The following is a 57,671-nucleotide window of genomic DNA, read 5'->3' as shown; positions in this document are numbered from 1 at the left end:
TATTGAGTAAAACCTCAATGGCTTCACTACCGGCAGGGCAATTAACACAGCGTACACCCGTAAATTCTTCGATCAATACCTGTCGCATCTGATCTTCAACGGGGACATCATCAATCGGCCCACCACCGCCAGGGTTAAGGACTGGAGCCACTTCGTCACAAGAGAAACTGAGTAGAATAAACAGTGCTAAAACGGTAAAGGAAAGATATTTCTTAAGCATGATTGCTGATTTTATTTGAAATTTTATCGAATCATTTTTTAGACAACTTAACACTAGAAACTGGTATTAGCAGAAAACTTTACTCCGCTAAAAGCGGGCTCTAGTCGGCAAATACCCCCTGTACAAACCACTCCTTCTACCTGCTTGACGTAACTGAGTGCCAGGCGAGTTGGGCCAGTAGTGTAATAAACATCGAAACGAGGGTAGTGCAATGACTGCTTCTTACCACTATCGTCGACCGGTGAATTTTTGCCCGGATCAATGTTGAACATATCAGAGGCCGTCAGTGTCCAGTTGCGTCCTAGTGATACCTCAACGAGGCCGAACACCCAATCGCCGTAATCCTGTTTGGCACCGGCTTTTTCATCATCACCAGTGAACATGTACTGTGCTTCCACGCGGAAATTATGGTTGCGATCAAGCTTATAGAGGAAGTCAAAATAAGGAATGACCGTTTCTACAATCGGAGCTTGGGGTTTAAACTCGTAGCGTTCCTGGTTGTAATTTTGGAGTTGCACCCCACTGTTGAGTTTCCATAACCTCTTGTGCTTGTATTGTACTTCTGTGAAAACTTCGCGATAGAGTTTTACACCATCCAGGTCGTCAATGTGAGAGTAATTGGCATTGAAGCTCACCTTGCGGTTGGGGGCATAGCTAACATCTACTTGGTAAGCCAGTTCTGCCAAATCCTGGGTGGCCGCATTGTAGCGTGCCGTCAGGCGATAGGTGTTGATGCGTGCCATCGGCGGCAAGAAGTTGATGAGTCCTCGATTGAGCTGAGATTGTGGCCGTGTACGGAAGCTAAAGTTTTCGGTGCGTTTAGCTTCTAGGGTAATGCCCCATTTCGGAGGCGCAATACTTAAGCTGCTGTAAAGTACAGTACCTGCTTCGCTGATGAATTTGTCGCCGATGGTGATGTTGTCTCCGCGCTGAATTTGTCCGAAAGGATCGTTCATGGCGTCTTCTGTCTTATAGGCGCCCTCTATGTACCACGAGAAAATACCTGCTGAGAGTGTATTGTAGAGAGAGAAAGCGTAGGAGTTGTAGTTGGGGATAAACAAATCCTCTGTAGGGTAGGTATTGAGTGTCGCTACCAAGCTGTTCATACTGGCATCATCCAATGCACGAGCCACTACCCCGAAACCGGGAGCCAGTGACCAAGTACCAAGGGAGTCTCCTTGGACATATCCTTCAATATTTAGGCCACGAATGACAGAGCTATAGGTGTCAAATTGCTGCTTTTGACGCCCGGTAAACCCTTTAATATTCCAGTTGTCGGAAAGTTGATAATCTACCTTTAAACCCAATAGTGCGTTGTCAATTAGTAGTGGGCGCTGCTCAAAAGAGCGGAAAATAATACCACTACCTATTTGGTCATAAATGTAACCGGCTTCAAAGCCAAGCTTCTTGATGCGTTTCCGAACGTACCACATTCCAATACCTTGGTCGGTATAAGAGCCCGTAGGATTGAGCAGGTTCGAGTTGTTGAAGAAATCATAACGCAGGCCAATATCAAAACCCCAATTGCTGTAATTGAGATTCAACCAACCTTCACTACCAAATAACTGGCGATCATATTGGGGGGTATTTGCTGCTCCAATAAGTGAGTCGCGAACAAAGAAATTGGCATTGGTTTCCAAGCTGCCAGATAATCGGCCGCCCTGTTCTTGTGCCGAAAGGGTGGAAGAAATCCAAAGACTTCCCAAGATAACGATAATGTAGGCGTAGCATTTCATGTTTAGCGGTGGTTTCGTTTTGTTGCTTTCTGTTAAAGTAGACTTAAAGTCAGCTAAAATACGCTTTAATAGCACTTAATGATGGAGCTTTGGTGTTACAAATCGGCTATCTTTGCGTCGAAATAATAAATTTCAGGCAATAATGCGGACTAGAATCCGGCTAGCCAAAATTTTCTTCAAGTTAGTCTTTCATCCAACAACAAAAAAATACCACCGATGCGTTTATTGACCTTCCTTACGTTGGTTTTAGCTTTTGGTTGCACCAACCTCCTTTTCGGACAGCAAAAAATTGCTTCTGCTAACATTAAGACCCTTCAAGGGGAAACCGTTGATTTGGCGGACATTATCAAAGAAAAAGACCTTACGGTTATTAGCTTTTGGGCTACTTGGTGTAAGCCATGTCAGGCAGAACTAGATGCTATTGCTGAGTTGTATCCTGATTGGCAGGACGACTTGGGTGTTCAGTTGGTAGCTATTACCATCGATACTCAGCGCCAGTTGAGTAAAGTGCCGGGTATATTGAGCACCAAAGGTTGGGAGTATAATGTGTATTCTGATGCCAATAACGTATTGAAAAACCAATTGGGTTTTCAAGCGATTCCTCAGACTTATGTAGTAGACAGTGAGGGAAACATCCTCTACAGTCACTCTGGCTACTCTGCCGGTGATGAGTATGATCTGGAAGATAAATTGAAGGAGCTAGCAGACAAGTAATTAATTTTAGAGCGCGTATCTTTGCGCTCGAAAATATTAAAAGGTGTTCTACTGGATGGCTTTCGCCTGAAATAATTCTCGTAGAATGCCTTTGTTTACTACAGAATATAATAATTGTCGAATATGACTGCTGAAATTCATACGGAAAAAGGCCTGATGAAGGTAGAGTTTTACGAAAAGGATGCTCCAAATACGGTAGCAAACTTTGTGAAGTTGGCCAGAGAAGGCTTTTACAATGGCCTAACGTTCCACCGTGTAATCCCCAATTTTGTGATTCAGGGAGGTTGCCCCGATGGGCGTGGCTCTGGTGGTCCAGGCTACAAGATCGATTGTGAACTAGATGGTGATAATCAGTTTCACGACCGTGGTGTCCTCTCTATGGCACACGCTGGTCGTAATACCGGCGGCTCACAGTTTTTTGTATGTCACAGTCGCGATAATACAGCACACCTTGATCGCAACCACACCTGTTTTGGTCGAGTATTCGAGGGGCTGGATGTGATTGATGATATCCGTGGTGGTGACAAAATGCTAGAGGTGAAGATTATTGACTAATGACCTTCTGCTTACGCTGCTCTAAAATATCCCGAATACCTTAGTGTTGTTCGGGATATTTTTTTGTCTCCAGGTTATTTTGAGGCCATGCCATAGAGGTGTTTGTGCAGCAACGCCACTATGGCATGGCCCCAAATGAATAAGAATAAACGCCTTTGAAAAGCTGACCTCAAAAATGATCAATAATATCTTGATGTATTTCCTTTTCTTCTTTGGCTAACCAGGGAAAAATATCCACACTGCTGAAAAACAAGAGTGCAACGAGAGGAAAGCCAATAGCCGCAAAAAAGAAGATCATTCCATCTGCCGGGTCATTCAGGAAACTATCAAGCATGGCCAATGCACTAACAATAAGGAATGCCAAACCGAGAATAAGCAGAACGGTCATCAGTATAGGAGCCCAGCGCCTTTTGTTTAGAAAACCTACTCCGCAGACGATAGAAGTAATTGAAATCAAGCTAAAAGCAGCAATCATCAGGAGGTCTTCGGTGCTGTGACTGTAATCAAACGAATCACCGTAGCTTGGTTGTTTTAATATTTGAGCAGTTACACCAAGGAAGATCCCTGCAATACAGAAACAAAAGACGGCCGCAATGACTTGCGCAGGAATACGATGTTTAAGCATTGTGTTGATCTTTAGGGGAGATGAACTCCTGATCTAGGACAGCATATCCGGTTTCTTCCTGTGGGTAGTTATGAAAATAAGGTAATACCCACTGTGTATTGTTGAGAAACAGTAATGCGCCGACAACCAAGCCAAGTACGGCAGCTGTAATTCCGGTGAAAATAATAGGAGCATTACTAAACCGGAAAGTATTAGAAGAAAGGACAATCAACCAAGATACACCTGCGATAATAAAACCAAATTGCATGAGATAACGTGCCCAGCGCTTATGGAACATTAACCCGAGAGCAGCGGTCATTAGAAAACCACCAATGGACAAGAAAATACAAAATCCCAAAAAGTCTTCCCAGGACCAGTTACGGAAAGAAAAAACGGTTTCCTCTAAAGAATAGTCATAACGATAGACATCGTCAATCATAATCTGCCCGGCAATGCTTAAGCTAAAGAAGCTTATTGCTAAGACAAAGCAGCTAAAGATGGTAATGGGGTGAAGTTGGTTCTTAAACAAGAGTGCGGCGTTTTTTGCGTAATACTTAAGTGGCTTAACCCCTCTAAAATGATAAAATTTCTTCATTTGCACACAATTCTGTTAAAATGTTAACGTTTTGGGTGCGAGAACATCATCATCATTTTAAATGCTTTGTGACGACAAAAGCAAAGCAACGATTGGATTTAATTATTTTTACGAGAATAATTTTCCATCTTCAAACTGCTTAACACTATTATGGATTCAAAAAAAGTATTAACCGCGGTAGTCGTGATTCTGGCCTTGGCCCTACTCGGCTCCCTTATCTGGGGTTTTGGTAAAAATTCTGATGCCAAAGAACTTCAGGCTGACAACACAGAAGTAAACGAAGCACTGGATGCTATGACTTCCTTGCGTGACAACCTCGCTCGTGAGGTAGATAGCTTAGCTGGAGAGTATGACCTCCTGGCTTCGGAAAATGTAGAATTAAATGGCCAGTTGGCAGGCACTCGTGATGAGCTGTCTAGTGCTCAGTCGGCTTTGAGCCGCGCCAAGCGTAATGCTGCTGCTGAAATCAATGAACTGCGTGCTCAGATTGAGCAATTGACCGCTGCACGTGGCGACTTGCAGGGATCAATCACAGCTTTAGAAAGCGAGAATGCTAATCTGAAGCAGCAAATGGGCATCCTGGAAACAGACTTGGCTTCTTCACGTCAGCAAAATGATGAGTTGACGACCATGGCGACTTCTATGGAAGGAGAGATCAAGAAACTGACTTACGAAAACTTTAAGGCTACCGCTTTTCAGATTACCCCACAGGTCAAAAACGGCAACCCAACCTCTAAGTCTGGCCGCGCACGCCAGATTGCTGTGAGCTTTGACGTTGCTAATGTACCAGCAGAATTCCAGGGCGTTCGTCCAATCTACTTGGTAATCACAGACGAAAAAGGTACGCCAATCCCACGTACAGATTATATTTCTACGACGGTTAGCCTCAACAATAAGCCACAGGATATTCAGGCAGTAGAGGCTCGGGAAGAAAACATCGGCGCCAGCCAGCGCATTGAGTTTACCCACAACTTGGAAGATAAGCTTGACGAAGGATACTACCGTGTTAGTATTTATACCGACATCGGCTTATTAGGTTCTTCTAACTTCCGTATGCGTTAGAAAGATTTCCCCCTAAAATAAAAGTAGTTATTACCTGCTTTGGGTACGGAATTGGTTTTCCGTACCCATTTTTTGTTTTACGCGACCTCTTCTACCTCTTCTACTTTCTCTCCGTCCTCGATGTCATCTTTCTCTACGCGTAGGTTGTCAATGATAAATTCCTGACGCTGAGGCGTGTTCTTGCCCATGTAGTAAGATAGAACTTGCTCTAGATCGGTGTTTTGGTCGATGACGACAGGGTCTAGCCGGATATTTTCGTTGATAAAATCCTTGAATTCTCCAGGGGATATCTCTCCTAGTCCTTTAAATCGGGTGACTTCGGGTTTGCCACGAAGTTCATTAATGGCATCTTGCTTCTCCTTTTCGCTATAGCAGTAGAAGGTCTTTTGCTTATCGCGCACCCGGAAGAGGGGCGTGTCCAGAATGTATAAATGGCCTTGGTAAACGAGGTCAGGGAAAAACTGGAGGAAAAAAGTAAGTAGGAGCAAGCGAATGTGCATGCCATCGACGTCGGCATCTGTAGCGATGACCACCCGGTTGTAGCGCAGATCGTCCATGCCGTCCTCGATATTGAGCGCGTGCTGGAGAAGGTTGAATTCCTCGTTTTCGTAAACGACTTTTTTGGTCAGGTTGAAGGTGTTCAGAGGCTTGCCCCTCAAACTGAATACCGCCTGGGATTGTACGTCTCTGGCCTTGGTGATGGAGCCACTAGCCGAATCTCCCTCTGTGAGGAAGATGGTGCTAGCTAAACGTAGTTCTTCGCTGGTTTTGCGGGTGCCATCACTAAAGTGAATCCTGCAGTCGCGTAGTTTTTTATTGTGAAGATTGGCTTTTTTAGCTCGCGAGTTGGCCAGTTTCTTGATACCTGCAATTTCTTCCCGTTCTCTTTTAGATTGGAGAATACGCTTTTCCAGTGCTTTCGCTGTTTCGGTATTCCTGTGGAGAAAGTTATCTAACTTCTCGTTGAGGAAATTCTTCAGGAAGGTACGCACAGTGGGGCTATCGGGGCCCATGTCGGTAGAGCCCAGCTTGGTTTTGGTTTGCGATTCAAAAATAGGATCTTCTACCTTTACACTTACTGCTGCTGTGATGGAGCCCAAAATATCACGCCGGTCATAGCTTTTGCTAAAATGCTTCTGGATGGTATCTACTACAGCTTCTTTGAAAGCATTCAAGTGAGTACCGCCTTGGGTAGTGTGTTGCCCATTTACAAAAGAATAGTAGACTTCACCGTATTGGCCACTATGGCTGAGTGCTACTTCTACATCTTCTCCTTTGAGGTGAATAATGGGATAGCGCAAATTGTCGACGTTGGTCTTGCGTTCGAGCAGGTCTAGTAGGCCGTTTTTACTAACGAGGGTCTTACCGTTGAAAAGAATCTTTAGGCCAGCATTGAGGTAGGCATAATTCCATAGCTGGTTTTCTACATAATCAGGGCGGAATTTGTACTTTTTGAAAATTTCCTCATCAGGGCGAAAGATAATAAGGGTGCCGTTTTCATCTTTGGTTTTGCTGATTTTATGGTCCTTGGTGAGGACGCCTTGGTCAAATTCGGCAATTTTTGCCTTGCCTTCACGTACTGCTTGTACCAAGAAATGACTGGAAAGTGCATTGACAGCTTTAGTACCAACCCCGTTTAGTCCTACCGATTTTTTGAAAGCTTTTGAGTCGTATTTACCACCCGTATTGATTTTCGATACACAATCGATAACCTTACCCAGTGGAATGCCACGCCCAAAATCTCGAATACTTACCTGACCTTCTTCAATTTTTACTTCGATTACTTTTCCATGCCCCATCACGTATTCGTCGATGGAGTTATCAATGACTTCTTTGACTAAAATATAAATACCATCATCTGCCGAAGAGCCATCACCAAGTTTACCGATATACATACCGGGGCGAAGGCGAATGTGTTCTTTCCAGTCTAACGAACGAATATTATCTTCGGTGTAGGATACTTCTTGTGCCATAGCGAATTGTCAGCAGCTTTTTGAGTCTGTAAAAATAAAAAGTAAGAGCTTGTTGGGGAATTATGCCCATAAAGAAAACAAAAGAAGGCGTAACGTATTAAACTATTAAGTGCCCGTGTTTTGGTATAGAAACCAATTTGCGGAAACTACAAAATTAACAAAATTGAGGTTATTTTTACAAACAATTTGTTAACAATTGTCTGTTGTTCTAATTTTTTGCGGTATGCGATACAAGAATCAATTGAATCATCCGGCGCTGCTTCCACTTTGGAAGAGCGTGGATCGTGATTGGTTTTTACAGCTTTGTGCGATTCTGTTGCTGTTGATCTTTGGTTTCTTGCTAGTCTTGTGGGGTATGCAGCCTCATCTGCTGGTATTCTTTCTGGGGGTGATGGTTGTAGCTATGGGTGGGTATCTGTGCTGGCGTCATTTTTATCAACCTTCGGCACTGGAACGACTTCAATATCGGCTTTATGATGAGCCCGGCTCGGTGGTGTGGGTATACAGTGTTGTTCATCAGCATCACCCTTTTGGTTTGCAGATCAAGGAAAGAGGCATTATGTACTTTAAATTTTCAGATGGTGACGAACAATCCGTTTATTTGCCAGCAGGCAAGATGAAGCTGATTAGCAAAGTATTGAGTAGGGCTTTACCTAATACTGTTTTTGGGTATACCAAGGAAAGAGCTGCTCAGTATAAGAAAAATCCCCGTTTTGTTGAGTAGGGGGTATTCATGGCATTCGCGTGGGGCTCTCCGCCTACGGCGGTTCAAGGGAGTGTTCAACCCATGAATCGGTTTCACGGGGGGCACTCGCTGCGCTCGTGATTTTTGGCCCCTAATAACGAGTGCCCCAAGTTTTAAGGAGAGCACTCCCACTCGCAAAGCGAGTACAAATGTGAGCGCAGCGAACACTACCGCGAGTGAAACGAGCACCACCGTGACCCCGACTTTTAGTCGGGAGAACAACACCGCGAACAACGTGAGCACCGATATGAGCGCAGCGAAACCTCTCCTATCCCGGCCATATCAACAGCGGAACGTGGGTATATTCTGCCGTTCGCTTACTTTGGCTACGGTGGAAGAGCTCCTGGAAGAAATTACGGCGGGGGCGTACCAGTACTTGTAAGTCGATATGGTACATTAAGTTAAAGGCCTCCAGCGCTTCAGTAGTATCTTCTTCTTCTGATTGATGAAAGGTAATATTTACACCCTGAAGCTGATTCTTAAATACGTCCATTAGTTCATCTAAATCCATTTCTGTACGTTCGTCGTCATTTGTGACAATGTGCAGACAGCGTAATTCAGGTTGCTGAGGCTTAAGGAAGTCTACTAATTTAAGAAGGTGCACTACATCGGCCCGGTGCAGGTCAGTTGCAAAACTAATACGATCCAGAGGTTGGTAACTAGCAGCAGCGGGTACTATTAGTACAGGCACTGTAGGATGATCGATAATATCTTTTGATACACTACTCATCCACCAAGGCTTTCCTGCTGCGCCTCGGGTACCAACAACGATTAAATCAGCCTCTTCTTCAGCCAGTTCATTAATAGTAATTCCCACAGGGCCTATTTCCACTTCTGTGGTGAGGGTGATCTCATTTTTCAACTGATCGCCCATCTTGGTGAGGGTATCCTCTGCCAGTTTTTGGAGGTTGATACGCGCGTCGTCCAATAGCTTTCTATTGATCGTAGGCACCGTTTGGGGAATCTCCAGCATTGCATCAGAAACAGGTTCTAATACATGGAGTAGTTTTACCTCGGCTTGGTATACGTCAGCTAAACGGAATGCATAAGACAATGCATTCTCAGCTGCGGGAGAAAAATCGAGGGAACAGATTATTTTTTTGATGGCAGTCATTGCTTTGGAACTTAATTGATCTTTACTAGAGACAAATTAAGCCTGAAACAACACCCGCTGAGGCTGGGTTCGTCAGTAGAAGAAGATGATTTTTGTCACTATTGGTCAATGTGCGTAAAACCCTCTTCTTCATGTTTTGATTTTCTTTATTGGTCTCGGTGGAGCAACTGTAACAGGTATTCTCCGTAACCACTCTTAAGGTACTTCTGCCCCAATCGCTCAAGCTGTTCTTGTCCAATAAAGCCCTGGCGATAAGCAACCTCTTCTATACATCCAATTTTTAATCCCTGGCGGTCTTCTATAACCTCAATAAATTGTCCTGCCTGAATTAGTGATTTGTGAGTGCCGGTATCCAACCAAGCTACTCCTCGACCGAGAACATTTACCTGGAGGTCTCCTCTTTCGAGGTAATATTTATTGATGTCGGTAATTTCGTATTCTCCCCGAGGGCTGGGTTTTAGGTTTTTAGCAATATCCACCACCTGATTATCATAGAAATACAAGCCGGGTACGGCATAGTTGCTTTTGGGCTTAGTGGGTTTTTCTTCAATCGAAATGGCTTTAAAGGCGTCATCAAAAGAAACGACACCATAGCGTTCGGGGTCTGCTACCCAGTAAGCGAACACAATGCCGCCATCAGGCTGAGAACAATTCTTTAGCTGCTCGTCAAGGCCAACACCGTAGAAAATATTATCACCTAATACCAAGGCTGCTGCATCGCCATCGATGAAGTCTTCACCAAGGACAAAGGCTTGGGCAAGTCCATTGGGCTCGTGTTGTGCTACGTAGCTAAAGTTACAACCGATAGCTGATCCATCTCCCAGTAATTTTTCGAAATTGGGTAAATCTTCGGGGGTAGAGATGATTAAAATGTCTCTTATCCCTGCCGACATGAGGGTGGAAAGGGGATAATAAATCATGGGCTTATCGTAAACAGGCATGAGTTGTTTGCTTACGGCAAGGGTCAAAGGATATAGGCGAGTACCTAAACCGCCGGCGAGAATGATTCCTTTCATTTGATGGTATTTATATGTTTTTCAAAATGCGGCTTACTTCTGTGGCTACCTTTTGGCCATTGCGTTCCAGGATGGTAAGCTGTTGTTGAACGTCTTTGGGGTTAACCTCCTTGTTCTTTAAATGGTTTTTTACAAAATCCCATAGTTTTAGATTGGCATTGATCAGAACCTGGTCACCAGAAAAACTAAGGGTCGATTTGTAGTGATGACAAAATCTATCGAGATTGATCCAGTCTTTTTGTTCATAGAGTTTTCGGGGAGCCTGGTAATTGTTTTTGAGATCTTTAAGCAAGGTTTCCAGAAGTGTTTTCATGATTCTGGGGTCTCCCCCTGACATAGTCTCAAGATAGGAAAGGTCTAGCTTACTCTTAATGGGCATATTTTTCTTTGTGCTTTTATTTAACGTATTGTGCTATCTTCTCAAAAAGCTCCTCTGGGTTAAAAGGTTTTAAAACGTAGTCATTCATACCTGCTTCAAGATACCGCTCATCTTCGGCGATTTGGGTTTGGGCTGTCATCGCCAATACTGGAGTTGTGGCGTGCTTGTCATTCAACGCAGTTCTAAGGTAACGCGTAATACTGAATCCGTCTTCGTCGGGCAGTTGAATATCCATCAAAATCAAATCAAAGGAGTTGTTTTCAAGTGCTTGTCGAGCTTGGGCACCATTTGGAGCAATGGTTATTTCTAAATCAGACCACTCTTGCTCCAGTGTTTTTTGCAAGACAATTTGATTCATAGGGTGGTCTTCAACAATAAGTATTCTCTTGGGGGCTTTGCCTGTCTGTGCAGGGGCTTGCCTTGTCGAAGCTGAAACGCCGGGGCTAGGAGGTTTTGTTTCGAGTTGTAATGGCAAATTAATCGTGAATTTTGATCCTTCTCCTAGTTTAGCGCTTACGCTAATTTGCCCCCCCATGCGCTCTATGAGTTGCTTGGCAATACTTAACCCTAGTCCTGTTCCCTCTTGCCGCTTTCCTGTAGTATAGATACGGTGAAAAGGCTGGAAAATGGCGGCTTGTTGGTCTTCTTTAATGCCGGGGCCCGTATCCTGAATGATAAATTGCACATTAATTCCTCCTGAAGGCGCCTCTTTCCAGTTGATTTGTAGGTCGACCTGGCCTTGCTCTGTGAATTTGACTGCATTCCCGAGGATATTATACAAGACTTGGCTGATCCGCTGCTTGTCTCCTTTTACGCGATGGACTAATAGAGGAGAGAGATCATAACGGAGTACTAAGCCTTTGGCAAGTGCTTTGGGCTTGAGTACATCAACGATTCTACGAATAGTTAGTGGTAGGTCAAAAGTGTCTCCCTCCATGCTTAGCGCATCGTTCTGTAAACTAGAGGTGAGTAGAATGTCATTTATTATCCCCAGTAAAAGATGAGAGGCTTCTTGTACGGAGTATACATACTCTTCTTGCTCTCTGTTTAAAGGGGTTTTTACCAATAAGTTGCTCATCCCTACGATGGCATTCATCGGAGTACGCAGCTCGTGACTGACGGTGGCGATAACTTGTTCCCGTACTCTGGCTGTTTCTTCGGATAATTGCTGGGCCAGTTGTAATTCCTCTGTTCTTTTTTGTAAGGTAATATCTTGAAGGGTGCCTACATAATAGCTTTCTTGTTCATTCCGTTTTACTCGTCGACTATTTAAAAGCACATGGACGATACTTCCATTTTTTTGCTGAAAAGGGCTGTCCTGTTGGAAAGCTAGTTGAGCAGTCTCATGGTCTTCTTGTGCTCGCAATAAATAAAAGGGGCAATCAGGTGACTGTATATCATTGTAGGTGTAAGTGCATTCACCATAGTTCATTCCCAGTATTCGATAAACTTCTTTGCTGGCGAAGAAGAAATTGTCAGAAGGTCGAAATTCCCAGTTGCCAATGCGGGCGATTTGCTGAGCCTCTTCCAGGCGCATTAAAATTTGCTTTCGTTCGATCGAGAACCGGAGTACGCGATATAGCTGAGGAGGTTCGAATTCGCCTTTTACCAGGTAGTCCTGAGCGCCAGCCCCCACTGCTCGTACGCCCTGATCGCGGTCACTTGTTCCTGTAAGGACAATAACGTTGGTGTTCGGAAAAGCATCAATTAGCCGTAAGAGGGTGTCAATGCCTTTGCTGTCGGGAAGACTGAGGTCCAATAAAACGGCATCAAAATCCTTCTCTCCATTTAATTGCTCTAGGCCTTGGGCAAGAGTGGCGGCAATGGTAGTTTCACAATCCTGTTCAGGGTTAGCAGAAAGCAATACGCTGACCAGACCTGCATAACTAGCTTCGTCTTCGATCAATAATACTTGCACCATCGCTCGTTTATCAAGCAAAGGTTGCCGTAAAGAACGTTGTGTAAGCTTATTGTTCATGGTTTCTAGTCTGCTACAACCTCGGCAGGGCCAGCGTCGGTCGCGGGTATAAAAACGAATTGGGCGTTGCCTTCGTGCCAAACCAGACAGCAAATAGCACCTTCATTCGTCTTGTATACGGAAGAAAAGCGCTCAACGTTCTCCATAGCGACCACTTTTTTTGCAGCAAGCTCTTCTAAGGTAGAAGCATTAATAGACCAGCCCTTTGTTGGTGCCTCGGCAGCTACCACAGGTATACCCAGCCCAGCGGCTTCTTCTTCCTGGTAAACAACGAAAACAGGATAATTAGAAATATCTTGATCTCTAATGCTATTAGCCGTTTTTACCAAGAGTAATAAATAGGGGTGTAATTGCTTTTTTAAACCGTGTAAACCTTTCTCACTCAACATAAGCAGTCTTTAGGGTTTTGATTCCCAATGGCTGCAAGATACAGACTATTTCCCTTACTAGCGTTTTACCAATAGGGCTACATTCTCTACGTGAGAGGTGTGTGGGAACATATCTACGGGCCGCATTTTCTCTATGCGATAAATCTCGTCTAATAATTGCAAGTCACGGGCTTGGGTAGCAGGATTGCAACTCACGTACACCAATTTTGGAGCAGCAAGCTGAATCAGCATTTGTACTACTTTAGGGTGCATCCCTGCCCTGGGGGGGTCGGTGATCAAAACATCAGGGGTGCCGTGTTCTTCGGCAAATTCATCCGTAAGGATATCTTTTACATCACCTGCATAAAAGCGAGCATTTTCAATGTTGTTGAGTTCTGCGTTAGTTTTTGCATCATCAATAGCAGCGGCAATTTCTTCGATCCCTACGATCTGTCGGCATTTTTTAGCCAAGTAAAGACCTATACTGCCGATGCCCGTATAGAGGTCATAAACATTTTCTTCCCCGGTAAGATCAGCAAATTCGGCGACGATATCAAAAAGTCGAGTAGCCTGACCTGTATTGGTCTGAAAAAAAGACTTTGGACCAATACGGCAGCGAATATGGCCGAGGGCTTCCTCTATATAAGGTGTACCCTGAAAGAGCTGCATCTCCAAGTCCATCAAGTATTCGTTGACTTTAGAGTTGATGCAGTAGAAAAGGCTGGTGATTTCAGGAAGTTTAGCTTGTACGGCAGTTAGAAAAGATTGAATAGCATCTTTGTCATCAACGTAGAAAGCGACTAGAACCATGGTTTGGCCTAGGCTACTGGTACGAATCATCAATTGGCGCAGTGAGCCGGTACGTTCCCGCATGTCGAAAAAGGGGAAGTCCATTTCTATAGCCAGCTCTCTAATGCCATTTCGGATAGCATTCGAGGGGTCACCCTGAAGATAGCAGTGGTCGATTTGTATCAGCTTGTCGTAAGCTCCCGGGCGGTGGAAGCCCACAACCTCCGACATTTGGGAGATGCTTTCATCTTTGACTTCTTCTTCCGTCAACCAACGGCGGTTTGCACAGCCAAATTCGAGCTTGTTTCGGTAGTAGGTCGTTTTTTCTCCGCCTAAAATAGGCTGCTTCTCTGCTACTTCAACTTTGCCGATCCGTTGAATAGTGTCGTAAACACCTTGTTCTTTGTGTTGTAATTGAGCAGCGTAATCTACGTGCTGCCACTTACAGCCTCCACAAACGCCAAAATGAGCACAGAAGGGCTCAACACGATCGTCTGACTTTTTGTGGAAATGGTTGGGTCTACCCCAAAGAACGCCTTTGCGCTTTTTGAAAATCTGGACATCGGCTATATCTCCTGGAGCAGCGCCTTCTGCAAAGACGACCTTGCCTTCCGGATCTCGGCCCACACAACGACCTTTATCGGCCATACTTGTGAAGGTTACGTTGTACAATACTTCAGGATATCTCTTGCGGCGTGCCATAATTTTCGAATTAGAGCGCAAAGCTAAGCATAATGTAGGATAGAATACAGATCGCCTTAAGAAATCCGTGGCCCGTCAAGTAGAGTAGGATAAAACACAGATGGCATAGGGTTACTTACTGTGATATAACTGCTCCAGTTGCGTATGTAGCCGCTGTACCAACAGTTGTGTAATTCTCCGATTGATTTCGGCTTCGTTCTTTAGATAAAAGTCAAGTTCTTCTTTCGTGAATTGCCCTACGATGATGCCAAAGAGTAACCCTCGCAAGCGATTATCTTTGCCAATGCTGTGTTGAACCTGCTGTTTTTGCTGAGCATTGTCCATTGTTGCAAACCTAATCTTCCGCTTGACGAAAAAATGACTGGTGATAGACAGGAATAACTCATTCTGAAGCTTTAAAACAGGTCTTAAAGTCTGATGCAAGAAAGCTTCTGCTGGATGATCAGCGGGGAGGCTTTCAATGTGTGGCCGTATTTGGAGGCGAGGGTCTGGAGACATAGTGTTTTTTTTTGTTAAAGGGATACTCGGCGATTGTATCGCCACTTGGAGTAGAAGGTAGATGTGAGTGTTTACAAACTCACATCTACCTCTTCACTTTCCAGTGCGAGGATAGAAAACACGCACTGATGTACATTGTTCAGCGCCTGACGAGCGACGAAACGTTCCATTGCCTCAATCCCGAGAGCAAATTCCCGCTCGGCGAGGCTACGCTTCTTTTTGATATGCCGTTGACGCAAGCGTACCATATTGTCAGGTAGGGTGTAATCTGGTCCATAGATGATCCTTAAATACTCCCGACCTCTGACTTTCAAGGCGGGCTGTACCAGTGAGTTCTTTTGTCTGGCTACAAAAGAAGCAGGTTTTACGACCATCCCTTCTCCACCAGTGGTGGTGAGACCAAGCCACCATTCGGTAGTGGCCTGAATGTCTTCTTCATTGTCAAGATCTACCCAGCGGTGATTAGTAGCGACTAAGCAAGGTTCCTCCTTACTACAAAAAGTGCCTAACTCTTGCAGGTGCCAAGCGTGATCCTTGTCGGTATGAACCTGGCCTTCGGTCGCTAGCAAGTGGAAAGGAGCAATCCGTAAATCCTCCGGCCCAGCTGCGTTCCAACAGTAATGGCGATAAGCTTGGCGGAATTTTAGAATATTCTCTTGGCGTTGAGAAAGCCGTTCTTTTAGTGGGCTTAATTCCGGCAGCCTGAGTAGGGCGTTATCTACGGTCACTTGCGCTGCTGTTAGGGAAAGGTCGCCCGCAGTGGCAGTAGCAGCATACTGGGTTTTAAGCAACTGACTGGCTTTTGCCGACCAGGGCATCAGTTCGGCATCCAGCAAGACCCAGTCGGTCTGGTGGCGTTCCCAAAAACCACTCCTGCTTAGTTGGTTGCTGATTCTGGTGAGTAAAGTCTGTTCTGTAGTGGAATCACTGAAGAATTTTCTTCCCGTACGGGTGATGATCCAACCCAAGCCTTTCTCTACACCAAATCGTTCCGTAAGCGCTGCCGCTGTTTTTCCTACCGTAATAACGGCCCTTGAGCCCATGTGCTTTTCTTGGCAAACAACTCGATTCAACCCTTGCTTACGATAGTAATCAAAAGCTTCTTTGGGGTGTTCCAAAAAGTCCGGTAGGCTACTGGTTTTTACTGGCGACATAGTTGGCGGTAAGTAAATCAACTGACGTGGATCAACAGCAAATCGACTCATCGTTTCCAGTGCTCGAATGGCCTGGTTTGCTGGTATCAGAATTTTAGTACATAAACGTGTTGCAATGGTTTTTCTTCCTAGTACATCGGCTGCTTTCAGGGTAGTACTGTTATTCGTAGCTGGTGGCTGAAAAGGCCGACTGCTATGGGCGTAGGTTTCCAGCGCCGGAACCTGGACGATCTCGTTTTCCGGATAACGCAATGCCGTGAGTGTACCTCCGAATACACAGCCAGTATCCAGGCACATGGTTTGGTTGAACCACTGTGGTTGGCTTACGGGGGTGTGCCCATAAACTATTTTTGCCTTTCCCTGGTAGTCTTGTGCCCATGGGTAGCGCTCCGGAAGTCCGTGCTCGTCTGTTTTGCCAGTAGTTTTGCCATAAAGGCAAAAAGAACGTACTGCATTACCTTCTCGCCCGTGCATCGATTCTTCTAAACCTGCGTGAACAACCAAGAGTTTACCATAGTCTAGCTCTAAATGCAGAGGGAGTTGCTGCAAGAACTGTAGCACTTCCTGTTGGAATTCAGGGGTGGTGGCCGACAGTTGCTCTAAAGTCATTTCCAAGCCATGAGCTATTTTTACTTGACGGCCCTCGAGGTGCCTTTTTAGTTTATCGTCATGGTTGCCAGGTACACAAAAAGCTTGCTCTTGAGCGACCATTTGCATGGCCAACTTAAGCACTTTGTGGCTTGCTGGCCCACGGTCGACCAAGTCACCAACAAAGATGATTTTTCTGCCTGGTGGCGTGCTGATATCGAAATCGCCAGTAGCGGTTTCTTCTACTTGGTAGCCGAGTTTGTTCAATAAGGCAAGCAATTCTTCGAAACAACCGTGTACGTCGCCAATGATGTCAAACGGCCCGGTAAAGGTTTTATAATCACTGGGCATGGGATGATAAGTGATACTTGTTTCTTTCCCTTCCGGTAATAGCCAATACTGGCGGAAACCTTCTCTACGCAACTGCCGAACAGCTTGCCTTGCTCGCTGATGCTGGTTGACAATTACTCGAACGGGTAGCTGACGATCCGGGCGTTGCTGATTACGCGTTTTTAGTGTTTTTAAGTCAGGTTGTAGAACAATAGCGTAGGTACTCAGGTGGTATTCGTGGGCGATTCTTACTAGTGCTTTCCTTCCCTCCATGTCAAGGTTAGTAGCATCAATGATCGTGAATAAGCCTCTTTCCAGCCGCTTGCGAACAATCAGGTACAATACTTCAAAGGTTGCTTGATTGGCATCCAGTACTTGTTCGTTGTTGGCAACCATTGCCCGACACTGGTCGGAAGACAGGATGGCTGCTGAGTTAAAGTGGCTTTTAGCAAAAGTAGACTTCCCTGCTGAGCTGGCACCTACTAATAAAACGAGGCCCTTTTCCGGGAGGTTTATGTTGATTGAAGTATTCATTGGTATAAATTAATGCTAAGTTGTAATCGATTAGATTTTAGTAAAAACGGCCATTTGCGAAGGTGCTCCATGTATGGGGTGTTCTTCGCCAAGAGGATATAGCTCGTAGCTGTAGCCATGCCGTTGAGCAGTTTGCTTTGCCCAGTTCCGAAAGGTTTTTCGGTCCCATTCAAAGCGGTGGTCAGCATGGCGAAAAATACCTGCTGCCAAGTTTGGAAAAAGCGTATTGTATTCTACGTTCGGCGTTGTGACAATGACCATGCCCGGTTGAGCTGCGCCAAATACAACATCCTCCAGAGCGGGGAGTCGCTCCGGCTCGAGGTGTTCAATAACCTCTACCAGTAAGGCTGCATCATAATCATGAAAGCGTTCGTCTTCGTAAGTCAGAGCTGCGTGAATGAGCCCTGTGCGAGGGTCTGGTTCTTGATTTTGGCGGTGGTCCAAGTTTAATCTCCGTGCAGCTATATACAATGCTTCCGTTGAAACATCGGCACCTGTCAGGCGGGTGAAAGAAGTTTCTTGTTGGAGGCGTTGTAACAGTTTGCCGGAGCTGCATCCCAAGTCGAGGATCGTTTTTGCGCCTTTTTTTAAAAGCACTTGAGTGACGCGCTCGTGGCGTAATTGATGTAAGGTTAATGATTCTTTTTCCGTGTTGCCGGTAGTTTTCTCAGATTCTTCTATTGATGGTTGAAGCACGTTTTGGACAGCTTTCTGATAGCTTTTTTTATAGCTAAAATACCGGCGGGTGATCAAATTGCTTTCGGGATGATCTTCCAGCCATTGACTGGCTTTGCTGAGTAATTTGCTAACCTCATCCTGTTTGAAATAATAATGCTTTTGGTTGTCGAGAACAGGGAGCAGTATATAAAGGTGTTGGAGTACCTGCTGGACGGTGTTTTTTGTACGCAAGTGAAGGTGGTAGTAAGGGCTGTTGCCCCAGTCGGGGAAGTTTTTGTCGAGCAACACTTGTTCGTAGTTGCATGTGTAACCCAGGGGAGAAAATAAACTTTCAAGTAAACCCGTGCCTCCTTTTACGCAAACGGCAGCAAGTTCCACATCAATATCCCATATTTGGTCGATCAGTTGCGGTTTAAATTTGCAGGTACCATTGAGTGCACTGGAATAGACCTTTGAAATTGCAGTGGTAAATAGGGAAGAGGTAACGTAAGCCCGGTCATTGACGTACTGATCTAGGCCAGCTTTGACGTTGGCATTGCGGCCAAAATGATCACGACGACTTTGGCGCATTTCCTGTGTGGTATCGATATCCATCAGTAGTGTAGCAGTGCAGCTTGTGGCATTTGCCTCGGGAAAAAAAATATGGGCTAGGCCAAAATTGAGCTCCTTGGTTTGGTATTTGTCAGGGTGTTTACCTAACAGATAGCCTAGTTGGGTAGCTTCAGGCCCTTTAACGGTAATGTTGAGTAACATTTTTTGACTTTATCTTTTGTTCTGAGACAAAATTGAAGCCTTACTACGCAGGGGGCTTGCGCAGTAAAATTTTTTTTCGGATTTTTAAGAGAAAAATGGCGCTCAATCGATTAGCTCTTATTCGTTACCGCACTATTGACAAATGCCTGCGTAACCGATCACGCCGTTGGACATTGGATGACTTGATGGAGGCATGCTCGGAGGTTCTCTATGAATACGAAGGTTCTGATCGTCCGGTAAGTCGTCGCACCATACAGTATGATTTGCAAATGATGCGCTCAGATAAACTAGGCTACGAAGCACCCATTGTGGTAGAGAAACGAAAATATTACACTTACGCTGATCCCGACTATGGCATTTTACAAGGGCCTTTGAGTACGGCAGATTTAGAACAACTAGGGGAGGCGGTGTCTGTGCTTAAGCAGTTTCAAGGTTTTGGCCATCTCCAGGAGTTGGGTGGCTTGGTGCAAAAATTGGAAGACAAGGTCAGTACGGCCGATTCAAAACAGCCTATTGCCATTATGCTGGAAAGCAATGAGGGGCTACGCGGATTGGAGCACCTGGAGGAGCTTTACCGCGCTGTTCGGCAACAACGAGTAGTACGATTAACTTATCAGTCGTTTAAAGCCAAACAGCCAGGCTTGGTCGTGTTGAATCCTTTGCTGCTACGTGAGTTTAACAATCGTTGGTTTTTATTAGCAACCAAGGAACGGGAAACACGAATTCTTAGTTTTGCGCTTGACCGTATACAGGGAGTTACCTTTCCAGGTCTTCCTTTTATCCCTTTGCCTAATTTTGATCCCGAAGCCTATTACAAGAATGTAGTGGGCGTAACGGTGAACACCTACCGGATAACCAAGATACGTCTTTGGCTTGATGCACAAAATGCACCTTACGTGCTAACCAAACCCTTGCATCCTTCGCAGGTGGTAGAAGAAGGGTACGATGATGGTAGTGCTGTCGTTAATATTTGGGTGATCCCAAATTTTGAATTGGAAAGGCTGCTGCTCGGGTTTGGTCCTGGGTTGCGCGTGCTTTCACCAAACAGAATACGGCGCAGGATTAGACGGCTGATCAAGACTGCTTTGGCAGGGTATGAAAAATCGATGGATGAATAACTATTTTCAGTAGTATAACCTAAATTCAAAAGCCAGCAACCTATCCCCCCATTTTATCAATCTGCTCCAAAAGCCAGGGGCGATCAGTGAGGGGGCTAGCTTCTTCTATTTCTTTCCGGAGGGTTACTCTTTTTTCCTTGTCAAACGGATTGATCCGTACCAACTTCTTGGTGTATTTTAGCATGTTTTGGAATACATCTTTATGGTAGCCGATGACTTTCTTGCGTTTGAGGTAAACCTTCATACTCTCTAATAGTGATTCGAGGGCATCTTGTTCGTCTTCTTCGTAATAAATTTTCAAAAGCATGGTTTTTGCATTCATGCTGATGAGGATATCGTTGGAGTCGAAATAAAGGAGTAGTTGCTGAGCACGAGAGTAGTTGCCTAATTCAAAAGCTAGTTTGGCTTCACAAAAATCACGGAAGACTTTCTGATATTCTGGTTCGAGATAATGGGTGTATTCTTTGATTACATTTTCTACCCAGTCGAAAGCTTTGAAGCGCAATGCAATCATAATCGCATTAAGGTAGGTGCGACGTGAAAGAACGTCGTTCTCCAGAATGATTTTACTTTCAAAAGTGTCTTGGTAGATTTCGAAGAGTTCTCGTTGGAAATTAGTCGCTCCTTTGTTGATACGCTGAATGCAATAATTTAGTTTCATTAAGTAAATGTCTCGCTGCTCGCTTTCTCCGAAAACATCCAGGTGTTCCTGGAGTGTAGATTTAAGAGAGAAGTAGTATTCGTCGCTGTCCTCGTCTTTTCGTTGTACGAGATAACCGTAGTAATAAATGGCAATAGCAGGGTAGTCGAGTAAACTGGGCTCGGTTTCTACGGTTTTTATTACCTCTTCGAAAAATTTGCTTTCATAAGTCGTGCGAAAAACTTGCTGGTGAGAAAGTGCAAGGCATGCATATTTCAGTTTTTCAGCAATAAAAAGGGTGTCAAAAGCATTTATGCACTCCTGTAAATGGATATCTTTTGTCCGATCGATTCCACCTAATAAGGAGGAGTGTTCATCATATAGCGCGAAAGAATGCTTGAGTCCTGAATTGTCAAGAAGTTGGCTACCCAACCCTTGACGCTTCATTGCCTTGAATTTATTTTGAAAAACTTTGGGTACGTTTCGCTTACGCAAGGCTTTTAAGTAAGCTACGGAGTAAGCAAATTCATCCCGTTCAATTTCTTTATACGCAATAAACTGCTCCAGTTGTTTGTAGAGGAAATGCACGGTTTGTCGGAACTTAGCATCGTCATAGCTCTCCTTCGGGAAGAGTTTTCGGTAAATTCGTTCCTTGAGTAAGAATTTTTCTTCTGCTAAATGCTGTCCGGCGGTCAGGTATTGGAACAAATCAATGACATCCTTACGTTGGTTAAAGAAGGGAGAAGCCAGCCATTTAGTGAATTCTCGGCATTCTTTTTTATCAAGTGTTTTTAAAACCGGAATAATTGTAGAATTTTTCATAAAAAAATGGCTAAAAATAATAAACAATCAAGTATAATGCAATCAACTGTTTTTCAGTTATTTAATTATAATTATGCGCTATAAAAGTACGATTTTTTTCAACAAAACAACTTTTTTGTCCTTGTTTTCGTTTCAACAATGGGGCACATTTGTAATGTCAACAGAAGCAAACGACCTAATTCAAGCGCTAATGAAACGAGCAAAGGCTCATCGACTACTTAATATAGTGCAAAGCTTCGCAATAGCTTTGTTACTTGTTTTATCTGGTCAGTCGGCTTTAGCGCAAGGATGGGAAGCGACTTTTGGAGGTGATAACGAAGACTACGGTACCGCTATTCTCCAAATGATCGATGAAGGCTATGTTGCAGTAGGCTATAGTGAGTCGTTTGGCAGCGACAATGATTTTGACATTTATTTAGTTCGCACCGATGTAGATGGTACTCCATTATGGGAAAGAATCTATGATGAAGGCTATATCGAGCATGCTTACGATATCATTCTACTAGATGACGGTGACCTCCTGATTTTAGGAGATATCAACGAAGCAAATGGTAGCGCCGCAGGAACACCTAGCGAAGTATACCTTTTAAGGGTTAATCCTTTAGGCGAGGTTAGATCATCTATTCGTTTCGAGAATAACGGTTTCTTCCAGAGTGGCCGGGAAATTATTCGTACCAACGATGGCGGTTATGCTATCATTGGATCGAGTGCCAACCCAGCGATGGATCAGTCAGATATTTTGATGATCAAACTGGATGCCAATGCAGAGGAACAGTGGCGCCGCATTTACGGCACTCCTTATCCTGATGCAGGCCAAGGAATTGTCGAAATCAATGGCGGTTATGCAATTGCTGCGAACGTAAAAAATGGCGGAAATTTTCCAGACAATGATGTTGCCATTTATCGCTTAGATGCTGCGGGGAATCAAATAGCCGCGCGTTTCTACGGAGATGGACAGGAAAATAATGAGGATGTTAATGATTTAATCAAGACCCAAGACGGTAACCTTTTACTGGTTGGTTCTTCGAATAACTTCAATAACACTTATATTATAAAGAGTGATCTCAACGGAGATACACTTTGGACACGTGAACTTGAGGTTAGCCTCTTCGGAGAGGAATTGTACGGTGTGACGGAGTTGGAAGATGGTAGTATTGTTGCTACCGGTTATTCTGAACTCAACGAAAGTACACCGGAGATTTTGTTGCTTAAAATGTCTCCAACGGGAGAATTGGTTTGGCAGCGTAATCTTAGCGAGGAATTTTCCGATTGGCGATTCGGACTCGATGTAGTAGAAACTATTGACAAAGGCTTTATTATAGCTGGACACAATAGTCTCAGCCAAGGTTTCATCAATGATCTGAGTATAATCAGAGTAGATGGCGAAGGCAATTACTTTACGAATCTGATACAAGGCAAAGTATTCTGGTCGCAGGATGGTTGTAATCCTTTCGAGGATGGAGACACTCCGCTGAAAGATTGGCTAGTAGAAGTTGATGGAAACAATGGCCGCTTTATCGGTACTACTGATGAGCAAGGACATTACCGCATCCCGGTAGACATCGGCAACTACACTGTAAGCCTTTTACCTAAGAATAATGCTTGGAACATTTGCTCACCCGCAAGTTTTCCCGTCAGTTTCACGGCCAGTTATGACTCTTTGGTTTACAATTTTCCGGTACGAAGCATTCCGGATGCTTGTCCTGTTCTCAGTGTTGAAACAGGAGTCGGACCACTGCAAGCTTGTACTCAGGTAGATTACCTGGTAGAATATTGCAACGATGGTTCTGCAACAGCAGCCGATGCTTATGTGGAAATCTTCCTGGACGAAGAACTCACTTATGTGACGGCCAGCGTAGATACTTCACTGGAAACAAGTAACTCCATTATAGTAAGGCTTGGCGATCTCGCTCCGCTTACTTGTGGAAGCTTTACCATCACGGTAGATGTTGCTTGTGAAGATGTTGAAAATTTACAATCAGTGATTGTAAGTACAAACATCTATCCTAATGAATACTGCGGTCCGATTGATCCCAATTGGGACATGTCGAGCATCGAAGTAACCGGACGTTGCGAAGGAAGCGACATTATTTTTACTGCTCGTAACGTAGGAGATGCTCCTACTGATGGCACACAAAATTTTGTCATCATCGAGGATCAGTTACTTTTCCGAGATGGAACAGTGCCTACGCTTGATCCTGATGAAGAGGAACCAATTGGTGATCCAATTCCGGCAAGCATGCTAGGTGCTACTTACCGCTTAATTGTAGAGCAAGTTGAAGGCCACCCAGGTAACAATTATCCCACAGTAGTGGTTGAGGGTTGTACGCTGGAAGGCGAAGGAGGATACACAACGGGTCAAGTGACCCAGTTTCCTGAAAACGATCAGGATCCTTATGTTGACATAGATGTGCAAGAAATTTTAAACACTTTCGGTACGGCGAACTTATTAATCGGCCATCCCAAAGGCTATCAGGATTCGATCATTACGACGAACACCGATATTGAATACACAGTTTTATTCGCCAATACCGAAAGTGATACTTTAAATCGCTTGGTGATTCGGGATACACTTCCCGAGGAATTAGATTTAGCCACTTTGGCTGCAGGACCCGCAAGTCATCCCTATACTTTTGAAATTTACAACAGCGGAGTTCTTAAAATCACCTTTAACGATTTAAACTTGCTTCCAGCAGACGGCAGCGGATCGGAGATCGATTCCAGGGGTTACGTAAAGTTCACTTTATCCCAAAAACCCAACTTGCCACTTGGAACGGTTATTGAAAATCGTGCTGCCGTCTACTTTGATTACGTTGCTCCGGATATTACCAACAGCATCCGTTATTCACTTGCCTGCGAAGATTTCCTTGTTGAAGGATGTTTAGCAGTCGAACTAACGGAACCGCCGGTAAGAGAAGGACTCAATATACGGGTTCAGCCGAACCCTTTCCATTCATCAGCCATCATCACTATCGATGACTGTGAATGCAACCAGCTGGAGATGGTTCTCCGTGATGTCGCCGGGCGTGAAATGCGTCGGGAGAAATTCAACGGAACTAGCTTCACTTTACAACGAGATAATTTGCCTGCAGGCTTATATTTCCTGGAAATATACACCGACAAGCAGATTCTTCAGACAGGTAAGTTACTAGTCCAATAGCGGTCTAGTAGGCATAATCCCAAAAGTTTTTGAAACGGTTCCCCGCTACGGCGGGGAACCAACCCAACAAGAAGGTAATTATTTTAATATAAACACCCTGTGTGACAAAGCTTTAGAAAGTACGTCTAACAGAGTGACCAAAGAATTTTAGGTCGTCTTTTTTTCATGAGATTATGATTTGTTGTGGAGCCGCCCCATTTGGGCGGCTCACTTTTTTTGTACCTACGTAATATTGCGCAAAAGACAAAATGCGCTTCTCTTTAGGTTTTTCAAATAGTTAAAACACTTGAAGTGAATCGTTTATTCAACTATTATGAAAAACAGAATCGCATTTTATTTTCGTGCTGTTCTTATTTAATTCCAGCAGGAATGTTTTACAAATAAAGTTACCTTCAATAGGGTACTTTTGCAGAGAAATAATAACCTGCAAGTATGAGTACTTTAAACATCCGCCCCGTCGTAGCAGCAGATATTCCTCGGTTAAAAGCAGTAATTGCTACCAGCGATCTTTTTCCACCTGATTTACTTGATGATATGATTACGCCTTATTTGGCTGGCAAAGATGAAAGTATCTGGCTCACTGGCGAAGAAGACCATCCAACCTTCGTTGCTTTCTGTGCCCCAGAGCAAATGACAGAAGGTACCTGGAATCTCTATCTTATTGCGGTTTACTCAGGATTACAAAGCAAAGGCTATGGCCGGCAGGTTATGGCTTATCTCGAAAACCTCCTCGCCGAGCAAGGGGCACGAGTGCTTTTAGTAGAAACCTCAGGCTTGCCAGAATTTGAACGTACCCGTTCGTTTTATCATCAGTGTAGCTATACAGAAGAGGCTCGAATTAGGGATTTCTATAAGGAGGAAGAGGACAAAGTTGTATTCTGGAAATCACTTCAGGAGAGGTAATAAAAAATCCCGAATGCCGGCTGTTGCTAGCATTCGGGATTTTTCCGAAAGTTGTTAAGACAAGGGGAGCTTAGTTACGATCATTGATCGCCACTCGCTCCAACTCAATTACATCGTGCATGATAGAAAGCACTTCGTTAATATAGACATCCTTAGAAACAGCTTTTAAGAAGTCCTCGTTTCTTGCCTTCTTGCTTTCGTCGGCCTCGAAGATTGGGAGATCTACGTCTAGGTTACGAGCGCTAGTGATCACCACTTTGTCGAAGAGATTTTTAAAGCGTTCTGCATCTGCGGTACGAGCAGCTTCCAGGTTTTGGTAGGCTTCTAGGTCAAGAGGGTAAGCTGTAAGGTCGCGCAATTTCTGCATGCGAGCTGCATTGGCTTGTACTTTACTGAATATCTCATTACTGGCTACTCTTGCCTTGCTACGCGCCTCGATCTGCTCCATGTGGGTCATGTTAAGAACCTTCTGGTCATAATCTACAGCAGCGATCTCTGTCCAAGGCATGGGGTATTCCTGCTCTTTTTCGCCTGTTTGAATATAGGCATAATTGTCAGGTAAAATGATATCAGGCGTTACACCACGCAGTTGGGTAGAGCCACCATCAATGCGGTAAAACTTCTGCGTAGTCAATTTAACTTGTCCAAGTGGCTTGACATCTTCAAAGCCGCGAAGGGTGCGGTCTAAGTCAATAAAGCGCTGGACAGTTCCTTTACCAAAGGTAGAGTTGCTACCTACGATAACGGCACGACCATAATCCTGTAGAGCTGCTGCAAGAATTTCGCTAGCACTGGCGCTAAAGTTGTTAACCATAACTACCAATGGTCCGTCATATTGAACTTGTGGATCAACATCCATCAATACTTCTGGCTCGTAATCGCGAGACTTTACCTGAACAACAGGTCCGCTTTCGATGAAGAAACCAGACATTTTGACTACGTCGCGTAGGCTGCCTCCTCCATTGTTACGCAGATCAAGAACGATACCGTCAACGCCAACGTTTTTGAGTTTTTCAATCTCTTTCTCAACATCGTCAGCACAGTGGCGGCCATTACGATCCTGGAAGTCAGCGTAGAAGCTAGGTAAAGAAATGTAACCGATTTTTTCACCTGGAGCTTGTCCGTCGATAATGAGAGATTTAGCAAAACTTTCGTCTAAAATCACGATATCACGAGTGATAATGATTTCTTTTTCAGAGCCATCTACTTTTTTGACGGTTAGGATAACCTTGGTGTCCTTGCTGCCGCGAATTTGTGAAACGACGTCATCTATTACCATGCCTTTGATATCAACAGGAGCTTCTCCTTCTTGAGCAACTTTTGTGATGATATCATTCGCTTCCAATTCTTTGCCTTTCCAAGCAGGGCCTCCTACGACTATCTCAGTGACTTTGGTGTAGTCTCCTTCTGTCAGCAGGCGAGCGCCGATCCCCTCAAGTTTGCCACTAAAGCGGATATCAAAGTTTTCCTTGTCAATTGGCTTGTAGTAATTGGTGTGTGGGTCGAATACACCTGTAAAGGCATTAAAATATTGGCTCATCCGATCTTCGCGATCTAGTTTGATCAAACGATCAAACCAGCGGTCGAACATGGTCAAAACATCTGCTCGTGCATCTGCTTCCAACTCCGTTGCTGTTTTTCCAGCCAATTCTTCATCGCCTTTTTCTTGCTTGTCTATCGCTTCAGCGTACCGATCAAGTGTTTCATACTTGAGGTATTGGTGCCAATATTGCCATAGTTCTTTCTCGTCGCTTGAATAGGCGCGTTTTTCGCCATCAAGCTCTACTGATTCTCCACCGGCAAAATCAAATGGTGTAGCAAGGATATCTTTGTAATAGCCTTGAGCACGTACCAGTGCTTTTTCCATCAACTCTTGGCTGAGGTTGAAGAAAGTGAAATCGCTGGCATTAACCTGGTCGTCAATTTCGTGACGGTAGCGTTCTAGTTGGGCTACCTCTTTGGCTGTCAGGAAGCGTTTGCCACCATCAATGCCATCTAGATACAGGTCATAAATTTTTTCAGAGAAACTGTCATCAATGTCCTGGGGACTGTAATGATAACGCTCCATGCTTTTCACCAAAGTCTGTAAGAGAACGGCTTCTTTTTGCTCGTCGCTCAACTGTGGATACATAAATGCAGCGAGCATTAATACCGCTGCGAGCGAAAAGAAAATTGATTTTTTGAAATTCATATAACTGTATTTTGTCGGATCTACTTCTTGAGACGATTAGCAGTTCAAAAAGACACTGCTGTAATCTTTTGTAATTAACAAATATGTATCTTAAAAATTGTGTAAATGGGCAGTTAGCTATAACTAATGATGTCAAAAATAGCAGATTTGCATCGAATGTTACATTAGTTGGACTATTGAGTTACTCCAAGTAAATACCTTATTTGTTAATGAATGGTTTTCCAAAACCGTGCCAAAGCTCAATTTTAACGCTTATTTGACGAAGTCTGCTTATCTTTACCCCTGTAATTGGGCAGCAAGTCTGCAACTTGCCCATTCTGCTTTAGCAGAAATTAGCTTAACTACAGAAAAATAACATGTTTAAACGATTACACAACCTCGTCAATAACGACGAGCTGAAGCGCCGTATGGAAACCTCTGAGGAGGCGCGCACCACTCTTTCCTTTTATCAGTACCATCAAATCGAAGACCCGCTGGCTTTTCGCGACCAACTTTTTAGGGATTGGTCAAAGCTTGGGGTGTTTGGACGAATCTATGTAGCCAAGGAAGGTATCAATGGTCAAATATCTGTACCTACGGATAACTTTGAGACCTTCAAAGTAGCCATGTTTAGTATCCCGTTCCTGAACGGTATTCGCCTGAACATTGCGATTGATGACGATGGTAAGTCCTTTTACAAGTTAAAGATCAAAGTCCGCGACAAAATCGTTGCCGACGGCCTTAATGATGAGACCTTCGATGTTACCAAACGTGGTAAGCACCTCTCTGCACGAGAAGTGAATGAACTGATGGACAAGGAGGAGACCATTGTGGTAGATATGCGCAACCATTACGAAAGCGAGGTCGGGTATTTTAAAGGCGCTGTCCGTCCTGATGTAGAAACCTTCCGGGAAGCACTGCCCTTAGTCGAAGAGATGTTTGAGGATGCCAAGGACAAGCCGATCATCATGTACTGTACAGGTGGTATTCGTTGTGAAAAAGCCAGCGCCTATTATATGCACAAAGGCTTTGAAGCGGTTCATATGATCGATGGCGGCATCATTGAATATGCGCGGCAATGTGAAGAAGAAGGTTTAGAAAACCAGTTCTTAGGGAAGAATTTCGTTTTTGACGAACGTCTTGGAGAGCGCATTTCAGAAGAGATCGTTTCAAAATGCCATCAGTGTGGCAAACCCAGTGATACGCACAACAACTGTGTGAATACCGCTTGTCACATTCTTTTTATTCAATGTGAAGAATGTGCAGAGAGAAATCAAAGCTGTTGTTCCAGTGAATGCATCGATTTTATCTCCCTTCCGGAAGAAGAGCAGGAGCGTCTGCGGCCAACGATGAGTTTTAATGGCACCAAGTTTGGCAAAGGGCGCTATAAAGCCAATCGCCAGAGTGATCCTATGATTTAGGAAGACTATTTAAACGCTAACTCTGAATAAGATGGGGAAATTGTTGTTAGGTATTTGCCTTCTATTGTCAGTCATTACAGATGCTACTGCACAAGATGATCTCTTGTTGCAACGTTTCGGCTACTTTAGTTACACTATTCCCTTTGAAGGGGATTCGTTGACCTACTACATGGGGGGAGGTACGCGGGATCGTGACCCTGAAAAATTGGTCCTTTTTCTCCAAGGGTCAATGCCGAAACCATTACTTGTGGTAGAAAACGACGGTAGTGTGGTTGCTAATATTCCTATATCTCCAATGGATTATGCCGCAGAATACTATTTCTGTGTTGTTCCAAAGCCAGGGATTCCTCCTGTTGTCAAAAGAGAGGAACTGGACGAATTAGGCATGTATCTGGATCAGGGTACGGGTGAGATGATAGCGGCGTATCAGGAAAGAAACTATTTGGATTATTATGTACGTAGCAGAGAAGCAGTGCTGCAAGATATTACTCGAAAAATAAGACTGGAGCAGGTCGTTATAGTTGGCGGATCTGAAGGTGCACGATTGGGGGCTAAGCTAGCACTGGTGAGTGATCTTGTTACTCACTTGGTCTATTTTTCTTCCGATCCTTTTGGTCGCTACCTTGAAAAGATATTAGATGTAAAGTTTAGGTCGCTCAAAGGAGAAACATCTGAGGAGGCCGCTCGTGAGAAAATAGAGGCGGTAATGGAAGAGTGGAAAACGATGAACCAAGAGCCTGAGTCGACAAGTGAAAAAGGCGGTGATACAAATAGGGCATGGGTCTCTTTTTCTGAGCCAGCATTCTATGATTTGCTAGCATTAGAAATTCCAGTACTGGTTGCTTACGGAACGGCTGATAAAAAGGTGTTTAATATGGAGCTCTTGCAGTTGGAAGCTATTAGGCAAAGGAAAAGTAATCTTCATTTTAGGGCTTACTTCAATCACGACCATTATCTTCGCAAATGTAAGTTTGATGAAAATGCTCAATTGACTGATGTTGAATTCGTTTTTGATACTATTTATGCTGAATGGCTAGCTTGGGTGAATTCGCATTAGCCGGTTTTGGTCTTCTAAGTCAGAAAAAGCATCAATAATTCTCACTTTAGTAGGTTTCGCGGGCTTTAGTCCGCTAGAACGATCCTGCCTGTGCGGACTAAAGCCCGCGAAACCTGTTACAAACAAGCTGCTTTTACCTAAAGTGATAATTGATGAAAAACAACTTCTAATTCTAGTACACTATGTCAGGTAAACTCTATCTTGTTCCTACGCCAATCGGCAACCTTGAGGATATTACCCTACGGGCATTGCGGATATTGAAAGAGGTTACATTGGTATTGGCGGAAGATACGCGTACCAGTAAGCGACTGCTACAGCATTATGAGATAGAGACACCGTTACGGGCTTTTCATGCGCACAATGAGCACAAAGTAACCGATCGGATAGTAGCGGAATTACAGGCAGGGGCCGAGTGGGCACTAGTGACAGATGCGGGTAGTCCAGGTATTAGTGATCCGGGGTTTCTGCTGGTGCGGGCTTGTGTAGAGGCAGGAATAAGTGTGGAAGCCTTGCCAGGAGCAACAGCCCTTATTCCAGCGCTTACTGCTTCGGGCCTGCCTGCTGATAAATTTCACTTTGAGGGCTTTCTTCCTCATAAAAAAGGCCGCCAGACCCGGTTGTTGTACTTGGCAGAGCTTCCCGTTGCATTTGTGATGTACGAATCCCCGTACCGGCTAGTCAAGTGCTTGGATCAGTTGATTGAACATTGTGGCCCAGAACGAATGGCCTGCGTAGCGCGCGAGCTTACGAAAATGTTTGAAGAAGTAACGACGGCGACCCTACAAGAACTTGCGGACTATTACCGCGAGAAAGATAAAGTCAAAGGTGAAATTGTATTGGTCGTGGCAGGGAAGTAACCTTCTGTGCAATACTAAGGGCTGACAATCAACCTGTTTTCAGTTAGCTCCAACACCTCTAAGTCGGCGACTAATATTTGGTCAGCATCGTAAACTTTTAGTTGTGCATTTTTAGCATCGTATTCCCATGTTCCGGTAAGGGAGTAATGGGCATCGTTGGGAGCCAGTACCATGTAGGTGCAGACGCCTCCTTCCTGGAGGTCGTAAGTGGCGCGGTATCTACTTGCAGGAAGTTCAGAAAAATCACAAGGTTGAAAATAGCGCCCTTCTTCCAGTACTTCTTCGTGGACGTGCGTCCAGCAGTTTAAAAGTAATTCAGGGTCGATAATAGGAGTGTCTTTGGCTTGATTACAGGCAGAAGACCCCTGTAACAGCATGAAAAACGAAAATACGAGGAGGAAATTAATAGACTTCATTAGTGGTGCGTTTTCTTTTTAAGACAGTGGTTTTATACAACTGCGTTGGGTAGGTAAGTTATGTTTTTCTGCTACCTAACTTGCGTTATAAGTCAAAAACAATTAACTTACCGACCGAACGGTTAGCAAGATTATGCCAGTACAAAAAACAACAAAAGAAGATATCCTGCTGCGCTGCTGGGAAGTGATCAATTTACATGGTTACAAGGGGTCTTCGATTAGTATGCTGGCCAAGGCTGCGGGGCTGGGCAAAGCTGGCTTACTCCATCATTTTGGTTCTAAAGAAGACCTGATGCATGCTGTGTTAGTGTTTTCAATGGATTTTTTCCGTGACTACGTGCTGGCTATCGCAGACGATGAGGCGCTGCCATTGGAGCAACGGCTAGAGAAAATGCTCCGTCGACAAAACCGTTTGGCAAAAATAGATCAGCGCGGCTGTTTTTTTACCAATGTAATCATGGAGATGGGCCAGGAAGGCATTCACAATGAATTGCTGATGGCCTTTTACGATGAGTGGAAGCAGGTTTTTGCGCTCTTAGTAGGCAAGGTAATGCCAGAGGAAGCGGCCAAAGAACAAGCTTACCTCATGCTCTTGCAGTACGAAGGAGCGATTACGCTTTACAAGCTCACAGGCGATGAAATGCATTTGGAATCATTTGTAGGCCGCTATGTACAAATTCTAACTTCTGCCAAGAACCAGTTGGTTTAATCCTTAGGTTTATGAATTATCAACAACTTATCTTCAAAACGATTGGTCTGAATGTTAACCTCTCCTCGCTATTCAGCAAAAAGCGTGCAGGACTAAAGGCCTATCGTCTTTTTACGACTCCACCCAAGCCGCAACTACGAGAGAAGGAGCTTGATTTTTTGGGTACAGCTACTCGACTTGATAGTGTGCGTGCAGGACGAAGCATTGTCGAGTATCACTGGGGCGCCGAAGAAGCTCCTTATATTTTACTGAGTTATGGTTGGGGTTATAATACTGGGAGGTGGCGCTATTTTGTAGGGCCATTGGTCGAAGCGGGGTATCGTGTGATTGCCTATGACCCGCCCGGGCACGGGCAGGCCGTACGAGAGCGACTGAATTTTGTAGAAAACGTCGATATTATATCAGACCTGATTTGCCATTATGGTCGTCCGGAAATAACCATTGGCCATTCTTTTGGAGGATCGTGTAGTGTACAAGCCATGTCTTTTTTACCCAAGGCGTTGCACCCTCAACGAATGGTGGTGATGGGCGCTTTCAGTAATGCGCAAACCAGCGTCTTTAAATCGTTTAAAAACGGTCTGGGTTTGAATCGGCTGGTTTATCAGGAGTTTGAAAACTGTATTGAAGAGGCGGCAGGCGATCGCTTTCGCTCTTTTGATATTGGCCGAGGGTCGGCAGCTTTAGGTCATATTCCGGCATTGATAGTTCATGACCCTCAAGATGAGATTACATCAGGGAATCAGGCTTTGGGCTTTCATGCTTACTGGCCGGGCAGTGCCTTGTATTTGCCTCTTGGCGCTAAACACCATTTAGGCACCCCTAGGGTGACAAATGCAATTATTGATTTTGCTGTGCGTGGTGATTTGCCTCAAACTGCGACTGTGCAGGAGCGTCCATTACCCAAAAGCTACGAATTAGCGAGTTTTTACAAAAGGTAAGAGGCATTAATAGTTACTCAATTCCCAGCTTCTTTCTATCTTCGCGCTTTATTTTGAACGGCCTCCGTCGTGGTAAAGGGAACAGTATCCTGCCCTTTCGCGTTAGAGTCTGCAATAAAAAGATAAGCGGGAATGATTACCAGAACAGAAATCGCAAAAATCTTACAGACCCCCCCCATTGATTCCGATGTAACGGTTATGGGCTGGGTACGTGCTTACCGAGGCCGGCGCTTTATAGCGTTGTATGATGGCTCTACTTCAGAAACATTACAAATTGTTGTAGACTTTGAAAATTTCCCTGAAGACTTGATCAGTAAGATCAAATTTCACGCGTGTATCAGTGTTACTGGCACCGTTGTAGAAAGTCAGGGGAGTGGCCAGGCGGTAGAAGTTGTGGCTAAGGAAGTTGAGATTCTGGGCGAGAATAATTTGGAAGATTACCCCTTGCAAGCAAAAAAACAAACGGTAGAGTTTCTACGAGAGCAAGCCCATCTGCGGATGCGTACGGCTACTTTTAGTTCTGTTTTTCGTATTCGTCACGCCGTGGCTTATGCCGTAAACAAATACTTCAATGATCGTGGTTACTATTACCTGCACACGCCTATTATTACGGGTAGTGATGCCGAAGGTGCTGGTGAAATGTTTAGGGTGAGTACGTTGGACCCTGAGGATTTACCACGTACTGAAGAAGGTACTGTTGATTACAATAAAGACTTTTTTGGTAAACCGACCAACCTTACTGTTTCTGGTCAGCTACAGGCTGAGATTGGTGCAATGGCACTAGGGAAAGTCTATACTTTTGGGCCTACTTTCCGTGCGGAAAATTCTAATACGACCCGTCACTTGTCGGAGTTTTGGATGATTGAGCCAGAGGCAGCCTTTTTTGATCTAGAGAACGACATGGATTTGGCAGAGGACTTTGTCAAATACTTGATCAACTATGTCTTGGATAACTTTGACAGCGATCTTCAATTGCTGGATAAGCGTATTCAAAATGCTGAGAAGAATCTGCCCCAGGCTGATCGTCGCCCAATGGGATTGATTGAGATGCTTCGTTTTGTGGTAGAGAACGATTTCGAGCGCATCACCTATACGGAAGCAGTGAATATGCTGCGCAATAGCAAGCCATTCAAAAAAGGCAAGTTCGAGTTTGAGCCGGTTTGGGGAGTTGACCTACAGGCCGAACATGAGCGCTTTTTGGTAGAGAAGAAGTTCAAGAAGCCAGTAATCGTTAGGGATTACCCTAAAGATATCAAGGCTTTCTATATGCGGATGAATGACGATGACAAAACCGTTGCTGCAATGGACGTTCTTTTCCCTTACATCGGTGAAGTAATCGGTGGTTCACAGCGGGAAGAGCGCCAGGATATGCTTCTCAAGCGGATGGGAGAGATGAATATTTCAGAGGAAGAGCTTTGGTGGTACACAGACTTGCGCCGTTTCGGAGGAGCACCTCACGCAGGTTTCGGTCTTGGCTTTGAACGGATGGTACAATTCATCACAGGTATTACCAATATACGTGATGTGATTCCATTCCCTCGTGCTCCGCGGACGGCAGAATTTTAATTACTAAATCTGTTTTAGCCAGAGATAGCTTGCTGTGGCTTAAGAACCAAAAATACATAGGATCGTAGTCTTTTACTACGATCCTATTCTTTTAATAGGGGGTGTTTTTATCCCCATTTGTGTAAATACATTCATGCATTTACATTTCTAGTTCAGCGTACAGAACCTCCTACTTACGCCTCAATCTCTTCTTCCTCGTAGCCAGCCATTAATTTTTCCTGAATATCAAAAGGTAATGGATTGTATTCCGCAAAGCGGCGAGTGAACTTGGCTCGCCCTTGGCTTAGTGACCTTAAAGTAGAGGAGTACTGATACATCTCAGATTGTGGCACCTTGGCGATGATTTTTTGGTAATGTCCATCTGAGTCCATCCCAGAGATCATTGCTCGGCGAGTTTGGAGATCTCCCATTATATCTCCCATGACGTCGGCATCACACAAGACTTCGAGATCATAAATAGGTTCCAGTACTTGCGGGCTGGCATTTTTGAACGCATCTCTGATGGCCATTCTTGCTGCAATCATAAAGGCCGTATCATTGGAATCAACAGCGTGCATTTTTCCATCGTATACCGAAACTCGGATGTCCTGACAGGGAGAGCCTGTAAGTGGCCCTTCTTCCATCCGTTGAAGGATACCCTTTTTAATCGCATTAGCGTATTTCGCATCGATACTACCTCCAACAATACACCAATAGAAGGACAGGGTGCCTCCCCAAGGAAGTTCTTCTGTCTCTTTCTTACGTACGTTTAATCCCTCTGGTTCAGGCATTCCTTCGTGGTAGGGCTCAATACGGAGGTGGATTTCGGCAAATTGGCCCGAGCCTCCGCTTTGTTTCTTATGACGGTAGCTGGTATCGGTAGTTCCTGTGACCGTCTCGCGATAAGAAATGCGAGGGCGGATGAAATTCATGTGAATGCCGTTGAGTTCTTCAATCCGGTAGCGTATCAGATCTAGGTGTAACTGCCCTTGGCCATGAACCAGTGTTTGTTTAAGTGCGGGTGACTGTTCCACGTGAAGGGTGGGGTCTTCTTCTTCGATGATATGAAGGGCTTTCATCAGCTTTTCCATCTCTGCTTTGCCAGGTGGTTCGAGGGCTACACGAATGCGTGATTCAGGAAAGTGCATAGGTTCAATGCTACGCTTATGACCTTTAGCGTTGAGTGTTTGATTGGAGTGAGAGTCTTTTAGCTTTAGTGTAACCCCCAAGTCGCCGGCACGTACTTCTGTTGTATTCGTGCGTTCCTTGCCGTTGGCTAAAAATAATTGTGTGAAACGTTCTGTCTGTCCAGTGGAGGCGTTCTGTAACTCGTCTCCGGCGGTCAAGACACCACTGAATACCTTGAAATAAGAAACATTACCTACGCGGGGCTCAGAAATAGTTTTATAAATGAAAATGGTTGTATCACCGCTTGCCGAGCAAGCAAGTTCACCGCCATCTTCCAGTGCTGCTGCTGGTCGATCTGCTGGACTAGGGCAAACATCATTGATGAACCCCATAATTCGGCCACTTCCCATGTTGTGTTCGGCGGCACAGCAAAAGACGGGAAAAAGCTCCTGGTTGGCAATTGCAATTCTGAGGCCAGTGGCAAGCTCTTGTTCCGTCAGGGTACCTGCTTCGAAAAATTTTTCCATTAATCCTTCGTCATTCTCTGCTGCTGCTTCAACGAGGGCGTTGTGAAGCTCCATTGCCCGGTCCATTTCTGCGGGAGGGATAGCTTCCTTGGTGGGTTTGCCACCATCTTTGGGGAAGACATAGAGGGTCATTCGCAAGGCATCAACAATGGTGTTGAAGTCTCTGCCAGGATTGAGTGGATATTGTACAGGGATTACCTTGTTGCCAAAGCGAGCTATTGCCTGCTCAAGCGTATTATCGTAATCGGCTTTTTCATGATCAAGGTGATTGATGGCAAATAAGGCGGGTGTTTTAAAGCTTTCAATGTATTCCCAGATCAATTCTGAGCCTACTTCTACACCACTACGTGCATTGAGGAGCATGACTCCTGTGTCTGCCACCTTTAAAGATGAAATAACTTCTCCTACGAAATCATCGTAGCCGGGTGTATCGATAATGTTGATTTTACTGTCTTTCCAGCTGGCATGAAGAAGCGCTGAAAAAACGGAATTGCCCCTTTCTTTTTCCAAGTTGGTGTAATCAGAGACGGTATTCCCTGCTGTAGAGGATCCCCGGCGAGAAAGGCTCCCTGCTTCGAAGAGCATACACTCCGCCAGGGTAGTTTTTCCCGAACCAGGATGTCCTAGTAAGACTACGTTACGAATATTGTTGGTGTCATATCCCATAAGCGATTGATTTTAAATGGTAGAAGAACAGTAAAATCAGATTAGGATTGTAAGTCGGAATTAAATTAGGTATTTATTCTATTTTTTCACAATATTATTTTACAATAATTTAGAATAACGGCTTTTAGTTGTGTCTTTTGTTATTTGGGGATTAGCGTGGGATTGTTTGGTACTTTTGAGAAAGCAACTTATCGATCCTTAGGGGCGTTAATTTTTAGTCCCAGTACATTCAGTACATAGGAAGTAATATGACTGTGGAGAACCTCAAATAACTTTGTTGTCCTGATTATATAGTGATACTCCCTTTGTAATGTTGTATTTTGCGGGCCGGACTTGGTCAAGAACAGGCTTTAGCTTCATGCGCAATAAAACATCAGCGAAAACAATCGACTTAGCCGAGGAACTCGGAGTAGAAACGGCCTTGGAAAGAGCGCTCATTGAGCATCCTCTAGTGATAGAGGGAATGTTATGGGGGCTTCCCCGTTATGGCCATCCGGAAGGGGAGGTTTATAAGCATGTTAAAGAAGTTTTAGCAAATATTGATTGTTTAGAGGTTACTGATAAAGAGCGGGAATGGCTGCGAATAGTGGCGCTGGTACACGATACTTTCAAGTTCCAGGAGGATAAACGCGAGCCCCGCAATTGGCATCGCCATCATGCCGTTTTAGCACGCCGGTTTCTGGAGGAATTCGTTGACGATGAAGCATTGCTCAATATTGTTCAAAATCATGATGAGGTCTATTATATCTGGCGGGACATGGTTCTTTTTAAGCAACCTGAGCGCGGGGCACAACGGATGGAGCGCTTAATTGATCGCCTACAGGGGTACAATCAACTTTTTTATCTGTTCTTTAAGTGTGACACCCAAACCGGTGACAAAAATCCAGCCCCTATCAAGTGGGTAGAAGAAAATTTTCCAGGGGTTGTTCCGGTGAAATTGAAATAAAAATAGTTATGCCTCAATTCCAATGGTTACTGTTTGACTTTGATAATACCTTGGTAGACTTTACCAATACCAGTAAGCATGCTTTGTGGCAAAGTTTTCGTGATTTTGACACGACCTGTACAGAAGATATTCACGAAGTGTACAAAACCGTCAATCACCAAGTGTGGACAGCCTTTGAGAAAGGAGAAATGTCAGCCGAGAAGTTACGTATTGAACGATTTGAATTACTTTTTCAGGCAATAGGATTAACACCTTCTGAACCCCAGGTTTTTAGTAAAAGATTTTTGGATAATCTGGTTCAATTGAGTGAAGCTTATGAAGGTGTACCCGCATTACTTGAGCAACTTGGGAAACAGTATCACCTTGGGGTCATCACTAACGGACTGAAGGAAGTACAACGCCCTCGCTTGGATTTATTAAAACTGCGTGACCACTTCAAGAGCATTGTTGTATCGGATGAAATAGGTGTAGCCAAGCCACATACTGCTTTTTTTGAGCATGTCTACCAAAATCTCCCTCATCCTGTTGCTAAAGAAGAAATCTTAGTGATTGGCGATAATCTCCATTCTGATATAAAAGGAGGAAACGACTACGGCTGCCCAACATGCTGGGTTAGTCATGAGCGAGATAACAAAACCGATATCCTTCCCAATTTTACAATTACTAAAGTTCAGGAGTTGGTTGGAGTATTGGAAGGCTAGCAGAAAAGTTAACTACGGTATTTTCTGAAAGTATAATACTTGGGCCTTTTGTCCCAGCGAATATGTACCCAGTACACCCCTAAGCCTGAAGTACTCAGCCAACGTTTTTCGTCAGTAACTTGCGTTGCGAGTAGATGGCCAAGGGCTTGCCAGTACTGATGTGTATGTGCAATAGTAGCTGTACGGCAAAATGCAGCCAGATGAGGAAATTGGGCCTCTTGTATCGGGCAGGGTACTAATAAATGAGCATCACCTCGTAAATTTGGAAAATCAACAACCATTTTGTGTGTATCAAAAAAGGCAGAAAAGGGCTTAGTAGATGCTTTGACATGCGCTAAAGCAGGGCTGTTGACCAGGACAAATTCGTAATCTTGATTAAGGAGGCCTTTCGATAAAGGAGGGTGCTCCCAGAAGTAAGCATCGAATGGGCTTTCGGCTAACAATCTGTTATAGAATTGCCGGAAATCAGGCGATGTTTGCCAGTAGTTGATCACCTTGGCAAAAGATAGACGCCCATTTTTATCGCTGATCTGATAAAGGTAAACGCTGTCATCTAACACTGTTACCTTTAGAGAAAAAGGAACTTTGATAATTTTTAGTGTTTAGTTAAGCTAACTTACGGTTGCGAATTGACCAGACCTCCGACCGGACAAAATAGAAGCAGCATATTAAGGAGCCTACAAGGTAGGCTACAATCAGCCAACTTCCCACAGCTCCTAAGCCAAACCATCCTTGAAGGAGGTAGATTACTCCCAGTCCGTAGATGAACTTCAAGCCTTCCAATAGAAAGGATAGTCGATGACGATCCATCAGCGTAGTGTAGGCAAAAATGGAAAGCATCAAAAAGCCGCCATAGCATAGAATCTCAATGAAGGTAAGCGTGCCAATCTCAAACATGAGATGGTACATCAATACAAAGTTGATGGTCAATTGTATCCATGACCAATAGTTTAATGGACGTGAAAGATGGCTGTCGTATTTTTTCTGTTCACCTGCTGTTTTGTAATAGGGAATAGGATATTTCTCGAGCACATCGGCGGGGCGCCAGCCGGTGGGCATAAACCAGATGCGGACCTTGTCCCACCACGAGCGGGTGTGCCAGGCATCTTGCAAGATACTCCAAACGTGCATGAAGTTGATCAAGATGGGGTTCCATGTACCCGCCGGACGCTTGGTGCCGTATACAGGTGGTACTTCTTTAAGTTCTTCCTGAAATGTGCCGAACAGCTTATCCCAGATGATGAAGATTTCGGAGAAATTCTTATCTAGATATTCGTCATTGATGGCATGATGTACTCGGTGATGGGAGGGCGTAACCATGATGGACTCCAATGGCCCCATACGGTCGATCAGACGGGTGTGGTACCAAAATTGGCTGAAAAAGTGGATGGGCGCAATGAAGGCGACCACCTCCGTGGGTACACCAAGTAGGGCCATAGGGATATAGAGAAAGAAATAAACACCAACAAATGCGGAAACATCCTGCCGTAAGGCACAAGAGAGATTGAACTCTTCACTACTATGGTGAATGACATGGCGATTCCAGAACAGGTTGATTTCATGGTTCCAGCGATGTGACCAGTAGCCCTTGAAATCAAGGCCAACAAAAGCCAGTGCATAGACCCAACCTGCCGCTGGCAGATCAAACAGTGCCCAGTGCCCAACCATCCATTCGTAACTAAGGATAATGACGGCCAGGCCCATGAGGGTTTTTAGGGTATTGGTCATGCCAGAACTGAGGCTGGAGATGGTATCCGCTGCATGATTGACTTTGACGCCTCGCCAGCGAGCGACTAGTGATTCAATGAGGATCAAAACCATAAAACCAGGGATGGCGTAAGCAAGTACAGCGGCGTATGTTTCCATTGTAGACAAGTCTTTTCGGTTAGGATTGGCTAATTTAGCGAATTTTCGCTAAATGATTTTACCAATTTCCGGCGTAACTCAAATCTATGTCCGTTGTTTGTTGAAGATAAGCTCTCTTGATACGATTGATTTGCCGAATATGCAGTTGATCATGGGCCAACCAGTTGGCTAAAAACAAACCAGCACTCATGGGGCCGAGTTTGGGATGTTGATAAGTGTTGTCCCAAGCTGGCGAAGTGAGTGATTGTAGCCAAGTTATAGAAGCCGTCCTTTCTTTGAGGAATGCAGCTGTTTTTGCCGTGTAATCTTGGGCAAGATAGGCGCGTTCCTGCACCCATTTTGTGGGGTCAAATGGTGGCAGTGGTTGCGTAGGGTCTTCCAAAAGAAGTTTTATCCGCTGCCGGAAATCTTCCCTTTCTTCATCATAAAGGTGGCAAACGACTTCCAGTAGGCACCAATGCTCAGGTTGTGGCCGCCAAAGAATCATTTTCGGGTTGGCATCTTGCAGTAGACCAGTGAAGACCAGTTGGTTGGTTGTTAATTCTTGAATGATTGGAATAGCTTGCTGGATGGTCATTGCTTAAAGGGCTAATTATAAAGTGGAGTTTTCTTGTTAAGAAGATTCTTGCCTCTCGGTATTCTCCTTTTCCTTCGATGCAGGTAAATTACGAGCGATGAATAAAAGTGCAAAGCCCATCAAAAACGCGCCTCCTGCACTGAGCAAGGTACTGGACCCTTTACTGTAAAATAGAAATACTAAAATAGCACCCATGCAAACAAGCATTCCTGCAAGGATTTGTAATACCGTTTTTTGTCCATTCATTATTCAGAGATTTTACGTTTACCTTCTACGGTGATGGCTGAGCCCTCAGCGAGCATGACAGTAGAAGGTTGTTCCTGGTTTAAAAAAGCAAAGTCTGGTCCGTAAACCTTACCGTAATCTACATCAATTTGGTAATCATTTACCTTGTATTGTTCCCATTTTGGGTGTGTCACCTCGTATTCATTGCTTTTCTTGGGGCCAGCATGAGCATAACCCCAGTAGTGTTCGGTAATGAATTCTGTTTCACCACCGGGTTCAATGGAGCTAGTAGCCCGATCAGCATTTACCTGAAAGGTGAACCAATCTTGCTGCATTTTCCATTGATATTCCACGACTCTACTCGTATCTGTTTCTTCCCAGCGGTGGCGCATTTCTAGGGTCTGGTAGTTTTCCTGATAGATGGTGTTGGCGACAAAAGTGATGGCTGGTTTGGGGACAATCTCTTTGATAAAAACAACACCGCGCTTCCATTCGCCCTTCTCGAGTCGACGTACATAAAATCGTAGGTTGACTTCCTCGAAATTGACATGAAAAGGAATCTTGATCCCTAATAAACGGACGTCGACAAACATAAACCCAACCAAACTGATATAACACTTATCTTGCCAAAGGTCCAATTCGGTGCCAAAGGGAACATAAGGTTCCAATACCTTGGGATCGATAACATAATTTGCGAAGACCAGTTTTCGCCATTCGGCAGTGAGGAAACTCATAGGTGTGCTTTTTAGGAAAACAAGACAATAATAGCGATAAGCCCAATTGTTCCCAAAATCGTAGTAGTAATTCCTAATCGCCTTGATTTTAACCAGCCGGAAGCCCCAATGGTGAACATTAGTGCTAAAATACCTCCAATATGAGCGAGTGTGCCGAAAGTACGGGCGCGTATCATTTCTCCTTCATCGATCTTGAATGGAAAACCAGGAGTAGTAAACATTACCAGCTCGGTCATGGCGAAAGTAGCAATGATAAACAGGATGGCCGCACTTGCTGAACTGACAATTAGGACCTTCATCATTTTGCGCTCATTGTCAGCTACCAGTAGGGTTACCAATAGTGTAGCAGAGAATCCACCCAGGAAGACACTTATGAAAATGATTTGCGTGGCCAACGCATTCATATATTCATTTGAAAGAGAGATCATATTAGGTGTTTGTTATGGAAGGAGGGACAAAAAGCAATTCAAAAATAACAAATTTAAAATAGTCTCTCGTTATCTCAATCCACCACTTAAAGTCGACCATTCTTTCCGGAAAAGAACAAGAACAAGGCCGATGATGAGCGCCAAGTAAAAACAATGAGTCAGTGAAACCTCTACAGAGAAATTGTTTTCTAGATAAGTTACTCCTTCCGTCCAGAGGTAACTGAAGAGGAAAAAAGCGCCAATCGTTGTTGATGCATATTTAGGTTCACTCAGGCGAGTAATGTAAGATAGGGACACTGCACTCATAGCTACTTCTACGCCTGCTATCAGGATACCAGCACCTATAATACTTACTTGCAATGGGATATCCGTGAGGTAATCAGAGCCAATGAGTATTAGGCTGACCAAAAGGACGCCGAAAAATGCAAGGGTGAATCTTTGCCAAGAGCTAAGGGGTGATTTTTTGCGCCAGATGAATAACAAAGCAAGTGCCATTATTATGCCACTGACGAAATAAAAGGTTTCAACGAACCAAATAGATGATTCCTGTTGATTGAAAAAGAACCTGTCAATCTGATTGAAGGAATCACGAAAAAAGGATGAAAGGGTACCTGATATCTCGAAAAAAAGGAATGAAAGAAAAATAATAAGTAAAATAGTATAAAAGGAATTACGCCGAGGCATAACCCGCTGCTCTTGATCAAGCAGTAATGGATCTGCTAATGGGGTAAAGGGTAATGTTTCTTCTTGCAAGTCTAGCTTGTTCCTAATGATTAAGAAGAGTGCCAAATAGATGAAGATGGCTAAGGCGGCGATGCCAAAGCCATAAGCATACCCCATCACCTCACCAATATAACCGATGGTCATTATTCCTAGAAACGAGCCGAAGTTGATGGCAATAATGCGTAGTATAAACGCTAAGTCTCGCTTCTGATCTTCTTTGCGAAACAAACGACCTAATAGAACAAGTAGATTATTCTTTACTAATCCGGTGCCGATCAGGAGCATTATAATGCCGAGTCCAATTATAGCAGCTTGATGACTCAAAAGGAGGAGACTACCCAATAATGCAAAGCTCCCACCAATAATTACGGCATTTTTTTGCTTGAGCACCAGATCTGACAGTAAACCAAATGGCACTGCAACCAATGCCAGTGCCATGGTGAAGGTGGAGACATAGTCGATAGCTGACTCATTACTCATGGCAAAACCATCGGGCGCTGTAACATACAGTACGATCAAAGCTCTTATCCCATAGTAACTAAAACGTTCAAAAAGCTCAACAATATTGAGCAGTAATACGCTTGTCTTACGACTATACATGCTGATCAATCAAGATCGGATTACCGTCGGGGTCCATGATCACAAAGCTGGCGGGGCCGCTGGTGGTTTCGTCGGCCTCGGTGGTGAGTGCTACACCTTTGCTTTTGAGGTCTTTTTGAATAACCCTTACATCGTCAAAAGTATCAAGCGGACTGGCATTTTCATCCCATCCGGGGTTGAAGGTCAGGATGTTTTGCTCAAACATTCCCTGGAATAAGCCAACGAGGGCGTTTCCGTTTTTCATAATCAAGTAATTCTTCTCCTGCTGGCCAGCGTAAACTGTAAAACCCAGCTTTTCGTAAAAGTCTTTAGAGACTTGAAGGTCTTTAACGGCAAGGCTGATAGAAAATGCTCCTAAATGCATAGTGAGGTGGTTTTTGGTTGTTTTAAAAGAGGGAAGACCGGATAGAATGAGTTATTATTTAGCTTTCCCCGTACCATTACAGGTTTTACAAAAGTTCTTTTCTCCCCGCGTTCCTTCCCAATAGCCATGACCATCACAGTAGCTGCATTTGTTGGCGTTTACCAAACCGACTAAAAGATTGAAAAGGTAATAAGCGGCGGCACCGATGAGAACGAGCCATAAAAGTCTAAAGAGCATTAAAAGGTGTTTGTGTTTAGGAAATTGATGATTTGAGCACTACAATATAATGGAATAATACAATAGCGATGGGCTTAGAATAGACCAATGCCTTCACTTCTAGGATGTAATGTCCCTAAAGCTTGAGGAGGCCCAGCCTGTAATCTCGCCCATCTTCTCCGTAAATAAGTACAAGGCGAGCACCAATTTGATGGCAGCGGCGGGGATAAGTAATTACATCAGCATCTTTGCTTACATAAAGAGGGATGGTATTTAACTCTCCGTCGCGGCGAATCTCACTAAGCGCAAGTACGGCGTCTCGGCCATCCATCTCTGAAATACGTTTGCTATCCGGGTTAAAGTTTTCCGGATTGTCATTATAAAGAAAGATGAACCGGTCTTGTACGGTTACCTGTGTAAAGGAGGAAATGGCCCCTCTGTCATTGGGAGTCTCTTGTCGTTTGGGGATGCGCTTGAGCCAGGTATAGGTGCCGTCGGGGGCAATGTTGGCAATGAGGATGTCATTGTAATTATCGAAACTCGTAAACTGGGGCCCGGTCATTGGGCTCATTTCCGTACGGTTTTGCCGGAAAAACTGTTCAGCCACTAAAACAATTCCACCATCAGAGCGCAGGGTTAGGTCGCGGAGTTGGTACCGGATAAGTACAGGTGCTGTTCCTCGCTGCAAGGATTGTCCAGCTTGCTCCAGGAAGGTTTCTGGAAAAGGAAGAAGGTCTACCTTGGAGGCTTCCTTCGTGAGTGGGTTAATTCTGATATGTCCGATGCCTTTACTGCCAACTTGCCCTCCGATACCGTAGAGGCCAGCACAAACGAGGTCGCCATTGCCAGCTAGTTCTAGCCTCAGGTTAAGAAAACTTATACCTTCAATGTCAAGTTGATAAGCGACTTCTTCCTGTCCGTTGCGTCGGTATGCATAGACCATATATTTAGGTGGTATGCGGTCTTCCTTCGTACCCGTAACCTGACGGCAGAGTAGGTAGACATTCCCATCGGTGTCTACCTGGTAAGAACGTATACTAAAACCTTGATCTCGATAAGGGAGGATTACATCACGTGACCATAGAAGAGAGAAGTCATCAGAAAATACCCGCAGAGTAAAGCGTTCCGGGCCTTCTTTTTCAGGAGGAAGTTGGTTATAAAGTAAAAGGTGGCTGCTATCGCGGCTGTATTCAATATCGAATTGATTGCGGCGAAATTTTTCATCTTTCTCCATGTCCGCCAACAGCTTTTCAGTGCCTGTAACCTGTGCTCGTGGACTAAGGGGGCGGGCAAATACCTGAGTTGCTTCTGCTAGTGTTCTACTGGTGATCAGGTATAGTTGTCCTCGCAAACTGATGATATCTTCTAGGTCTGCACCTTTGGGAGAAAGGTTTACCTCATGCCTTGCGCGAAGGCCAAAGCGTGTGTCAAATTCTTCTAACCAATAGAGTTCTTTATTGAATCCACGTGCTGGGCGATAACGCAAAAGGAAGGCACCCCATTCGCCGGCGGCGACTACCTTGGTAATGTAGCTACCTGAAGGGCCTTTTTCAAGACTACCCCACTGGAGTTCGGTTTGGATATCGCGCATTTGCGCGTTGAGTTTCTGCGAAAGCGGGCCAATACCTATCAATAATAGGAATACGGTTAAGCGTATTGGGTGCCAGCGAGAAAACATATACGAAGTATTGCGCAGAAAATAAATTGCGATTTTTCTTAAACCGGACTTTCGGTAAAATGCTGAAGGTCCAGCTAAGGCTTTGGTTTAAAGACTTCGGTAATCTGCACCATTAGCGGGGTCCACTCTGGTCATTACCTGCCGTACTGTTGTTCGTTCCGTATTGGTACCGCGCCGGAATAATTCGATAACTTCTTCGCGTTTCGCATTGAGGAAAAGCTGGGTAAGAATAGCATTTGGGTAGGACTGGTCTACCTGGCCAAGGGTGCTGATCACTTCGGCAATCGCCGCTCGGGCCTGTACAATATCCTGCGTCATCATATCGAGGCCAAGGCGGTGATATTGATACATGCCAAGGCGCAACGGCTTCATTCTTGGCGAAAGGAAATTTTCCATAATCCAGTAGCGGTTTCGGCTGCCTCGGCTGTTACTGGCATCCGTAGATGACCAACCAAGGTAAGTACCATAAAGGCCTGAAGGGACATTGTTGACAATCTCCTGCGCCTTTTGGAAAAAAGGCTCACCGCCTGTAGGAGAGAAGGAGTCGTAATCCATCCCTAGAATAACATTAATATAAAAAGCGAGTATAGAAGTCAGGTTGTTGTCAAAGCGGTTTTCGCTAAACTGCAATGGCTGGTATTGCTCATAGTCGAACGTTACGTAAGCGTCGATGGTATTAAGCAGGGGAGTGTTTTGGTCTGTACCAAAAATGGGGCGAGAAGATTGTATCGCCAAATTCATTTCGAAACTTGTAGCGGAAACTTCCTTTTGGAGCGTCAGGATAAAATTACAGTCAATACGCTCATCTAGGTCGTAGATGTCATCGGTCCATTTTTGGTTGATGAATTCGGTAACAGCCTGTTCCAATGTAGCAAAGACGCTGGGGTCTACCAATTGCACCTGCTGATAATTAACCTTTACAGTAGCATTTAGTTCTTGTGCCTGTACAAGGCCGGTAAAGCCCAGGAGGAAGGCCAAAAGTATCCAATTTCTCATGTTGTATTTTTAGTCTTTAGACTTAATGTCGAGTAAGGTGGTTGCGACAATGTCTTGGGCAACAGCGTCCTTGGTTTTTAACTCAAAATGGTAAACTTTATTGTCCGAACTGAAGATACTAACCTTGTTGGTATCCACACCAAACCCGGCACCGGAATCTTGCAGGGAGTTCAATACTATGAAGTCGAGATTTTTGCGAGCCAACTTACTTTTGGCATTAGCTTCCCCCTGGGTTGTTTCCAAGGCAAAGCCAATGAGGCGCTGGTGTGTCTGCTTTTGGCGACCAAGCTGGGCCGCGATATCCGGATTTTTGACCAGTTCGATGGTCATCCTGTCATCGGATTTTTTGATTTTCTCAGTTGCCATATTCACCGGACGGTAATCGGCAACGGCTGCCGCCATAATACCGGCCTGGCAATCGGGGAAAGCGGATACTGCGGCATCATACATTTCCTGCGCAGATTCTACTCGGATAAGCTGAAGGCCTTCTCCTTCTGGCTTAAGTGCAGAAGGGCCGAGGACCAGTATTACTTCTCCTCCCTGTTGAAGGATTGCTTGTGCGAGGGCAACACCCATTTTTCCGGAAGAACGGTTACCTATAAATCGTACAGGGTCAATGCCTTCGTAAGTGGGGCCAGCAGTGATGAGTATTTTTTGCCCTTTGAGCAGTTGGCTTTTGCCAAAAAAGCGCCCCAGGTAATCGACAATATGCTCTGGTTCTGCAAGGCGCCCTTCTCCAACGAGGCCACTGGCTAGTTCACCGTTTCCCACAGGGATTAGATGATTGCCATAGGTGGCTAAAAGGTCGATGTTTCTTTGAGTACTAGGATGGTGCCACATGTCTACATCCATGGCAGGAGCTACAAATACAGGACAGCGAGCAGAAAGGTAAACCGCCGAAATGATATTGTCGCAAATGCCGTTGGCAAGGCGAGCTAAGGTATTGGCCGTAGCAGGAGCTACCAGCATAGCGTCAGCCCAAAGGCCTAATTCTACGTGGTTGTTCCAGGCTTCGCCAGCGGTCACTTCCGTAAAAACAGGCCTTTTACTGAGCGTGGCAAAGGTCAGCGGTTGAACAAACTTGGTAGCTGCAGGCGTCATCAGTACTTGTACTTCCGCACCTGCTTTTACCAACAAGCGAGTGAGTACCACTGCCTTGTAGGCCGCGATACTACCGCTAATTCCGAGTACTATTTTTTTGCCTTTTATCTCTTTCATATAAGCAAGAACAGTCGACAAGGATGGAAATACCCTGTCGACTGCACTGATTTAAAGCGTTATAAGACCTGAAAGATTTTACTCTTCCACGTTCTTTTTGTCGTTATACCGGTGGTACAACTCATCGTTGAGGTATTCTTCCGTAGCAATGATTACCGGGTTCGGTAAGCGCTCGTAGAATTTAGAGATTTCGATTTGCTCTTTGTTCTCGGTAATTTCTTCGATGGTATCAGAAGAAACCGCAAACTCTTCGAGTTTCGTGTTTAGCTCATGCTTGAGGTCAACAGCCAACTGACGTGCACGCTTCGATATGATGTTGAGCGTCTCGTAGATGTTCTCTGTTTTGCTTGCCAATCCGTGTACATCGCGTGCGCGAACGTTAGGATCAAGCCCCTGCACTTTGTTCTTAATATCTGACATATTCCAGTTGTGTTAATCGATTTTGAGCTCCGTCAATCATTTTCTGTACCTCTACTGCATTTTCGCTACTGCGGTAACGGGCTAGATAGATTTCGGCTCGCTTTAACATATCATTGTAGCGCTCTTCTTGCTTTTCGACAAAACTGTTTTGTGCAAGCAGGTAAGCGGAACGAACAATCTTATAACGAATTTCTTCGGCCTTCTTAGTATCCGGAAATTCAATCAAAAGGTTTTCAAAAGAACGTATAGCTGCCTGGTATTGTTGAAGGTCGAAGTACAATACTGCTGCTTCGAAGTCTTTTACTTCCAGTTTCTTACGCATTTCGTCAATAAGGGTGTTGCATTCTGCTACCCTTTCGCTAGCGGGGTGCTGATTGGCAAATTCTTCAAAAGCCTCAATGGCAGTCAAGGAATAGGATTGATCCAACCGGAAAGTCGGTGACAGTTTATAGTTGCTGTAAGCATGCATAAACTGCGCTTCCTCCTGGTACTGACTAGCCCCGTAGGTAGACGAAAAGTTTTTGAAGTAATAAGCTGCGAGAATGTATTGCTCCAGATTGTAGTAGGTGTAAGCATACTTGTAGGAAATGGTTTCAGCTTCTGGGCGGCCCCGGAAGCTACTAATAACCAATTCGTACAAAGTCTGTGCTTTGAGGTATTCTTCTGCGTCGTAATAGGCATCAGCCTTGGCGAGAATTTCAGTAGGGTCACCACTCGTACGGATACGCTCAAACTCGCTTTTGCAAGCAGTTGTAAGCATAAGAAGCAGAACAGCGGATAAACTTATTAATAAGCTATTTTTCATAGAAGCGCAAAATTACGGATTTTCAAGGAATTAGCTAGGTTTAGGGCGGAATTTATTCTCAGAGCTTGTTTTGGACGGTTTCGTAGCGAGAATCAAGGAGTTGCGGTTCTGGCGAAGCTGCGAAATTCGAGTTTAGCGGGCTAAACGAGTATTTCGCGGCGAAGTCAGGTTCGTAAAGCCTTGATTCGCAGCAGGAACAAGTCCTAAATATGCTCTCAATGCAGCATAAAGAGCAAAAGATAAGTAAGAAGGTTGTTTGAACGAGGAATATTAGTAGCTGTGAAATAGCCTTCCTTTTCCGACTTAAAGCACCAGGCTATTTCACAAATAACCAGTCGGAATCCGTAGAACCTTCCTTCTGATAAATGTAATCGTCGGCGACGAGTTCCTTGATTTGTTCGGCTTCGGTGATTTGTTCTTTGACGATGAGTTGTGCCATTTTGCCGCGGGCCTTCTTGGCATTGAAGGAGATCACCTTTAATTTGCCATCACGATTTTCTTTGAAGTGAATGTTGATCAGCCTCCCCTTAAGTTTAGCAGTCTTTACAGCTTGAAAATATTCCTGTGAAGCGAGATTCAAGACGGTATCACCTGTTACATTATCTAGATCTTGTTGAACCAATTCTGTAATTTGATCACCCCAGAATTCGTAAAGGTTTTTTTTGCGACCCAACTTAAGGGAAGTACCCATCTCCAATCGGTAGGGTTGGATCAAGTCCAGTGGGCGTAGCAAACCATACAAGCCAGAGAGAATACGTATATGCTCTTGGGCAAAAGCCAACTCTTTATCCGTGAAGTTGTTGGCTTCCAATCCCGTATAAACATCACCTTTGAACATGAGTGCTGCTGGCTTGGCATTTTCTTCGGTAAAGGTTTCCGAATACGTTTTGTAACGTCCTTTATTAAGCACTGCTAGCTTTTCGCTAATCTTCATCAAGCCCTGCAAGTCTGCAACCGACTTCCGGCGCAAGTTTTTAATCAATTGTGCACTTTGAGGAAGTAATCGAGGTTCCGTGTGAGGGATACCATGTACAGGGGTTTCATCCAATGTTTTTGCAGGAGAAAGAAGAATAATCATGCTGTTAATTTTCTGGAACGCAAATTTAGTACTTAGTCGTCAATTTATTTGAAACAAGAAAAAACGTTGGGGGTTGAGTAAAGTTGGAGGTTTCCTATTGGAGACTGCTGTTTAATCGTTCCTAATTGCATACTATACATCTAGTGGGGTGAGGGAGTAAGTTTTTGATTTTTAGTGTTATATGTGGAGTTTTGTGTTTTCAGGAATCGTAATTAAGAACAGCTAGCAATTGCTGTTTATGAACCGAAGGCATTCCTTTTTGTTTGGTTCCTGTTAATTTTGACTTTTTATCAGGATAATTATCATGGAGAAGTACGAGCAGATTCCCGCAGGTATTGATGATTTGGCAGCTTATATCCCCGAGGTGTACCTACCGATTGCTACTTTGGCGGATGCCCGGGGCATCGAATACGCTAAGTTGAACAAAGGTTTGGGATTAACAGCTATGGCTATTCCTGATGTTGGCGAAGATGCCGCTACCATGATGGCCAATGCTGTACGTGAGCTCATTGAAAAAAATGACCTCCGCCCTCAGCAGATCGGTCGTATGTACCTAGGGACAGAGAGCGCGATTGATGGCGCAAAACCCACGGCGACCTATGCACTACAGATGTTGCAAGCCTATTTTACGCCAATTTATGGTCCAGACTGTTTCCTCAATTGTGACGTAGTCGATTTGACTTTTGCTTGTATTGGTGCTGTTGATGCTTTGCAAAACACGCTTGATTGGGTAAGGGCAAAAGAGGGCCGTTTAGGGATTGTTGTCGCTGCTGATAACGCCAAGTACGAACTAGGATCAACCGGTGAATACACGCAGGGTGCTGGTGCTATCGCCACCTTGGTGAAACGTCATCCTCGCCTCTTGGCTATCGATCCGGATTGGGGCGTAAGCACCCGGGCAGTCTATGATTTTTACAAGCCATTGCGCCAGGTAAAGAAAAGTGATGTGATCGCAGAAGCGCTTCAGCTTGCCAGCCGCAACTATGTTGATGTTGAACAACTTACACAACAACTACAGAATGGTATTGAGGTAAAAGGAGTACTGGATAGTAATGAACAACTCTTGACTTTACACAAGGATACGCCTGTTTTTGATGGCCCTTATTCTAATGATTGTTACCAGGAGCGCATCAAGGATGCCTTGATCAATTACCGCCACGAAACTAATGCGGTAAATGGTGAGCCTACGGCAATTCAATGGGATCGGCTCGTTTTTCACCTTCCTTATGCCTTTCAGGCGCGAAGAATGTTTGGTGAAATCTTCTGGCAGGAAACACAGCAAACAGCGCAAGCAGCTGCTTTGGCTGAGCAAATAGGCTTGGAGTTGCCACAATCCACTGATTTCGAAGACGAAGTTGTTTATCAAAAAGCCCTCACCGGTTTTTGGAGAGCAGTAACCAAAACACCACTCTACCGAAGCTTTGTTGCAGAACGTATAGCCCCCAGCGAAGAAGCATCAGGCCAAGTAGGTAATATGTACGCTGGGTCGGTTTTCTTGGCCTTGTTGGGCACGCTCGAAGCAGGATTGGAGCAAAATAATTTATCGCCTGATGCCGTATTTGGGTTTTTCGCCTATGGCAGTGGTTCCAAGAGTAAGGTCTTTCAAGGGCGCTTGCAAACAGGATGGGAGCAGGTGGTGCAAGGCTTTAAATTGCGGCAACGCCTTGCTGAACGGACCGCCATTGATTATGCTACTTATGAACAATTGCATCGCCAAGCGCTCGATAGCCCGGTTGTGAAGCGTTCTTCGTATTTTCGGCAAACAAATATCACTGAAGACGGCAAACGGGAGTACTTTATCCCAGCCAGCAAGGAAGCTATGCGGCCTTCTTGATTAATTCCTTTATCTATTGTTTGCTTTTACCAATTATCAGGCGGTTATTAAAAGTCTTCTCTTTTTCTGGCTATTGTTTTCTTGTATTGGTGGAGGGTTAGTTGGGCAGCAGGCTGCGTTACAAGCAGAACGCGCGCACCTTCAGACCCTGTCTATGCAAGTGGATCAAGCAACGAGGTCGGATATTCTAACTGATCTTGTAAAGATGCTGCGTGTTGAATTACCACCAGGCTTGTCAACGGATATCTTTCGTTCAGAGGTCTTTCTGCTGGCTTCTCAGGTTTATCAAAAACAGAATGATTTCCCTGCTGCTTTTCAACATATAGATAGCAGTATGCAGCTTGTTCGGCGGTATTATCCGGAATATTCGATAGCTGTTTTACCACAAATGGACCAGTACGCTTTCCTCTTAGACCTCTATACCGGACAGTATGAAACAGCTATTTCCTTGCGGGAAAAAATTTGCGAACATCTCGAAACGATTCCGTTAAGGCAACAAATTGAGCACCACGAGGAGGTCTTGGTCAGTAACTTGATTCGCCTCGCAGACCTAAAAGACCGTACCGGAAAGGAGCAACAAGCGAGTAGGAGGATGCAGGAAGCGGCACAGATCATCCAGAATCCAGCGGTAAGCGACGAGAATTATTACCGTTTTCAGTTGTTTCGGTTACATTTCTTCTATCACCATGGCAATATTGAGAGGGCGGAAAAACTGGCTAAAACCTTGCTGGAGGGTACATCCCCACGAGAAATTAGTGATCAACAATTGCCAGCGCTTCAGGCTTTGTATGGGAATATCCTTTATGGACTAGGGCAGATGGACAGTGCCGAACATTTTNNGCAATTAGCAAGGGGGCTTACTTTTGAACAGGAGGAACTTAAGCGAGATTTGGCCCTCTGCTACCAAACACAGGGGCGATACCGCGAGGGGCAAGCATTGTTGGAGGAACAAGTGAACGCCGTGGGGCCCAATGATCCCAATCGAGATCTCCGGTTGGCCGATCTTTATGCAAGTCTTTCCGGTAATTTCTTTCAGCATTTTCTGGTTGAGAAGCAAGCGCGCGACTTGTTACATCAAGCGCTGCGAACGGATCGGCTGGCCCGCCGGCACCATTATGCTTACCGAGAGCAGCTCATTCATCTCCGTGATATTCAAACCAGTGCTGGCATAGAAGACTTTAGTCAACGTTTTTCCTTGGCTATTCTTCAGGAGGCTTATCAGCAAACCAAGGAGGTCAGCTACTTTTTTGAAGCACTGGAGGTGCTGGAGCAGAACAAAAATATTCAGTTGCGTGCGCAACTTCGTGTTGGGCAAAATCAACCAGCACTTTGGGACGAAGTTGCCCTTGACTCAAAGGCATTACAAACTAGACTTCGGCAAAATCAGCAAACACTGGTAGCTTTTTACTCAATAGAGGAAGCGCTGTTCTTGCTGGGGCTAAGTGATAGCGGTGTTGTTTTTAAGAAAATCCCCTTTGGCGAGAGGCGTTTAGTGGAGCTGGTTGGGCAATTGCGTGCAAGTATTCACGATCATCCGAGTGAGGCTAGCGCGGAGGACCTTCAGGTTTTGGCTACGATTAGTCATGAGCTGTACCAGTTGTTGTTGCAGCCGATTGAGGGTATTGCAACATCAAGGCTGTTGCTGCTGCCGGATGGGGCCTTGTCATATCTGCCTTTTTCGCTGCTTTTGCAACAAGGTGCCACAGGAGATTTGTCTTTGAACTTATGGCCATTTGCTATCCGTAGCTACAGCTTCAATTATCGCTACACGCTCGAAAGTTACCTGAATGAAAAAGCCTCAAGCATGGTTGCGTCACGACAGGCAATTCTGGCATTTGCTCCAAGATTTAAGGCGGGTTATTTACGAGGAGATGGTACCCGTTCTGCCGGCCCTTTGCATGAAAATGCAGCAGAAGTTGCCTATCTAACCGGGAAATTTCCTTGTGATGCCTTTATTGGTGATGCTGCTCGGCTAGAAGTATTTCGGACGCTTGCTCCTGATTATTCCATCCTTCATTTGGCGACTCACGCAGTGGCCAACAGCACTCACGGCGACTTCAGTTTTCTGACTTTCGCCGAAAGCGACACCGCTGACTACCAGTTAGAGGTAGAGGAAATATACCAACTGCCTATTGCCGCCGAACTGGTAGTGCTAAGCGCCTGCGAAACCGGCTTGGGAGAATGGCAGGCCGGGGAAGGTATTGTAGGCCTAGAGCGTGCGTTTATCGCCGCTGGTGCACAAAGCATGGTGACGACCCATTGGAAAATAAGCGATAGAGCCTCGGCGCAGCTCATGCAATATTTTTATGATCATCTTGCTAATGAGTTGCCCAAAGACGAAGCCTTACAACAAGCCCAACTACAGTTTATGGCCACCAACGAAAGCTGGCTGAGCCACCCCTTCTTCTGGGCTGGATTTGTACAAAAAGGAAGTACGGAGCCGTTGAGCGTTACTCGCCAGCGACCGTTTTGGCAATGGGCGGGGTTCTTACTTTTGGGCCTCATCGTAGTCGTGTATATTTACAGGATGTTTAGTAAGTAACTTTTATCCATGCATTTGAATATAGAAATAAAAGCCCGCTGTAAAGAGCAGGAGGACATTCGTCAGTTGCTAATAGAAAGGAACGCGGATTTTCGGGGAACTGATCATCAAATTGATACCTATTTTCAGGTAGCCAATGGTCGGTTGAAACTTCGCGAGGGCAATATTGAGAACAACCTTATTCATTACCAGCGCCCTGATCAGGCAGGCCCCAAAACGTCGGAAGTACATCTGTATAAACCTGCCGATAGCGAATCGCTAAGCGCGTTGTTGCAAGCAGCACTGGGCGTGAAAGTTATCGTCGACAAACAGCGCGAAATTTACTTTCTGGACAACGTGAAGTTTCATCTGGATACCGTAAAAGAGCTGGGTACTTTCGTCGAAATCGAGGCCATTGATGTAGATGGCAGCATCGGCGCGGAACGCTTGCATGAGCAATGCCAATTTTACCTCGATCTGTTTGCGATAGCGGAGGAAGACCTTTTGCAAAATTCTTACAGTGATATCCTGTTGGAGAAATAAATTGATAGTGGACAAAAAAATCCCAGCCAAAGTCTTGCTTTTCGGAGAGCATACCATCCTGCGCGGCGCTAGCGCACTGGCGGCCCCGCTATGGGCACGGTACAGTCAATGGGAAACAGGAGGAACGGCCGCTCAGCAAGCGGGCTTAATGGGTTTGGCTGCTTATTTAGAGGAGCATTTTCCTGAAGCATTTGATTTAAAGCAATTCCGAGAAGACCTTGCTGCTGGCTATTATCTGGATTCCAATATTCCTGTGGGGTATGGTTTAGGAAGTTCGGGTGCTGTATGTGTTGCGGTGTACACCACTTACGTCACTCCGAAGGGAGAAGCACAACTGGCAAGCGAGGGCGCAAAGGCTTTCTTTGCCCAGATGGAGAGCTTTTTCCATGGCACCAGTTCCGGTACCGATCCCTTGATTAGCTATTTGCAGCAGGCTATACGTTTACTTCCCGATGGTGGTTTCCAAAAAGAAACGATTCCGTCCTTACCGGCCGGGTGGAAGCTGTTTTTGCTAGACACAGGCAAGGCGCGACAAACAGCTCCGTTGGTCAACTACTTTACACAGCGTTTTGATGAGGAAGAGGATTTTCGAAATGCTGTTCGCACCCATTGGATGGCTCCTAACAATGAAGCTATCGATGCTTTACTTACTGGAGAGCTCGAAACACTGTGGCAGCATTTTCGCCAGATCAGCCAGTTCCAAATCGATCACCTTCCGCCCATGGTACTGCCTAGCGTTGAGGCTGTTTGGCAAGCTGGCTTGGCCAGTGATCATTACCTCCTCAAAATCTGCGGTGCTGGTGGCGGCGGCTACTGCCTTGGTTTGAGCAGTGACTGGCAAAAGACGCAAGACGAGTTGAAAGATTGGGGTTTGTTGGGGATTTGAGTTTAGGCTCCGCGGGCTTTAGTCCGCAATGGGAGAAGCAAGAAGTCAATATAAAATTCCATCGCTTTTTATACCCCAAAAAATATTTTTTAGCTTGAGATTACAAGCGGACTAAAGCCCGCGAAACCTGATAACACCTCTCAATAATGATGAAACCAACTGAATACACCCGCAAAAATCAACCTCACTTTCAGCATCTAGGAGCCACCTTTAGCATTACGCTGATGGCGCACGATGCTGTTCCTAAGATTGTATTAGCATCGTTACAAGAAGAACGGAAAGCCGCATTAGCTCAAATAGCAACCAATGCCACAGAGGAGGAACAACTTTTACGCGCGAAAATCCATGGCGACTACGAAAACAAATTAGAAGAATTATTACACGCTCACTCTGAGCAGGAGCATCTTTTTAGGAATGCGGAGATCGCAGGGTGTGTGATGGATCAAATACGCAAATACGACAGCCAATATTATTCGCTGGAAACAGCCTGCATCATGTCTAATCATGTACATCTTTTATTGGATTTTTCAGTACAAGTTTCATCAGACTGGAATGGCGAAGTAATTGCGGGTTATAAAAATGTAGGTGATGTGGTAGGTTATATCAAAGGCGGGGCGAGCTACAATGTGAACAAAAAAATGGATCGAACAGGGAGTTTATGGTCGATGGGGTACTACGATCGTTATATCCGATCGGCAAAACATTATGATCAGGCATTTGCTTATACCATCAATAATCCCGTAAAAGCTGGGCTGGTGACAGATTGGAAGAAGTATCCTTTTACTTATGTGAAGAGTGAAAGAGAATGGCCAATATCCTAGTTTTTTGTATGATTGTAAATATTGGTATTTTTTACCTTCGGAAAGATATAGGTTTCGCGGGCTTTAGTCCGCACAGGAAGAAAAGTAGTACCTAATCAACTGTGTTACCAAAAAGATATACCAGTGCAATAATATATTTCGCTTGGTAGAACAACCTCATTTTTGCGAAATAGCCCCACCTCTTTATTAGCAGTTAAAACGACCTCGGATGAGGTCGGATATCAATTTCTATTGGATCACCGGGTCGAAAAATCAAAAGGGAGGACGGTATTTACGCTTGTGCGACCTCATCCGAGGTCGTTTCCTTGTTTATTCATTCTTTTCTACCA

Annotated in this window: 53 protein-coding genes (1 of these 53 only partly in view); 20 read left to right on the top strand and 33 right to left on the bottom strand. The window is 44.7% G+C overall.

All coding sequences use genetic code 11. The features are described from left to right. A protein-coding gene (locus tag ACRBG0_RS05775) for an Omp28 family outer membrane lipoprotein (protein ID WP_431485953.1) crosses the window boundary here: on the bottom strand, positions 1-220 show its beginning. Its footprint begins 629 nt before the window's first position; 220 of the gene's 849 nt are visible here — the first part of the coding sequence; the start codon lies at positions 218-220; the stop codon falls past the left edge of the window. Positions 221-273: 53 nt separating this feature from the next. Continuing rightward, positions 274-1,956, bottom strand: coding sequence for a DUF6029 family protein (locus tag ACRBG0_RS05770; protein ID WP_431485952.1), 1,683 nt, complete (start codon positions 1,954-1,956; stop codon positions 274-276). 216 nt (positions 1,957-2,172) lie between these two features. Here ACRBG0_RS05770 and ACRBG0_RS05765 point away from each other — a divergent pair, with 216 nt between their 5' ends. Next, positions 2,173-2,670: a TlpA family protein disulfide reductase gene (locus ACRBG0_RS05765; RefSeq protein ID WP_431485951.1), complete on the top strand. Its 498-nt coding sequence runs from the start codon at positions 2,173-2,175 to the stop codon at positions 2,668-2,670. Between the two features lie 123 nt (positions 2,671-2,793). Beyond that, the gene (locus ACRBG0_RS05760; RefSeq protein WP_431485950.1) at positions 2,794-3,225 is read left to right on the top strand and encodes a peptidylprolyl isomerase; all 432 of its coding nucleotides are present in this window, start codon (positions 2,794-2,796) and stop codon (positions 3,223-3,225) included. Between the two features lie 169 nt (positions 3,226-3,394). Here ACRBG0_RS05760 and ACRBG0_RS05755 read toward each other — a convergent pair whose 3' ends face one another. Continuing rightward, positions 3,395-3,850, bottom strand: coding sequence for a hypothetical protein (locus tag ACRBG0_RS05755; protein WP_431485949.1), 456 nt, complete (start codon positions 3,848-3,850; stop codon positions 3,395-3,397). Continuing rightward, complete coding sequence (locus tag ACRBG0_RS05750) at positions 3,843-4,424, bottom strand: hypothetical protein (protein ID WP_431485948.1); 582 nt, start codon at positions 4,422-4,424, stop codon at positions 3,843-3,845. The genes ACRBG0_RS05755 and ACRBG0_RS05750 overlap by 8 nt, the downstream gene beginning before the upstream one ends. A gap of 150 nt (positions 4,425-4,574) precedes the next feature. Between ACRBG0_RS05750 and ACRBG0_RS05745 the strand changes: the two genes are divergently transcribed. Next, complete coding sequence (locus ACRBG0_RS05745) at positions 4,575-5,486, top strand: hypothetical protein (RefSeq protein WP_431485947.1); 912 nt, start codon at positions 4,575-4,577, stop codon at positions 5,484-5,486. Between the two features lie 77 nt (positions 5,487-5,563). Here the strand turns inward: ACRBG0_RS05745 and ACRBG0_RS05740 are convergent, their stop codons facing one another. Next, positions 5,564-7,459 carry a DNA topoisomerase IV subunit B gene (locus tag ACRBG0_RS05740; protein ID WP_431485946.1) on the bottom strand — a complete coding sequence of 632 codons (1,896 nt, stop codon included), beginning with the start codon at positions 7,457-7,459 and terminating at the stop codon, positions 5,564-5,566. Positions 7,460-7,682: 223 nt separating this feature from the next. Here ACRBG0_RS05740 and ACRBG0_RS05735 point away from each other — a divergent pair, with 223 nt between their 5' ends. Then, a complete protein-coding gene (locus ACRBG0_RS05735) occupies positions 7,683-8,183 on the top strand; it encodes a hypothetical protein (RefSeq protein WP_431485945.1) in 501 nt (166 codons plus the stop codon). 289 nt (positions 8,184-8,472) lie between these two features. Here the strand turns inward: ACRBG0_RS05735 and ACRBG0_RS05730 are convergent, their stop codons facing one another. From ACRBG0_RS05730 to ACRBG0_RS05690, 9 genes are all read right to left on the bottom strand, one after another. After that, positions 8,473-9,318, bottom strand: a complete 846-nt coding sequence (locus ACRBG0_RS05730; protein ID WP_431485944.1) for a universal stress protein — start codon at positions 9,316-9,318, stop codon at positions 8,473-8,475. A 146-nt stretch (positions 9,319-9,464) separates the two neighbouring features. Further along, entirely contained in the window at positions 9,465-10,334 is an 870-nt protein-coding gene (gene rfbA, locus ACRBG0_RS05725; RefSeq protein WP_431485943.1) for a glucose-1-phosphate thymidylyltransferase RfbA, read from the bottom strand. 10 nt (positions 10,335-10,344) lie between these two features. Continuing rightward, positions 10,345-10,713: a hypothetical protein gene (locus ACRBG0_RS05720; protein ID WP_431485942.1), complete on the bottom strand. Its 369-nt coding sequence runs from the start codon at positions 10,711-10,713 to the stop codon at positions 10,345-10,347. Between the two features lie 16 nt (positions 10,714-10,729). Then, positions 10,730-12,691, bottom strand: coding sequence for a response regulator (locus ACRBG0_RS05715; RefSeq protein ID WP_431485941.1), 1,962 nt, complete (start codon positions 12,689-12,691; stop codon positions 10,730-10,732). 5 nt (positions 12,692-12,696) lie between these two features. Beyond that, the gene (locus tag ACRBG0_RS05710) at positions 12,697-13,080 is read right to left on the bottom strand and encodes a hypothetical protein (RefSeq protein ID WP_431485940.1); all 384 of its coding nucleotides are present in this window, start codon (positions 13,078-13,080) and stop codon (positions 12,697-12,699) included. 57 nt (positions 13,081-13,137) lie between these two features. Then, positions 13,138-14,550 (bottom strand): 23S rRNA (uracil(1939)-C(5))-methyltransferase RlmD, encoded by a 1,413-nt coding sequence (gene rlmD / locus ACRBG0_RS05705; protein ID WP_431485939.1) that lies wholly within the window; start codon positions 14,548-14,550, stop codon positions 13,138-13,140. 111 nt (positions 14,551-14,661) lie between these two features. Beyond that, the gene (locus ACRBG0_RS05700) at positions 14,662-15,048 is read right to left on the bottom strand and encodes a hypothetical protein (RefSeq protein ID WP_431485938.1); all 387 of its coding nucleotides are present in this window, start codon (positions 15,046-15,048) and stop codon (positions 14,662-14,664) included. Between the two features lie 71 nt (positions 15,049-15,119). Further along, positions 15,120-17,654, bottom strand: coding sequence for a polynucleotide kinase-phosphatase (locus ACRBG0_RS05695; protein ID WP_431485937.1), 2,535 nt, complete (start codon positions 17,652-17,654; stop codon positions 15,120-15,122). Between the two features lie 30 nt (positions 17,655-17,684). Next, the gene (locus ACRBG0_RS05690) at positions 17,685-19,085 is read right to left on the bottom strand and encodes a 3' terminal RNA ribose 2'-O-methyltransferase Hen1 (protein ID WP_431485936.1); all 1,401 of its coding nucleotides are present in this window, start codon (positions 19,083-19,085) and stop codon (positions 17,685-17,687) included. Positions 19,086-19,180: 95 nt separating this feature from the next. On the opposite strand from ACRBG0_RS05690, the gene ACRBG0_RS05685 reads away from it, so the two are divergent. Beyond that, on the top strand, positions 19,181-20,203 hold the full coding sequence (locus ACRBG0_RS05685; protein WP_431485935.1) for a helix-turn-helix transcriptional regulator: 1,023 nt from the start codon (positions 19,181-19,183) through the stop codon (positions 20,201-20,203). A 40-nt stretch (positions 20,204-20,243) separates the two neighbouring features. Here ACRBG0_RS05685 and ACRBG0_RS05680 read toward each other — a convergent pair whose 3' ends face one another. Continuing rightward, positions 20,244-21,665, bottom strand: a complete 1,422-nt coding sequence (locus ACRBG0_RS05680; RefSeq protein WP_431485934.1) for a hypothetical protein — start codon at positions 21,663-21,665, stop codon at positions 20,244-20,246. A 190-nt stretch (positions 21,666-21,855) separates the two neighbouring features. On the opposite strand from ACRBG0_RS05680, the gene ACRBG0_RS05675 reads away from it, so the two are divergent. Together ACRBG0_RS05675 and ACRBG0_RS05670 are read left to right on the top strand one after the other, a co-directional pair. Continuing rightward, positions 21,856-24,825, top strand: a complete 2,970-nt coding sequence (locus ACRBG0_RS05675; RefSeq protein ID WP_431485933.1) for a T9SS type A sorting domain-containing protein — start codon at positions 21,856-21,858, stop codon at positions 24,823-24,825. A 432-nt stretch (positions 24,826-25,257) separates the two neighbouring features. After that, complete coding sequence (locus tag ACRBG0_RS05670) at positions 25,258-25,728, top strand: GNAT family N-acetyltransferase (RefSeq protein WP_431485932.1); 471 nt, start codon at positions 25,258-25,260, stop codon at positions 25,726-25,728. 70 nt (positions 25,729-25,798) lie between these two features. On the opposite strand, the gene ACRBG0_RS05665 is transcribed toward ACRBG0_RS05670, so the two are convergent. Beyond that, the gene (locus tag ACRBG0_RS05665) at positions 25,799-27,919 is read right to left on the bottom strand and encodes a carboxy terminal-processing peptidase (RefSeq protein ID WP_431485931.1); all 2,121 of its coding nucleotides are present in this window, start codon (positions 27,917-27,919) and stop codon (positions 25,799-25,801) included. A 356-nt stretch (positions 27,920-28,275) separates the two neighbouring features. Here ACRBG0_RS05665 and ACRBG0_RS05660 point away from each other — a divergent pair, with 356 nt between their 5' ends. From ACRBG0_RS05660 to rsmI, 3 genes are all read left to right on the top strand, one after another. After that, a complete protein-coding gene (locus tag ACRBG0_RS05660) occupies positions 28,276-29,319 on the top strand; it encodes a rhodanese-related sulfurtransferase (protein ID WP_431485930.1) in 1,044 nt (347 codons plus the stop codon). Between the two features lie 31 nt (positions 29,320-29,350). Continuing rightward, a complete protein-coding gene (locus ACRBG0_RS05655) occupies positions 29,351-30,376 on the top strand; it encodes a hypothetical protein (RefSeq protein WP_431485929.1) in 1,026 nt (341 codons plus the stop codon). Positions 30,377-30,558: 182 nt separating this feature from the next. Beyond that, on the top strand, positions 30,559-31,233 hold the full coding sequence (rsmI, locus tag ACRBG0_RS05650) for a 16S rRNA (cytidine(1402)-2'-O)-methyltransferase (protein WP_431485928.1): 675 nt from the start codon (positions 30,559-30,561) through the stop codon (positions 31,231-31,233). Between the two features lie 14 nt (positions 31,234-31,247). Here the strand turns inward: rsmI and ACRBG0_RS05645 are convergent, their stop codons facing one another. Then, positions 31,248-31,649 (bottom strand): hypothetical protein, encoded by a 402-nt coding sequence (locus ACRBG0_RS05645; protein WP_431485927.1) that lies wholly within the window; start codon positions 31,647-31,649, stop codon positions 31,248-31,250. A 133-nt stretch (positions 31,650-31,782) separates the two neighbouring features. Here ACRBG0_RS05645 and ACRBG0_RS05640 point away from each other — a divergent pair, with 133 nt between their 5' ends. From ACRBG0_RS05640 to asnS, 3 genes are all read left to right on the top strand, one after another. Further along, entirely contained in the window at positions 31,783-32,358 is a 576-nt protein-coding gene (locus tag ACRBG0_RS05640) for a TetR/AcrR family transcriptional regulator (protein ID WP_431485926.1), read from the top strand. 11 nt (positions 32,359-32,369) lie between these two features. After that, positions 32,370-33,296, top strand: a complete 927-nt coding sequence (locus tag ACRBG0_RS05635) for an alpha/beta fold hydrolase (RefSeq protein ID WP_431485925.1) — start codon at positions 32,370-32,372, stop codon at positions 33,294-33,296. Between the two features lie 132 nt (positions 33,297-33,428). Next, positions 33,429-34,862 (top strand): asparagine--tRNA ligase, encoded by a 1,434-nt coding sequence (asnS, locus tag ACRBG0_RS05630; RefSeq protein WP_431485924.1) that lies wholly within the window; start codon positions 33,429-33,431, stop codon positions 34,860-34,862. A 173-nt stretch (positions 34,863-35,035) separates the two neighbouring features. Here asnS and ACRBG0_RS05625 read toward each other — a convergent pair whose 3' ends face one another. Beyond that, positions 35,036-37,162: an elongation factor G gene (locus ACRBG0_RS05625; RefSeq protein ID WP_431485923.1), complete on the bottom strand. Its 2,127-nt coding sequence runs from the start codon at positions 37,160-37,162 to the stop codon at positions 35,036-35,038. 358 nt (positions 37,163-37,520) lie between these two features. On the opposite strand from ACRBG0_RS05625, the gene ACRBG0_RS05620 reads away from it, so the two are divergent. Together ACRBG0_RS05620 and yjjG are read left to right on the top strand one after the other, a co-directional pair. Further along, complete coding sequence (locus ACRBG0_RS05620; RefSeq protein WP_431485922.1) at positions 37,521-38,108, top strand: HD domain-containing protein; 588 nt, start codon at positions 37,521-37,523, stop codon at positions 38,106-38,108. Between the two features lie 8 nt (positions 38,109-38,116). Next, positions 38,117-38,809, top strand: coding sequence for a pyrimidine 5'-nucleotidase (gene yjjG / locus ACRBG0_RS05615; RefSeq protein WP_431485921.1), 693 nt, complete (start codon positions 38,117-38,119; stop codon positions 38,807-38,809). A gap of 8 nt (positions 38,810-38,817) precedes the next feature. On the opposite strand, the gene ACRBG0_RS05610 is transcribed toward yjjG, so the two are convergent. The 15 genes from ACRBG0_RS05610 to yaaA form a co-directional block, all read right to left on the bottom strand. Then, positions 38,818-39,369, bottom strand: a complete 552-nt coding sequence (locus tag ACRBG0_RS05610; RefSeq protein ID WP_431485920.1) for a DUF6940 family protein — start codon at positions 39,367-39,369, stop codon at positions 38,818-38,820. A gap of 46 nt (positions 39,370-39,415) precedes the next feature. Further along, the gene (locus ACRBG0_RS05605; protein ID WP_431485919.1) at positions 39,416-40,675 is read right to left on the bottom strand and encodes a sterol desaturase family protein; all 1,260 of its coding nucleotides are present in this window, start codon (positions 40,673-40,675) and stop codon (positions 39,416-39,418) included. 58 nt (positions 40,676-40,733) lie between these two features. Further along, positions 40,734-41,252: a DinB family protein gene (locus ACRBG0_RS05600; protein ID WP_431485918.1), complete on the bottom strand. Its 519-nt coding sequence runs from the start codon at positions 41,250-41,252 to the stop codon at positions 40,734-40,736. A gap of 36 nt (positions 41,253-41,288) precedes the next feature. Next, entirely contained in the window at positions 41,289-41,498 is a 210-nt protein-coding gene (locus tag ACRBG0_RS05595; RefSeq protein ID WP_431485917.1) for a hypothetical protein, read from the bottom strand. Next, a complete protein-coding gene (locus ACRBG0_RS05590; protein WP_431485916.1) occupies positions 41,498-42,211 on the bottom strand; it encodes a YqjF family protein in 714 nt (237 codons plus the stop codon). Before ACRBG0_RS05590 ends, ACRBG0_RS05595 begins: the two co-directional genes overlap by 1 nt. Before the next feature lie 11 nt (positions 42,212-42,222). Then, positions 42,223-42,639: a hypothetical protein gene (locus ACRBG0_RS05585; RefSeq protein ID WP_431485915.1), complete on the bottom strand. Its 417-nt coding sequence runs from the start codon at positions 42,637-42,639 to the stop codon at positions 42,223-42,225. Positions 42,640-42,708: 69 nt separating this feature from the next. After that, positions 42,709-43,962 carry an MFS transporter gene (locus ACRBG0_RS05580; RefSeq protein WP_431485914.1) on the bottom strand — a complete coding sequence of 418 codons (1,254 nt, stop codon included), beginning with the start codon at positions 43,960-43,962 and terminating at the stop codon, positions 42,709-42,711. Then, the gene (locus ACRBG0_RS05575) at positions 43,955-44,326 is read right to left on the bottom strand and encodes a VOC family protein (protein ID WP_431485913.1); all 372 of its coding nucleotides are present in this window, start codon (positions 44,324-44,326) and stop codon (positions 43,955-43,957) included. The genes ACRBG0_RS05580 and ACRBG0_RS05575 overlap by 8 nt, the downstream gene beginning before the upstream one ends. 54 nt (positions 44,327-44,380) lie before the next feature. Further along, positions 44,381-44,563, bottom strand: a complete 183-nt coding sequence (locus ACRBG0_RS05570; protein ID WP_431485912.1) for a hypothetical protein — start codon at positions 44,561-44,563, stop codon at positions 44,381-44,383. A gap of 115 nt (positions 44,564-44,678) precedes the next feature. Beyond that, on the bottom strand, positions 44,679-46,133 hold the full coding sequence (locus ACRBG0_RS05565) for a hypothetical protein (RefSeq protein WP_431485911.1): 1,455 nt from the start codon (positions 46,131-46,133) through the stop codon (positions 44,679-44,681). A gap of 174 nt (positions 46,134-46,307) precedes the next feature. After that, positions 46,308-47,216, bottom strand: coding sequence for a DUF4835 family protein (locus ACRBG0_RS05560; RefSeq protein WP_431485910.1), 909 nt, complete (start codon positions 47,214-47,216; stop codon positions 46,308-46,310). A 9-nt stretch (positions 47,217-47,225) separates the two neighbouring features. After that, positions 47,226-48,434, bottom strand: coding sequence for a bifunctional phosphopantothenoylcysteine decarboxylase/phosphopantothenate--cysteine ligase CoaBC (coaBC, locus tag ACRBG0_RS05555; protein WP_431485909.1), 1,209 nt, complete (start codon positions 48,432-48,434; stop codon positions 47,226-47,228). Between the two features lie 78 nt (positions 48,435-48,512). After that, entirely contained in the window at positions 48,513-48,854 is a 342-nt protein-coding gene (locus ACRBG0_RS05550) for a DNA-directed RNA polymerase subunit omega (RefSeq protein ID WP_431485908.1), read from the bottom strand. Then, entirely contained in the window at positions 48,841-49,659 is an 819-nt protein-coding gene (locus ACRBG0_RS05545) for an outer membrane protein assembly factor BamD (protein ID WP_431485907.1), read from the bottom strand. Before ACRBG0_RS05545 ends, ACRBG0_RS05550 begins: the two co-directional genes overlap by 14 nt. A 316-nt stretch (positions 49,660-49,975) precedes the next feature. Continuing rightward, positions 49,976-50,737: a peroxide stress protein YaaA gene (gene yaaA, locus ACRBG0_RS05540; RefSeq protein WP_431485906.1), complete on the bottom strand. Its 762-nt coding sequence runs from the start codon at positions 50,735-50,737 to the stop codon at positions 49,976-49,978. A 304-nt stretch (positions 50,738-51,041) separates the two neighbouring features. On the opposite strand from yaaA, the gene ACRBG0_RS05535 reads away from it, so the two are divergent. The 5 genes from ACRBG0_RS05535 (at position 51,042) to ACRBG0_RS05515 (ending at position 57,342) form a co-directional block, all read left to right on the top strand. Next, positions 51,042-52,571 (top strand): hydroxymethylglutaryl-CoA synthase family protein, encoded by a 1,530-nt coding sequence (locus tag ACRBG0_RS05535; RefSeq protein ID WP_431485905.1) that lies wholly within the window; start codon positions 51,042-51,044, stop codon positions 52,569-52,571. Positions 52,572-53,523: 952 nt separating this feature from the next. Then, the gene (locus tag ACRBG0_RS05530; RefSeq protein ID WP_431486119.1) at positions 53,524-55,113 is read left to right on the top strand and encodes a CHAT domain-containing protein; all 1,590 of its coding nucleotides are present in this window, start codon (positions 53,524-53,526) and stop codon (positions 55,111-55,113) included. 9 nt (positions 55,114-55,122) lie between these two features. Further along, complete coding sequence (locus ACRBG0_RS05525) at positions 55,123-55,635, top strand: class IV adenylate cyclase (RefSeq protein WP_431485904.1); 513 nt, start codon at positions 55,123-55,125, stop codon at positions 55,633-55,635. Between the two features lie 7 nt (positions 55,636-55,642). Further along, positions 55,643-56,521 carry a mevalonate kinase family protein gene (locus ACRBG0_RS05520; RefSeq protein ID WP_431485903.1) on the top strand — a complete coding sequence of 293 codons (879 nt, stop codon included), beginning with the start codon at positions 55,643-55,645 and terminating at the stop codon, positions 56,519-56,521. Positions 56,522-56,667: 146 nt separating this feature from the next. Continuing rightward, the gene (locus tag ACRBG0_RS05515) at positions 56,668-57,342 is read left to right on the top strand and encodes a transposase (protein ID WP_431485902.1); all 675 of its coding nucleotides are present in this window, start codon (positions 56,668-56,670) and stop codon (positions 57,340-57,342) included. Positions 57,343-57,671: the final 329 nt, after the last annotated feature.

Origin of the sequence: Lewinella sp. (genome assembly GCF_050633125.1) — a bacterium.
Classification (GTDB): Bacteria; Bacteroidota; Bacteroidia; order Chitinophagales; family Saprospiraceae; genus Lewinella.
Note: the sequence above shows the minus strand (reverse complement) of the source record. Positions and strands in the feature narration are given on the sequence as shown.

What these genes read in the sequence shown, in the direction of transcription:
- ACRBG0_RS05770 (WP_431485952.1), bottom strand. Translation starts at nt 1,956, where the DNA reads ATGAAATGCTACGCCTACATTATCGTTATCTTGGGAAGTCTTTGGATT.
- ACRBG0_RS05765 (WP_431485951.1), top strand. Translation starts at nt 2,173, where the DNA reads ATGCGTTTATTGACCTTCCTTACGTTGGTTTTAGCTTTTGGTTGCACC.
- ACRBG0_RS05760 (WP_431485950.1), top strand. Translation starts at nt 2,794, where the DNA reads ATGACTGCTGAAATTCATACGGAAAAAGGCCTGATGAAGGTAGAGTTT.
- ACRBG0_RS05755 (WP_431485949.1), bottom strand. Translation starts at nt 3,850, where the DNA reads ATGCTTAAACATCGTATTCCTGCGCAAGTCATTGCGGCCGTCTTTTGT.
- ACRBG0_RS05750 (WP_431485948.1), bottom strand. Translation starts at nt 4,424, where the DNA reads ATGAAGAAATTTTATCATTTTAGAGGGGTTAAGCCACTTAAGTATTAC.
- ACRBG0_RS05745 (WP_431485947.1), top strand. Translation starts at nt 4,575, where the DNA reads ATGGATTCAAAAAAAGTATTAACCGCGGTAGTCGTGATTCTGGCCTTG.
- ACRBG0_RS05740 (WP_431485946.1), bottom strand. Translation starts at nt 7,459, where the DNA reads ATGGCACAAGAAGTATCCTACACCGAAGATAATATTCGTTCGTTAGAC.
- ACRBG0_RS05735 (WP_431485945.1), top strand. Translation starts at nt 7,683, where the DNA reads ATGCGATACAAGAATCAATTGAATCATCCGGCGCTGCTTCCACTTTGG.
- ACRBG0_RS05730 (WP_431485944.1), bottom strand. Translation starts at nt 9,318, where the DNA reads ATGACTGCCATCAAAAAAATAATCTGTTCCCTCGATTTTTCTCCCGCA.
- rfbA (WP_431485943.1), bottom strand. Translation starts at nt 10,334, where the DNA reads ATGAAAGGAATCATTCTCGCCGGCGGTTTAGGTACTCGCCTATATCCT.
- ACRBG0_RS05720 (WP_431485942.1), bottom strand. Translation starts at nt 10,713, where the DNA reads ATGCCCATTAAGAGTAAGCTAGACCTTTCCTATCTTGAGACTATGTCA.
- ACRBG0_RS05715 (WP_431485941.1), bottom strand. Translation starts at nt 12,691, where the DNA reads ATGAACAATAAGCTTACACAACGTTCTTTACGGCAACCTTTGCTTGAT.
- ACRBG0_RS05710 (WP_431485940.1), bottom strand. Translation starts at nt 13,080, where the DNA reads ATGTTGAGTGAGAAAGGTTTACACGGTTTAAAAAAGCAATTACACCCC.
- rlmD (WP_431485939.1), bottom strand. Translation starts at nt 14,550, where the DNA reads ATGGCACGCCGCAAGAGATATCCTGAAGTATTGTACAACGTAACCTTC.
- ACRBG0_RS05700 (WP_431485938.1), bottom strand. Translation starts at nt 15,048, where the DNA reads ATGTCTCCAGACCCTCGCCTCCAAATACGGCCACACATTGAAAGCCTC.
- ACRBG0_RS05695 (WP_431485937.1), bottom strand. Translation starts at nt 17,654, where the DNA reads ATGAATACTTCAATCAACATAAACCTCCCGGAAAAGGGCCTCGTTTTA.
- ACRBG0_RS05690 (WP_431485936.1), bottom strand. Translation starts at nt 19,085, where the DNA reads ATGTTACTCAACATTACCGTTAAAGGGCCTGAAGCTACCCAACTAGGC.
- ACRBG0_RS05685 (WP_431485935.1), top strand. Translation starts at nt 19,181, where the DNA reads ATGGCGCTCAATCGATTAGCTCTTATTCGTTACCGCACTATTGACAAA.
- ACRBG0_RS05680 (WP_431485934.1), bottom strand. Translation starts at nt 21,665, where the DNA reads ATGAAAAATTCTACAATTATTCCGGTTTTAAAAACACTTGATAAAAAA.
- ACRBG0_RS05675 (WP_431485933.1), top strand. Translation starts at nt 21,856, where the DNA reads ATGAAACGAGCAAAGGCTCATCGACTACTTAATATAGTGCAAAGCTTC.
- ACRBG0_RS05670 (WP_431485932.1), top strand. Translation starts at nt 25,258, where the DNA reads ATGAGTACTTTAAACATCCGCCCCGTCGTAGCAGCAGATATTCCTCGG.
- ACRBG0_RS05665 (WP_431485931.1), bottom strand. Translation starts at nt 27,919, where the DNA reads ATGAATTTCAAAAAATCAATTTTCTTTTCGCTCGCAGCGGTATTAATG.
- ACRBG0_RS05660 (WP_431485930.1), top strand. Translation starts at nt 28,276, where the DNA reads ATGTTTAAACGATTACACAACCTCGTCAATAACGACGAGCTGAAGCGC.
- ACRBG0_RS05655 (WP_431485929.1), top strand. Translation starts at nt 29,351, where the DNA reads ATGGGGAAATTGTTGTTAGGTATTTGCCTTCTATTGTCAGTCATTACA.
- rsmI (WP_431485928.1), top strand. Translation starts at nt 30,559, where the DNA reads ATGTCAGGTAAACTCTATCTTGTTCCTACGCCAATCGGCAACCTTGAG.
- ACRBG0_RS05645 (WP_431485927.1), bottom strand. Translation starts at nt 31,649, where the DNA reads ATGAAGTCTATTAATTTCCTCCTCGTATTTTCGTTTTTCATGCTGTTA.
- ACRBG0_RS05640 (WP_431485926.1), top strand. Translation starts at nt 31,783, where the DNA reads ATGCCAGTACAAAAAACAACAAAAGAAGATATCCTGCTGCGCTGCTGG.
- ACRBG0_RS05635 (WP_431485925.1), top strand. Translation starts at nt 32,370, where the DNA reads ATGAATTATCAACAACTTATCTTCAAAACGATTGGTCTGAATGTTAAC.
- asnS (WP_431485924.1), top strand. Translation starts at nt 33,429, where the DNA reads ATGATTACCAGAACAGAAATCGCAAAAATCTTACAGACCCCCCCCATT.
- ACRBG0_RS05625 (WP_431485923.1), bottom strand. Translation starts at nt 37,162, where the DNA reads ATGGGATATGACACCAACAATATTCGTAACGTAGTCTTACTAGGACAT.
- ACRBG0_RS05620 (WP_431485922.1), top strand. Translation starts at nt 37,521, where the DNA reads ATGCGCAATAAAACATCAGCGAAAACAATCGACTTAGCCGAGGAACTC.
- yjjG (WP_431485921.1), top strand. Translation starts at nt 38,117, where the DNA reads ATGCCTCAATTCCAATGGTTACTGTTTGACTTTGATAATACCTTGGTA.
- ACRBG0_RS05605 (WP_431485919.1), bottom strand. Translation starts at nt 40,675, where the DNA reads ATGGAAACATACGCCGCTGTACTTGCTTACGCCATCCCTGGTTTTATG.
- ACRBG0_RS05600 (WP_431485918.1), bottom strand. Translation starts at nt 41,252, where the DNA reads ATGACCATCCAGCAAGCTATTCCAATCATTCAAGAATTAACAACCAAC.
- ACRBG0_RS05595 (WP_431485917.1), bottom strand. Translation starts at nt 41,498, where the DNA reads ATGAATGGACAAAAAACGGTATTACAAATCCTTGCAGGAATGCTTGTT.
- ACRBG0_RS05590 (WP_431485916.1), bottom strand. Translation starts at nt 42,211, where the DNA reads ATGAGTTTCCTCACTGCCGAATGGCGAAAACTGGTCTTCGCAAATTAT.
- ACRBG0_RS05585 (WP_431485915.1), bottom strand. Translation starts at nt 42,639, where the DNA reads ATGATCTCTCTTTCAAATGAATATATGAATGCGTTGGCCACGCAAATC.
- ACRBG0_RS05580 (WP_431485914.1), bottom strand. Translation starts at nt 43,962, where the DNA reads ATGTATAGTCGTAAGACAAGCGTATTACTGCTCAATATTGTTGAGCTT.
- ACRBG0_RS05575 (WP_431485913.1), bottom strand. Translation starts at nt 44,326, where the DNA reads ATGCATTTAGGAGCATTTTCTATCAGCCTTGCCGTTAAAGACCTTCAA.
- ACRBG0_RS05570 (WP_431485912.1), bottom strand. Translation starts at nt 44,563, where the DNA reads ATGCTCTTTAGACTTTTATGGCTCGTTCTCATCGGTGCCGCCGCTTAT.
- ACRBG0_RS05565 (WP_431485911.1), bottom strand. Translation starts at nt 46,133, where the DNA reads ATGCGCGATATCCAAACCGAACTCCAGTGGGGTAGTCTTGAAAAAGGC.
- ACRBG0_RS05560 (WP_431485910.1), bottom strand. Translation starts at nt 47,216, where the DNA reads ATGAGAAATTGGATACTTTTGGCCTTCCTCCTGGGCTTTACCGGCCTT.
- coaBC (WP_431485909.1), bottom strand. Translation starts at nt 48,434, where the DNA reads ATGAAAGAGATAAAAGGCAAAAAAATAGTACTCGGAATTAGCGGTAGT.
- ACRBG0_RS05550 (WP_431485908.1), bottom strand. Translation starts at nt 48,854, where the DNA reads ATGTCAGATATTAAGAACAAAGTGCAGGGGCTTGATCCTAACGTTCGC.
- ACRBG0_RS05545 (WP_431485907.1), bottom strand. Translation starts at nt 49,659, where the DNA reads ATGAAAAATAGCTTATTAATAAGTTTATCCGCTGTTCTGCTTCTTATG.
- yaaA (WP_431485906.1), bottom strand. Translation starts at nt 50,737, where the DNA reads ATGATTATTCTTCTTTCTCCTGCAAAAACATTGGATGAAACCCCTGTA.
- ACRBG0_RS05535 (WP_431485905.1), top strand. Translation starts at nt 51,042, where the DNA reads ATGGAGAAGTACGAGCAGATTCCCGCAGGTATTGATGATTTGGCAGCT.
- ACRBG0_RS05525 (WP_431485904.1), top strand. Translation starts at nt 55,123, where the DNA reads ATGCATTTGAATATAGAAATAAAAGCCCGCTGTAAAGAGCAGGAGGAC.
- ACRBG0_RS05515 (WP_431485902.1), top strand. Translation starts at nt 56,668, where the DNA reads ATGATGAAACCAACTGAATACACCCGCAAAAATCAACCTCACTTTCAG.